A 54,722-nucleotide genomic window follows, 5' to 3' on the forward strand; every position below is an offset into this window, starting at 1 on the left:
CTATCTGATCAACGGCCATGGACCGCAGGAGAACTGGACCGGCCTGTTCCGGCCCGGCGAGCGGGTGCGGCTGCGCATCATCAACGCGTCGGCCATGTCCATCTTCAACGTTCGCATCCCGGGCTTGCCGATGACCGTGGTGCAGGCCGACGGCGAGAACGTGCGCCCGGTCGAGACGGACGAGTTCCAGATTTCGGTCGCCGAGACCTACGACGTCATCGTCCAGCCGACCGAGGACCGCGCCTACACCATCGTCTCCGAAGCCATCGACCGGTCCGGCATGGGCCGGGCGACCCTGGCGCCGCGCCTGGGCATGACCGCCGAGGTCCCTCCCCTGCGAGAGGTCCCGAACCTCACCATGCGCGACATGGGCATGGGCGGAATGGATCACGGCGCGATGGCCGACATGTCCGGTATGGATCATGGCGCGATGGCCGGCATGGACCACGCGGCTCCGGCCCAGAACGCGCCCGCGGCCGGCGAGATGGCCGGGATGTCCATGTCGGGCATGAACATGCGCGATCCCGAGAACGCTCCGCCCGACATGGCGGTGGGCGTCGGCGTCGATGCGATCGCCATGGATCCCGCCAACCGTCTGGGTGAGCGTCCGATCGGTCTCACTACAGTCGATCATCGCGTCCTCGTCTACACCGACCTGGTGTCGCTCCAGCCGAACAAGGACCCGCGCCCCCCGTCTCGGACGATGGAGATCCACCTGACAGGCAACATGGAGCGGTTCATGTGGGGCTTCGACGGCCGAAAGTTCAGCGAACTGGTCGAACCGATCCGCTTCGAGCGCAACGAGCGGGTGCGGGTGACCCTGGTCAACGACACCATGATGGCCCACCCGATCCATCTGCATGGTCATTTCTTTGAACTGGTGACCGGCGGACCCACCGGTCACCAGCCCCTCAAGCATACGGTCAACGTCGCGCCCGGCGGCAAGGTGACCTTCGATCTGACCGCCGACGCGCCCGGCGACTGGGCCTTCCACTGCCACATGCTGATGCACATGCACGCCGGCATGTTCAATGTTGTGACGGTGCGGCCCATGGACGGAGCCGCGTCATGAGCCGCCTCGCCGTCGCCCTCGCCCCGCTGGTGCTCGCCGTCAGCGCCTTCAGCGCCCAGGCCCAGGACACTCACACGGGCCACACTATGCCGGCGACCGCGGCGCCGACACGCCCCGCGCCAGCACCGCGGCCCACGCCACAGGCGCCGGCCCGACCGGCGCAGGATCCGCACGCCGGTCACGTCATGCCGCCCGCGCAGACGCCGCCCGCCGCGGATCCGCATGCAGGCCACCAGATGCCGGCGCAGCCCGCGCCCGTAGACCCGCACGCGGGACACCAGATGCCGGCGGCGACGCCCGGCCAGGCTGATCCGCACGCGGGCCACGACATGTCGGCCATGTCGCCCGCGCAGACCGACCCTCACGCCGGGCATGACATGTCGACCATGAGCATGGGGCCGCCCGATGTGGCGACCAGCGCCGACAATCCCGGCCGTCCTCCGGAGGACCCGCTCCCGGCCGCCGCCCTGGCCGGCCCTGCCCACGCCGCCGATCTCGTCTTCGGCGCCGAGGCCATGGCCGCCTCTCGCCGGACCCTGATTCACGAAAACGGCGACGTCCGCACCACGGCCGTCATTCTCGATCGCCTCGAAGCCGGCTTCGGCGACGACGGCGAGACCTACCTCTGGGACGTCCAGGGCTGGACGGGCGGCGACATCAATCGCTTCTGGTGGAAGTCCGAGGGCGAAGGCGACTTCGGCGGCGAGCTCGAGGAGGCTGAAGTCCAGGCGCTCTACAGCCGCGCGGTCACGCCCTTCTGGGACGTTCAGGCCGGCGTGCGTCAGGACTTCCGGCCCGACGGCGAGGACACCACGCATCTGGTCCTCGGCCTGCAGGGCCTGGCGCCCCATTGGTGGGAAGTCGACGCCGCCGCCTTCCTGTCGACCGACGGCGACCTGACCGCCCGCGTCGAGGCCGAATACGACCAGCGCATCACCCAGCGCCTGATCCTTCAGCCCCGCCTCGAAATCGACGCTTCAGCCAGCGACATTCCGGAACTGGAGATCGGTTCGGGCCTGTCCTCGATCGAGGCGGGCCTGCGACTGCGCTACGAATTCCGCAAGGAGTTCGCCCCCTATGTCGGCATCGAGTGGAGCCGCGCGTTCGGCGATACCGCCGACTACATCGAGGCCCGAGGCGGCGAGACCGACGACACCCGCTTCGTCGTCGGCCTCAAGGCCTGGTTCTAACCGAAGGAGACCACCCCATGATGATCCGCACTCTCGTTGTCACCGCCGCCCTCGCGTTCGCTGGCGCCGCCGCCGCCCAGGACCCGCATGCGGGTCACGCTATGCCGGCCCAGGCCGCTGTGCCCCAATCTGGCATCACGACCGTCCCTGCGAATGGCGCGATGACCCAGGGGTCGCCCGAGCGGTTCAGCGTCACCTTCCCCCACGCCATGGTCCTCAAGACCGTCGCCCTCTCCGCCGAGGGGCAGGCTCCGGTCGACGTCACTGTCCCCGCCGCACCGGCCGCCGCCACCGTCGGCGTGGCTCTTCCGCGCCTCGCGCCGGGCACCTACACTGCCGCCTGGACCGCCGAAGGCCCGGACGGTCACAAGATGTCCGGCTCCGTCAGCTTCATGATTCACTAGGAGAACGACGATGAAAGTTTCCAACCTGCTGGCCGCCGCCGGCGCGATCGTGACCCTGAGCGCCGGCGCGGCCCTCGCCGCCGAGGGCTGCGAGTGCTGCAAGGACATGGCCGCGGACGCCGCCATGAGCTGCTGCGACGAGATGAAGACCGAGCCCGCCCCGCCCGAGCCGACGCCGCCCGCCCCGGCGCCGTCGGATACGCCCGCGCCTCAGGGCCACGCCGACCACAACTGATCGTCGCATCGATGGTTTCCGGCGGTTTCCCGTGGGGGAGCCGCCGGACGCCTCAGTTCTGGATAAGGCGGATCAAGTTTCCGTCCGGGTCGATGAGCGCGCCGATCCGCAGTCCCGACTCCTCAAGCTTCGGCGCGTGCAGGCGGGGGTGGCCCCAGCTGGTTTCCGGCAATCCTGAAACGACGCACCCTGCGTAAAACCCGTCCAGGTCGTCCAGCCGCAGGCAGCAGCCGAAGTTGCTGGTCAGCGGATCCACGTCCGGATGCGGGAAGAACTCCAGCGTCAAACCGCCTCTTTTCAGGATCATCCAGCCTTTGTCGCGCCAGTCCTGGTCGAAGCCCAGTCGAGTGTAGAACTGGGACGTAACTTCGAAATCCCGCGACGGTAGGTTGGGCGTGGCGTGGTCGGTCACGGCGAACTCCGGGAATGCAGCAATGCCGCCGTAGCCTAGCTGCAACACCCCTTGCCATCTACCTGGATCGGCGGACACGGCACGTCGGCATAGGAGCAGAACACGCAGCAGTCGCCGGGTAGGGGCTTCAGCTTCACGCCGCAGCCGAGACAATCGTAAAACCAGATGCAGGCGTCGGTGGGCATGGTCTCCGTCGCAACATGACCGCAATCCGGGCAGGTCAGCGTCGAGTCTAGAACGATGGCCCGGGTCATCGCATGGCCGCCAGTCGCGGCATGACCCACGGCTCGATGTACGGCTGCCAGGCCATGGAAAGGACGATCAGCAGACTGGCGATCACCAGCAGCCAGAAGGCGAGCCGCGAAGGGTGGCGGCAGGCCCCGTCTTTCCGACACATCCGCAGGCGACGCCAATGCAGCAGCCAGCCCGCGGCCAGGATGACGGCGGCCAGAAGCGTCAGCCAGTTCCGCGCACCCGCGATGACCGCGGCGCCGGCGAAGGATACGCCCGCCACGGACAGAGCCAGAGGCAACACGCAGCACGCGGCCCAGGCGAACACCGAGGCGACACCGCCGAGGGCGGCCGAGGCGCTGATGGCGACCTCGGGCATGCGGGGCCGGTCGTAATCGATGGCCATAGGACCTCCCGTTCGATTTCTGCTACAGGCTACAACCCGTAGCCGCTACGGGATCAAGAGCCATGTCCGCACGAAGTTTGACGATCGGGCGCCTCGCTGACAGCGCCGGGGTGAACCTGGAAACGGTGCGCTACTACGAACGTATCGGGCTGATGCCCGCGCCGGCCCGGACCGAGGGCGGCCACCGCAGCTATGAGCCGGAACACGCCCAGCGTCTGCGCTTCATCCGCCGGTCGCGCGAACTGGGCTTCGGCATCGACGCCATTCGGCGCCTGATCGCGCTGAGCGAGCCGGGCGTTCAGGCGTGCTGCGAAGTCCGCGACATGGCCCAAGACCACATCGCCAGCGTGGACGCCAAGATCGAGGATCTGCAGAGGCTACGGAAAGTGCTGAGGCAGGCTGTGGCCGACTGCAGTGAAGGCGGACGGGTTAGGTGCCCGGTGATTGATGAGCTGGGCTCGAGCTAGCGTCGAAGCTACGACCCTGTGCCGATGACAGCGGTCAGCCTCAGTGCCGTGAAGGCCTGATCGACGCGGCCGCCTCGCGGCAAGCATCTTCGCAACGCCGGCATTCTTCGGCGCAGATACGGCAATGCTCGTGCATCTCGGCGTGCTTCTCGCACTCGATGGCGCAGTCGGCGCAAGCCTCGGCGCAGGTCTCGAGCATGCGCTTGATCAAGGCCTCGTTGCTGCCGGCGCGCCGCACGGCGAGCCCGGCCGTAGCCAGACAGACATCGGCGCAGTCGAGATCGAGCCGGATGCACTGGGTCAGGTCCCTGACCATCTCCTCGGCCAGGCAGGCGTCAGCGCAGATGCGGCATACGGCGGCGCAGCCGTAGCCCGCTTCGATCGCGCGAATGAGGCTGTCGTTCACGCTGCCGCGTACGTCGGGGTGGGTGCTGATCATTGGTTGGATTTGCATCGGAGGCTCCCTCGGGTGATCGGGATCCAACCCCGGCGCCGGGACGATGTTCCGAACGGCGACGCCTCCCGACCTCGTCAAACCCGTACTTCGCCGAGCCGAGATCATGTGGAAATGCGGTGGACCGGACATCAGGGGCCGGCCGGCGACCTCAAGCTCACATGCATTCGACCACGGATCACTGAACCGCTTGCGATTTGGATCTCCGCACTTGCCCGCGAGTTCATCTACAATCGGCGGCGCAACCGAGATTGTGGGGTCGGCGGGCTCCGGAACAGAGAGGCGCTGGTCTTGAGCCAGGGACGTAATGCGTCGGCCCGGGCGCGCCGGGCCGGCCTCGTCCTCGCTGCCCTCGAGGGCCGAAGGCTCGTCTTCGCGAGCGGGCCCGCGCGAAAAGTCAGCCTGTTGGTCGCGCGCGCCGTGTTGCGACTTATACGGCCGGGCGGAGGCCGTTGCCGCTCACATGCAGTTTTTGGCGCCTTCGGGGCCCCGCAAGCGTCGGCGGGCTAGCTCTCGACGCCACGGTTCGCCGCAGCGGACGCTTCGCCTCCGGCTTCCGCCGGCTCCTCAATCCCGTCGCCCATGACCATTCCACGGGGATCAGCGCTTGCGTGACCGGCCTCGTACGGTCGCGATACGTCAGCGAAGGCATGGTTGCGAGACCCCGGGCGCCTCAGGCGAACGGATTCGCTTGGCCGGGCCGGCCGAGCAGGGGGCTGTGTCCTGCCCGGGCGGGTGCGGGCCTTCTACCAGAGGTTCCGCTGCGATATGGGCGGACTTAGCCGGCGCTCAACGCCTGGGCGACGTCAGGTCAGGGCGCGACAACTGCGCCCGTCGCCAAACCGGCCCGCGCCCGCCATGGTGGGATTTGGACTCCCAAGGAGCGCTCACTTTGGTTCAAACTCGCCCGCGCTTGTCCCGCCGGACCCTCGTGTTCGGCCTGCCCCTGGTCGCCGTGGCCGGCCCGGCCCTCGCCGCGCCCCCGAAACGGATGATCGCCTACAAGACGCCATGGTGCGGCTGCTGCGGCGGCTGGATCGCCCACATGCGCCAGGCGGGCTGGAACGTCGAGGTCGTCGAGCGCGAGGATCTCGCCCCGATCCGGGCCCGGCATGGCATTCCGGACCGCCTCGCCTCGTGCCACACAGCGGTGGTCGGCGCCTACGCCATCGAGGGCCATGTTCCGTCGAGCGATGTCGAGCGGCTGCTCGGCGAACGCCCCGCCGCCCGCGCACTAAGCGCGCCCGGCATGCCGGCGGGCTCGCCGGGCATGGAGGCCGCCGGGCGCGAACCCTATGCGACCGTCCTGATCCTCAACGACGGTTCGACCCGCGTGTTCGGTCGCCACAACGGGGCCTGAGAAGGCGCACCGCCGGCAGTCACGACGGTTGACGACGCGGCGTCCAGCGCAGCAGGCGCATGGCGTTGGCGGTGACCAGGACCGTGGCTCCGGTGTCAGCGAGGATGGCGGGCCACAGGCCCGTCACCCCGATCACGGTGGTGACCAGGAACACCGCCTTCAAGCCCAAGGCGATGGTGATGTTCTGCCGGATATTGCCCATCACTCCGCGGGACAAGGCGATCATGTCGGGAATGTCCCTGACCCGGCCGTGCAGGACGGCGGCGTCCGCCGTCTCCAGGGCCACGTCGGTGCCGCCGCCCATGGCGATGCCGACATCCGCCTGGGCCAGGGCCGGGGCGTCGTTGATGCCGTCCCCAACCTTGGCGACCACCAGACCCTCGGCCTGAAGCGCCTTGACGATCACCAGCTTGTCCTGCGGCAGCAGCTCGGCCCGGGGCTCGAGGCCCAGCGCGGCTGCGACCGCCTCCGCCGTGCGGCGGTTGTCGCCCGTCAGCATGACGGTGCGGATGCCCCGCCCCTTGAGGTCAGCCAGCCCCTGAACCGCGTCGGGCCGCGCCTCGTCGCGCATGGCGAGGAAGCCGGCGACGCCCTCCTCGACGACAAGGACGGAAACCGTCTTGCCCTCGGCGTTCAGAGCGGCGATGGTCGCGTCCTGCGCCGGCGTGATCGGCGCGCGTCGGGCCGCGGCCAGCGGCGAGCCGAGGAAGATGCGTTCGCCGCCGACCTCGCCTTCTACGCCCTCCCCCGCAATGGCCTGGGTGGCCGACGACGGTGGCGCCGTGATCTTATCCGCCTCGGCTCGGGCGAGGATGGCGAGGGCGAGCGGATGGCTCGATCCCGTTTCCAGCGCGGCCGCCAGCGTCAGCAGGAGGGAGGCGTCCCGCGTTCCGGCGACGACGTCGGTGACGACGGGCTTGCCGGCGGTCAGGGTCCCCGTCTTGTCGAAGGCGATCGCCGTGATCTTGCCCAGCGTTTCCAGCACGGCCCCGCCCTTCATGAGCAGGCCGCGCCGGGCGCCCGCCGACAGGCCGGCGGCGATGGCGGCCGGGGTGGAGATGACGAGGGCGCAGGGGCAGCCGATCAGCAGCACGGCGAGACCCTTGTAGATCCATTCGCTCCACGTCCCGCCGAACAGCAGCGGCGGCGTGACCGCGACGAGGGCGGCGAACACGAGCACGCCCGGCGTGTAGATTTTCGAGAAGCGGTCGATGAAGCGTTCGGTCGGCGATTTCGATTCCTGCGCCTCCTCGACGAGACGCACCACCCGGGCGATGGTGTTGTCCGAGGCCGAGGCCGTCACGCGCACCCGCAGGACGCTGCCGCCGTTAATCGTGCCGGCGAACACAGGATCGCCCACGACCTTGCGCCTGGGCACGCTCTCGCCCGTCACCGGGGCCTCGTCGAGGTCTCCCGCGCCCTCGATGATCTCGCCGTCCGCCGGAACGCGGTCTCCGGGCCGGACCAGGATGATCGCGCCCACCGCCACGGTCTCGGCGGCGACCTCCGTGGTCACCCCGTCCGCCTCGACGAAGGCGGTCTTGGGCACGAGGGCGGCGAGCCCCTGGATGCTCTTGCGCGCGCGTCCGGCCGCCACCCCTTCGAGCATCTCGCCGACCAGGAACAACAGGACGACGGCGGCGGCCTCTTCCGCGGCCCCGATGAAGACGGCGCCGACGGCGGCGATGGTCATCAGCATTTCGATGGAGAAGGGCGTGCCGTGGCGCGCCGCCGAAAAGGCGCGCGACGCGATCGGAATCAGCCCCACGGCCAGGGCGGCGAGGAAGGCGTATCGTTCGAGGGAGGGGAACAGCGTGCCCAGTCCATAGGCGGACAACAGCGCCAGGCCGCAGAGCGCGGTGAGGCGGGCCTTGCCGGTCCACCACCACGGGGCGCCCCCGGCCCGGGCGGCCGCCGGAGGTGGGCCCGCCGCCGCAGCGACGGCTCCGGACGTCGGCGCGGCCGCTTCTCCGATGTAGCCGAGGTTGCGCAGTTGCTGCAGGACCGCCTCGTCGGCGAGGTCTCCGCCATGCCGGATCTTGAGCACGCCGGTCTGCACCGCCACCGAGACGTCCTCGACGCCCGGCAGCCTGCGGATCGCCGTGTCGATCTTGCGGCCGCAGCTGGCGCAATCCATCCCGGTGACCCGGTATCGGCTTTCGAGGGGTTGCGCCGTCATGTCTGTTCCTTGTGATCTCTATAGGGCAAGGCTACCTCCTCCAGCGACTGTAGGTGCAAGCTAAAAAATGAGCCCGCCGTTCCCTTGGAGTGGAGAGCGCCGTCCGACGAACCCTGGAGGCGGGCCCAGCCCCTCGATGACCTCGCCTTGTCCGCACGACCGTGAGACCGCGCCGCCAACGGCCGCACAGGTGGAACGCGCCCTGGACGCTGCCGCCGCCAGCGTCGCCGCCACCGGGGATAAGCTGACGCGCCCCCGGCGCAGGGTGCTGGAGCTCCTGCTCGTCGCGGGCGCTCCGGCTAAGGCCTATGATCTCGTGGCGACGTATCACCAGGATGCTCGCGTCGCGAAGCCGGCTACGGTCTATCGGGCGCTGCAGTTCCTCGAAACTCACGGTCTGATCCATCGTCTTTCCAGCCTCAAGGCCTATGTGGCCTGCGATCCCGAACGCCTCGGTTCGCCTGCGGTTTTTCTTCTGTGCGACTGTTGCGGCTTCTGTCGCCAGATCCCTTCGTCCGGCATGGCGTCGCTGGGCGCGGCCGCGACAGCGGCGGGCTACGAGATCGAACGGATCACGCTCGAAGGCCAGGGTCTGTGTCCGGCCTGCCGCCCGCAGCGCCCCGGCGCGGCCCGGGATCTGGCCCCCCAGACAGAGCCGGAGGCGGCCGCGGGGGTCCGGGCCCACAAGCACTGAGCCGCGCCCCTGATCAAGCCCGGGGCGGGTCGATGGCGGCCTGCCCCGGGCGCCCGGGCGCGGCGACGCCGGGGCCGCCCAATTCCACGGCCCGTTCCGTGGCGGCGGCCGACCTTCGGGTCGACCCCGGTCGTCGGGACGGACTAAGCCAGGTCTGGACCGGTCGGTCGAAGCCGTAGCGAAACACGGCGGCGGCCACGAACGCCCCGACCAAGCCGATGGCCCACAGGACCCAGCGAACGTCGGACGACCAGGCCTCCTGTCCCAAGGCGTCGAGCAAGCCGAACCAGACGATGCGGCTCACCTCATTGGTGAGGAACATCGAGAAAGACATAAGGGCCAAATGCTCGATCATCCGTGAAGGACTGCGCACCGGCACGGCGCCGGCGGCCCAGATGATCACGGTCATCAGGCCCAGCGACAGCAGGCTGAAGGCGCCGAAGGCCTGCAGCCCCACGAGCGCGAAGGCGGCGGCGAGGCCGATCGCCCTGGCCCGGTGTGGCGCGACACAGACCCGCGAACCGTAGAAGGCCGCCGCGACCCCGAGCAGGAAGAGCGGCAGGGCGCGCAGGATGCCGTAGCGCATCGGCAGGCGGTAGATCGGATCGCCGAGCCACAGCGAAGCGGCGATATCGGCGGCGACGACGAGGAGCGTCGCGCCGATCACCACTGCGACCGGCGGCCAGCGCCACAGAGCGCGGCAGATCCAGGGCAGCAGGAGATAGCAGCCGATCAGGGCCGAGAGGGTCCAGGTCGGGGCGTTCCACCCCTGCCCGCCCGGCACGCCATAGGCCTGGACCAGTAGCACCTGCGCGGGCAGTTGCGACCAGTCGAACCAGCGCGGATTGCTGGGCGCGATCCCGGCCAGGGCGGCGCCGCCGACGAGCAGCACCAGAACGAGGCTGACCGCCAGGTGGGCCGGAATGACCCGCAGCAGGCGCTGGCGCGCATAGGCGCGCAGCGAGGCCTGTCCGGACGCGAGGCGATCACCGTAGATGCGGGCCAGGACATAGCCGGAGTCGATGATGAAGAAGTCGGTGAGCAGATAGCCGCGCTCGAAGACTGGATGCAGTTGTCCGAGAGGCACAGGCGCGGCCTCGCGGAAATGGTAGAGGATGATCAGCGCCCCTACGATAAAACGCAGCGCGTCCAGCCAGCCGCCGCGCGCGATCCGGATGGGGCGAGGCGACGGCTCGGTCAGCGCGGCTTCGGGCATTCAGTCAGCCTTCCGTGGCGCAGACCCGGCGGCGGCGCTGCGGTGCTCATGTGGACGCAGGACGATCTGGTCTCGCGAAGCGTAGAGAACGGCCGTTCCCAAAACCCAAACGACGACCAAGCCTCCGACGACCATCAGTCCTGGCCTATCGCGGGGTCCAAACACAAACGAGCAGCCGATCACGCCGCCCAGAATGGCCCCGTACCCAAAATGCAGCGGCACCTTGTGTGCGCCCAGCAGCAGAAGGGCCATGCAGAAGACCAGGCCTCCTGCGAACAGGCTGACCCCGATGGCGACGAGCGTATCGAGCACGGGCCGTGGCTTCAGCGGGCGCGCCTGGAGCCGCCGCCTACCTCGTTGGCGATAGCGGCCTTCCCGCCAACGAATGCTCCGGCCGCGCACGGTGAAGCGTTTGCCGGCCATGCGTCAGGGCCTTGCGTTGGGCGCGGGCGTGTCCTCATGGCGCGCAAGAAGGATTCTCATCCGGACAATTTCGGATTCCTGGGCCGCGATGATCTCATCGGCCAGACTGCGCACGTCGCGGGCTTCGCCATGCTCGACGGCGACCTGGGCCATTGCGAGCGCACCCTCGTGGTGGGCGATCATTCCGCGCAGGAAGTCGATGTCGGCGTCGCCCGTGTAGTTGATGCTCATGGCCTGGTGCATCTTCGCGCTGGCCTCGCGATAGGCGCGAGTCGATGGGCTGTCCGTGGTCTCGCCAGCGTGGCTTGCCTCGGTGTCGCTCGGGCGAGAGTCAGCCGCCGACGGCGCCGCAGGGACCTCGCGGGTTTGCCGCGAGATCATCCCGAAGGCGAAGGCCGACAGGGCGAGAAAGACGGCGATGACGGAAATCCATCCGAAACGCTTCATGACGATGTCCTCGAGAGAGCCGGCGGGGCCACGGGGGCGGCCGGGATTGCACTGGGAAGGATGGGCGCCGTTCGGTCGTGGTAGCCGAGCAGGCGCAGAGCGTTGAACACCACCAGCAGGGTCGACCCCTCGTGGAGCGCCACGGCAGGGCCGATGCCAAGGCCGAGGATCGTCGCCGGCACAAGGAAGGCGACGATTCCGAGACTGACGTAGAGATTCTGGAGAATGATGCGCCGCGTCTGTCGGCTGAGACCGACGGTGAAGGGCAGCTGCGACAGGTCGTCCGACATCAGGGCGACGTCGGCGGTCTCAAGCGCAACATCGGAGCCAGCCGCGCCCATCGCGATACCGACGGTCGCCGTGGCCATGGCCGGGGCGTCGTTCACCCCGTCGCCGACCATGGCGATCTTGCCGTCAGCGCGAAGGCGTTTGATGGCGTCAACCTTGTCCTCGGGCATGAGGTCGCCCCAAGCCTCTGTCAGGCCGACCTGTCCGGCGATCGCCTGTGCGGCCTTCTGGTGATCGCCCGAGATCATGATCATTCGCCCGATGCCGAGGGCGCGAAGAGCGGTCAGCGTCGGCCGCGCCGCTGGGCGAGGCGTATCAAGAAGCCCAATGACACCGAGATCGCGCGTGCCGCGTCGCACCACCATCAGGGTTCGACCCTGCAGTCGCAATTGAGCGACGACAGAGGTTGTTTCGTCGCCGAGCGGCGCTACGCCATCGACGCCGAACATCTCCGGCTTCCCTATCCAGATCGTCTCGCCGTGCAGCTGGGCGGTCACGCCCTTGCCCGTCAGGCTCTTGAGGTCGATCGCGGCCGGGATGATCGTATCGCGCAAGCGTGCGCCACCGTCGCGCGCGATGGCCTCCGCCAACGGGTGGTCGCTGAGCCGTTCGACCGCCACAGCGACCGCCAGAAGATCGCCCTCCTTCGTCCCGCGCACCGTCATGACGTCGGTGATCCGCGGCCGTCCCTCGGTCAGGGTGCCGGTCTTGTCGAAGGCGATGGCGTTGAGCGAGCCGAGGTTCTCCAACGGCGCGCCGCCCTTGATCAGGACACCGGCGCGCGCCGCACGGGCGACGCCCGATAGGACGGCGCTCGGGGTGGCGATGGCGAGCGCGCAAGGACTCGCGGCGACCAGCACGGCCATGGCGCGATAGAAGCTGTCGCGGAACGGCTCATCGACGACGACCCAGGCGAACAGCAGGACAAAGGCGAGCGCCAGCACCACAGGCACGAAGATGCGTTCGAACCTGTCCGTGAAGCGCTGGGTCGGCGACTTCTGCGTCTCGGCCTCACTCACCATCCGAACCACCTTGGCCAGGGTGGTGTCGCTCGATGTGCGGGTCGTCTCAATCTCGATGGCGCCTGAGCCATTGATGGTGCCCGCGAAGACGAGAGACGGCGATCCGACCTGGGCCGGTCTCGCCCGCGCCGCCTCGGGATCCGCGACGGGCTGCTTGTCGACAGGCATGCTTTCGCCGGTCACGGGGGCTTGGTTGATGCTTGTGGTGCCGACCACGACAAAGCCATCAGCGGGCAGTCGTTCGTTTGGACGCACCACCACGGTGTCGCCGACGACCAGATCTTCGACAGGCAATTCGACGACCTGTCCGTCGCGTCGCACATGGGCTGTCCGGGGGGCAAGCTCGGCCAGGGCCTCGATCGCGCGTTTGGCGCGGCCCATGGCGTAGTGTTCGAGCGCGTGGCCGATGCTGAACAGAAACAGCAGGAGAGCGCCTTCGGCCCAGGCCCCGAGCGCCGCCGCACCTGCGGCTGCGACGAGCATCAAGGTATCGATCTCGAAGCGCTTCTGGCGGAGGTTCTCGAACGCTTCTCGCACCGTAAAAAAGCCGCCGAAGATGTAGGCGATCAGGAAGAGGGCGAGGGGAATCCAAGCGGGAAGGCCCGTTGCGAGTTTCTCGAGGGCGAATCCAAGGCCCAGAGCAAGGCCACTTGTCAGGGCGAAGATCAGCTCCGTATTGGAGCCTAGAACGCCACCGTGATCGTGCTCCTCGGACTCGGTGTGGGGATGGTCCGGCAGTGTTGTGCTGGTCATAAATAGGGTCCCGTTGCGGGTTGGGAATCGCGGCTGCTTGCGGCGACCGCCGCGATCGAGGGGGCGGGATAGCGACACGGGCGAAGGCGCGCCGGGCCAGCGGGTTCCAGCGCGATCCGCTCGCAGGTGGTCATCCCGGTTCTCCCGACCTCAGGGCACGGGCACGACGGCATTAAAGCCCCCGAGCCGCTGGAGCTGCTCAATCGCTTCGAAAAGCGGAAGCGCTAGGAGAAAGACGAAGCCGTCGCGCACCGTGCGGACGAAGAATACCGGCCGGATCATGATTTCCGCCTCGTCGCGCCATAGGGAGAGCTTGGGCAGGAACCGAGGGGTGCGCTCACGGTAAGCTTGGTAGTCGTGTCCAAAGGCGTCGGAGAGGAAGCGTTCTTCGCGGCCGACCACGATGCGAAACACCACCCAGCAGGCTAATCCGAAGACCAAACCGACGCTAAGGCTGCCGGACTGGGCGCCGATGCCAAACGCGCCGATGAAGCTGAAGACGTACAGCGGATTGCGGCTGACCGAATACGGTCCTGCGGATATGATCTCCTGTTTCTTCCGGCCACCGATGTAAAGGGAACACCAAGCCCGACCGATGATGCAAACCATGATGGCGATCAGGCCCAGATGCTCGACAGGATGTTCGAGCAAGGGCCAGGATGTGACGAGCGCCGCGCAGACGACAAGAAGCAGGCCCCCGACGAGAATGCCCGCCTTGCGCCATCGTTGAACGGATTGGATATCGACCGCTGATCGACAGGCGTCATCAGGAAGTGATGAGCCGGACGAAGCAGGGCTTGCGGGTTTGGAGACGCTCGAGACGTCGTCGGAGGGATCGAGCGGCATCATTGCGCCTCCCCCTCATCCGGACGATCCTTAGCCGCATCGCGCAGGATGTCCACGCCGCCCTTCAACGCGATGGCGGCCACGAGGACGCCGACGACGAGGTCCGGCCACGCCTGGCCGAGCCAGAGCACCAACGCCCCGGCGACGAGGATGCCTCCGTTGGAGGCGAAGTCGTTGAAGCTGAACGTCTCAGCAGCCTTCATGTTGACGTCGGCGCTGTGCTGGCGGCGGATCAACTGCAGGCAGATCAGGTTGATGATCGCCGCAACGACCGCGAGCCCCATCATGGTCGGGCCGATCGGTTCGGTCCCGATGAGGAACCGACGACCCGCGTCGAGAAGGACGCCAGCGCCGAAGATGAGGAGCATGACGCCCGAAAGGCGCGCCGCCCCCCGCTTCCACGAAACGGGCCGACCGATCGCGAGAAAGCTGATCAGATAGACAGCAGCGTCCGAGGCGTTGTCCACCGCGTTGGCCAGCAAAGCGCTGGAATCGGCGGACAGGCCGCCGATCCCAAGAGCTAATGCCAGGCCCGCGTTGAGCGCGAGAACCGTCAGCAACGTGCGTCGCTGCTGACGGTCATCCTGAGTGCGAGCAATCAATCCTCCACCCCCTCGTCCTTGCGGTGACGCACCGCCTTGGCCGCGAAGGTCGGCAGGACCAGCAAGGTCAGGGCTGTCGCGGTCAGGAGGCCGCCGATGACGACAGTCGCCAGAGGCTTCTGCACCTCGGCCCCCGCGCCGTGGGCGAGGGCCATCGGGATGAAGCCGACGATGGCGACCAAGGCTGTCGTCAACACCGCACGCAATCGGCTGGACGCCCCTTCGATCGCCGCGTCCCGGGGCGCGAGCCCCGCCTGCAATCGCTCGCGAATGGCCTGCATCAGAACAAGTCCATTCAGGGTCGCCACACCCGAGACGGCGATGAAGCCAACGGCCGCAGACACCGAGAACGGCATCCCTCGCAGGAGAAGCGCCAAGGCTCCACCGATCAGGGCCAAGGGCACGCAGGCGAAGACCAGCCCAGCCTCGGAGAACGACCCCAGGGCCATGAACAGCAGCACCCCGATCAAAACGAAGACGATCGGAATAACCAGGCCCAGGCGTTGTTCGGCGCGTTTGAGGTTCTCAAACTGACCGCCCCAGGTCAGGCGGACGCCTGGCGGGAGCTGGATCTGATCGACCTTCGCTTGCGCGTCGGTGACGAAGCCGCCCAGATCCCGGCCGCGGACGTTGGCCTGGACCACCATCCGTCGGCTGCCGTCGTTGCGGCTGATCTGGTTCGGCCCCTCGGCGCTCTGGATGCGAGCCACCGAGGACAGAGGCACGGTCACGCCCGTCGCAGAGACGATGGGCAGGGCCGCGAGCGCCGCCGGATCGTTGCGTGCATCGTCCGGTAGGCGGACGACGACGTCGAAGCGACGATCGCCCTCGAAGATCCGGCCGGCCTCCGCGCCGCCGATGGCGGCCGAGACCGCTTCGGAGACGTCGGCTGCGGACAGGCCGTAGCTGGCCGCCGCGAACCGATCGACGCTGACCGTCAGGGTGGGCAAGCCGGACGCCTGTTCGACGCGAACGTCGGCGGAGCCCGTGGTCTGGCGCAGCGCGCCGGCCACCTGATCCGCGACCCGCTGCATGGTGTCGAAGTCGTCGCCATAGACCATGACCGCGAGGTCGGTCCGCACGCCTGAGATCAGTTCGTTGAAGCGAAGTTCGATGGGTTGGCTAAACTCGAAGTTGTTGCCGATCTGCTGATTGGCCAGATCTTCGAAGCGCTCGAGAAGGGCTTCCTTCTCGAGACCGGAATCAGGCCAGTCCTTGCGGTCTTTCAGAACGATGACGCTGTCCGAAATGTTGGGCGGCATCGGGTCGACGGCCGCCTCGGCGGTGCCGGTCCTGGAGAACATGGTCTCGACTTCCGGCTGGGCGGTGATGACCCGTTCCAACGCCATCTGCATGGCGAGGGACTGTTCCAGCGACGCCGAGGGAACCCGCAGCGCCTGCATGGCGATGTCGCCTTCGTCCAGGGTGGGGATGAACTCCCTCCCCAGGGACGAGAAAGCCAGACCACCGACAACGACCGCGCCGAGCGCCGAGATCAAAACGATCTTCGGACGATCGACGGCGGCGCGGATGGCCGGCTGGATCCAACGCCGCGCGTGGCGGAGCAGGAAGGTTTCGTGTTCGTGGGCCTGGCCGTGTTCGTCGGTCTCGACCTTCTTGGGATCCCGCACCAGCAGGGCCGTCATCGCCGGCACGAAGGTGAAGGAGAAGATGAAGGCGCCGACGAGCGCCAGCATGACCGTCGCGCCCATGGGGACGAACGTCTTGCCCTCGACGCCCTCAAGCATCAGCAGGGGAGTGAAGACGAGCAGGATAATCAGCTGACCGAAGGCGGCCGGCTTGACCATCTTGCGAGCTGCGGCCACGGCGACATCAAGGCGTTCCCGACGGGTCAGGGCCCGTCCCAGATCGATCCGCCGTTGCGATAGCATCAGGAGGGTGCTTTCCACGACGATGACCGCGCCATCGACCAGAAGGCCGAAGTCCAGCGCGCCCAGGCTCATCAGGTTTCCACTGATGCCGAACCGGTTCATGCCGATGACGGCGAACAGGAAGCTGATCGGGATCATCAGCGCTGTGATGCTGGCCGCACGAATGTTGCCGAGCAGCAGGAACAGAACGACGATGACCAAAAGCGCGCCCTCGGTGAGGTTGCGCGCCACCGTCGAAATTGTCGAGTTGACCAGGGCGCTACGGTCGAGAACCGTTACCGCCTCGATCCCCGCGGGCAGCGTCTTGCGAACTTCCTCAAGACGCTCCCCGGCCGCCTGGGCCACGGTGCGGCTGTTGCCGCCCGCGATCATCAGCGCCGTACCGAGCACGGCCTCGTGGCCGTCACGGCTGGCGCCGCCCAGGCGCGGAGCCTGGCCGATCTCGACCGTGGCGACATCGGCGACCCGCACGATCAGGCCGTTCCGGTTGACGACCGGCGCCTGAGCCAGGTCCTCCACGGTTGAGGCCAGGGCGTCGGTGCGGACCGTCAGAGCTTCGCCAGCGCGTTGGATATAGCCCGCGCCGGCCTGGGTGTTGGCGCGATCAAGAGCCTGGATAAGGTCGCCCATGCCCAGGCCGTAGGCGGAAAGGCGCGCCGCGTCCGGACGGACCGCATACTCCTTCACATAGCCGCCGACGGTGTCGACGCCCGCGAGACCGGGGGCGGTCCGCATTTGCGGCGCGACGATCCAGTCCTGTACGGTACGCAGATAGGTGGCGCGCTGCTGCGGGGTCGAGAGCAGATCGCCTTCGGGCGTCAGATAGGCTCCGCCGGCCTGCCAGCCCGGCTCGCCAGGCTTGGCGAGGTTCTGACTGTTGAACGGCTTGTAGTCGATCGTCCACATCAGCACTTCACCGAGGCCCGTGGTGATCGGGGCCATGGTCGGCTCCACCCCGTCAGGCATGGCCTCCCGGGCGCCCGCGAGCCGTTCGGCGACCTGCTGGCGCGCGAAATAGATGTCGGTCTGGTCGGTAAAGATGACCGTGACCTGGCTGAAGCCGTTTCGGCTGAGGGATCGGGTCGTGGTCAGGCCGGGAATGCCGGCCATGGCGGTTTCAATCGGGTAGGTGACCTGTCGTTCGATCTGTTCAGGCGCGAGCGCCGGAGCGACCGTGGTCACCTGGACCTGGCGATTGGTGATATCCGGCACGGCGTCGATGGGAAGCCGTGTCAGCTCGAGGAGTCCGTAGGCCGCGACAAGCGCCGTGGCGAGAACCACGAACCATCGGAATTTGACCGAGAGTTCGATGATGAATTTGAACATTCGGTGCGCCCCTAGTGACCGTGCTCGGCCTCGCCCTTGGCGAGCTCGGCTTTGAGGAGGAAGGCGTTCGTGCCGGCGACCCGTTCAGCCCCGGTGAGGCCACGCAGGATTTCAGTCCGCCCCCCGGCCTGACGACCGGCGAGCACCGGACGGGCCTGGAAGCCGTTCGGGACCTGAACGAAGACGACGGTGTTGCCGTCGACGGTCTGGACGGACTCGGTCGGCACGGTGAGACCGCCCGTCGTCTCGCCCGTCACGATCGCCCCCGTGACGGCGGAACCGGCCGGCGGGAGGACAGAGCCCGTCGGCCGGGCCCGAATGACCGTGGCGCCGCTTTCGCCGCCCGCGCCTGCGGCCACGCCGGTGACGATGGCGTCGAAGTCGCCGCTGGGGCTGCTGACCCGCAGAGGCGCCCCGGCCCTTACATTGGCGGCCAAAGCAGGCGGCGCGTTGAAGACGAGCTCAACCCTGGCCGGGTTGGTGACCTCGGCGACAACGCCGCCAGGGGCGACGAAGCCGCCCGGTCCGACCTGGACGCTGGTCACGACTCCGGTGATGGGGCTGGTGACGCTGAGGCGGCCCGAAGCGTTGGGCGAGCCCGCCGCGCTGGACCGCGCGCGAGCCGCGCGGGCGCCGGCTTCGGCGCTGAGCAGTTGCGCGCGGGACGCCTCGACCTCCTGTCGGGCGACAACGCCCTGGTCCGCCAGATTGCGGTTGCGTTGATAAGCCTGGCGCGCCACTTCAGTTTCGGCGGCCGCCGCGTCTGCGTCCGCGCGGAACGTCGCCGCTTCACCGCTGACGACGCTCGCCAGGGGCTGACCGATCCGGACCGACTGGCCCGGAGCTACGAGAACCCGCTCGACCCGCCCGCCGACGGACGCCGCCACAGCGGCGCGCGCGTCGACCATGGGCTCGACCCGCCCGGAGAGCCGGGTTTCGGCGCCCCCTCCCCGACCGACGCCGACCACGATCAGGTTGGCGGCCTGGGCCTGGGCCGCGCTCAGAGCGACGAAGCCTTCCGGCGCTTCGGCCTCGCCTTCGTGGCCGGCTTCGCCCTCGGCATGGGCGCCCTCTTCTTCAGCGTGACCCGCCTCACCCTCGGCGGCGGCTGGAGCGGCGTCCGGCCCGCGCGTGAGCAGGAACAGCCCGCCTCCGCCAAGCAGAACGACGGCGGCGGCGCCGCCGATCAGCAACGTCTTGTTGGATGTGCGCTTGCGCATCATTGGGCTCCTTGGAAGGGGGCGCGGCCGTCCTGGCGCGCAAGTTCAATCTCGGCCTGGACGCGTGCAAGGCGCGCATCGACGGCCGAAGTTCGGGCAGAGATCAGGGCTGCACGGGTGACCCGCAGCTCGAGTTGGGAGATGCGCCCCGCTTCGGATCCGATCCGCGACAGACGGTAGGCCTCCTCGGCAGACGCCACCCCTGCATCGGCGGCGGAGACCCGGCTCACAGAGGCCGCGAGGCGCGCCCGCGCCGCGGCGCGATCGGCCTGGGCCTCCTGGCGGGCGCCCAGGAGCCGCGCATCCGCAGCCCGGAAGTCGGCCTGCGCCGCGTCGATGTTCCCGCGGTTGCGGTCGAACAGGGGCAGCGGCATGCTGACGCCGAAAGTCAGCGCCGTCGCGTCCTCCATCTCGTAGCGACGGACACCGACGCTGGCGTTGATGTCAGGACGCGAGCGGATCCGCTCGACGTCGATCCGGCGTTCGGCGGCCGCGCGCTGAGCCTCGGCGACGCGAACGGCCGGCGCCTCCGCCGGGGGAGCGAAGGTCGCGGCAGGTGCGAGGTCCAGCAGGCTGGTGTCGATCGTCGTGACCGGAGCCGCCAACATGGCGACTGCGGTCAGCCGCGCGAAGGCCGCGTCGCGCTCCGCGACGGCCTCATCGCGAGAGGCACGCGCCGCAGCCGCTTCGCTTTCCCCCTGGATGCCGCGCAGCAGCGGCTCACGGCCTTCCTCGACAAGAACAAGGGCGGCCCTCGCATCGGCGATGGTCAGGGTGAGGCTTTCCTCCGCGAGAGCAGCCCGCCTTTGGGCGGCTTCCGCATCGGCATAGACCTGAGCGAGCCTTCCGGCGGCGTCGATGATGGCGAGATCCCGCTGCAGCGCCGCGGTTCCGGCTTCCGCGCGGGCGACATTGACCCGCGCGGTCCGACGTCCCCACAGCTCGAGGTCCTGGCTGATCGACAAGGTGGTTTCGGCATTGGCGTAGCCCGAGAAGGGCCCCGTGCCGAAAGCGTTCTCGGCGTCGAGAGCGATCGTCGGATTAGGCCTCGCACGGGCCTGGCGGACACGTGCTTCGGCGGCGTCCGACAGGGCGCCGGCTTCAAGGGTGGCCGGGGTTTGACCCAGCTGGGCGAGCAGCTCGGCGAAGGACGGCGCGGGGTCAGCCCAAGCGGGACTGGCCAGCACGGCCGCGAATGCGGCCAACGCGCAGCCGACCGCGAAACGCGGCGGCCTGCGATATGAGGGAGGCATGATTCATCTTCCAGAAATTTGACACGAGTTCGCGCGCACGGCGGCGCAGACGTCCGGTCAGACTCTGGGAGGGCGCTTCAGGCCGTCGGGAGAGATCGACGACGGAAAATCACTCGAGGGGAAGGCGTGAACAGGCCGCGCGTGGATCTGCATCGCGATGTGGTCGGCGACATCCGCACGGGCAGTTCCGTTGTGGTGGCAGTGGCCGTGGGTGCAGACTCCGTGCCCAGCGCCAAGGTCGACCTGGTCGCCATCGCCCGCATCTTCAACGACCATGGCGTGAGCCGATGCCGTCTCCGGGACGCAGGTCGCGGCGTCAGCGATCGGGGCGACGAAAAACACGGCGGAGACCAGGGTCACCGCCAGTATCAGTCTTGCCCATGTCGCAATTGGCCACGCCATCGCTTGGTGGATACTTTCATTCGGGCGATCAAGCAATCTGTTACAGTGTTCGGGGGCTGCGACTGTTTCGAGTGACCACCAATCCGCGGTGAGGGAGAGGGAAAGTCGACATGCAAGGCCGAGAGTGGCGCATCGTCGGCCATCTCGACCTATTCAGCAACGTCGAGCGATCTTTAAGCGAGCGCACGCTGATCGCGTCCGATTCTTTCGCTGCGTCTGCAGGTGGATCGAGATTGCAGAATGCGCAATCTTCACCTGAGTAGCGCTGCCGCTATCAGGTCGGGCCATCGTGAACCGGTCAGCCAGACCGCTCCGCCGGTCGCCGCGACGCCAGGCTCTGGATAAGGTCGTTGCGCGCGCATAGCCAGAGCGAGCGGACGTTGGAGTCGCCTGCGCAGTGGCGGACCAGCAGTAAGCCGGCCAGGGCGTTGGCGAAGAAGCCCAGAGCGCCCAGTCCGGTGATGCCACGGGACGGCGCCCCGGAGGTGGCTCGCGAGATCGCGTAGCTGAGGAATAACAGCACCAACGCAACGAGGCTGGCGCCTTGGCCATTGGCCGCCCCGGACTGCACGGCGACCGAACGTCCGATCACGGCCAGGCTGATGCCGTAGGTGGCGCGTCGGCCAGGAAGTCGAGCACATTGGCGCCCAGGGGGCGCCGAGCCTTGCAGGGAGGCGCCGCTGGCTATGGCCATAAAGGCGGCGCCGTTGACGGCGATCACCGCCATCAGGATGCGCCGGTAGGCGGGGTGGCGCCGTCGAACCTGGAGGCCACGCCGCAACTGCAGCCGGGCGAGGAAGTGCACAGGACGAGAGGGGGTTCAGTCATCGGATTACCCTTTCGCGAGAAGCATGCATTTCCCATTGGCTAGACGATCATGCCGAGAATGCATGGCTTCCATGAAAGAAACGCCCGTCAGATAAAACCCGCTTGATCCTCTAGTAACTAGAGGGCCCAAAATCAGTTGAAATCCATTGGAGGCTTCATGATCACCATGCACCCGACCCGACGCGTTCCCCGCCGCCTGCAGACGATCGCCTTCGCGCTCGCGGCGGTGGTCGCCGTCGTGGATCAGGCCGCCAAGGCCGCAGCGCGCGCTCAGCTGGACGCTCCGATCGACCTCACGCCGTTTCTCGCGCTGCGTCTCGGGTTCAACCCCGGCGTCACCTTCGGCCTGTTCGCCGGCTCGGGCGACGTGGGACGATGGGCGCTGAGCGCCGTGGCCTTCGTGATCATCGGCGCCCTGCTCGCCTGGATCTGGCGCACGCGCAGCGCCCTAACGGCGACCGCCGCGGGCCTCATCGCCGGCGGAGCGATCGGCAACCTGCTCGACCGGCTGCGCTTCGGCGCGGTCACTGACTTCATCGACCTGCATTGGGGCGAGGCGCACTGGCCGACCTTCAACCTCGCCGATGCGGCCATTGTCTGCGGCGTCGCGCTGCTCCTCCTGACCGTCCGGGGCTCGGACAGCCGCGCGGCGTCCCCGACCCTGGGACGGGCGGCGCGATGAGGTTTTCCGCCGAACAGAAGGCGATCGCCGTCCGCTCGGCGCCGGCGATCGTCATCACGGTCGCAGCGTTGGCCTCGGCCTGGCTCTGGCTCCCGCCGCCGCTTCTGGGCGCGGCGCGGGACATGGCGACGGCCGATCGCCTGGCCTATGCCCTGTAGGCGGATCTCCCGGTCTTCCTCTGGCTCGCGGGGTGTTTGAGGGTGGTGGCCAGCCTCCGGTTCCGGTCCGATGCCGACCGGCCCGGCTCCGCCTACGCGGCGCCCAGCGCCAGGCTCGCGGTGCCCGCCGCCGTGCTGCAGAACTCGCTCGAACAGACGGTCCTGGCGGTCGGCGCCCACCTGGTCCTCGCCACCGTGCTGCGCGGCGAGGAGATGGTACTGCTGCCGGTGCTGGTGGCCCTCTATCTGGTCGGACGGGTGTTCTTCGCCCTGGGTTACGCGCGGGGCGCGGCGGCCCGCGCCTTCGGCATGGCGCTCACCGGCGCCTCCACGATCGCCGCCTTCGGCATCGCCCTCGCGCTGATGGGGCTGGGCCGATGACCCCTCCTCGCCCCGCCGACTTCTGCCTTTCACCCGCCGTTGCGAGCTGACGCGATGCCCCTCCCCTCTCCCGCCTCGTCCGGGTTGCGCCCCATCGGCAAGCTGGCCGCCGCCACGGGCGTCAAGGTTCCGACCATCCGCTTCTATGAAGAGATCGGCCTGCTCCCGGCGCCGCCGCGCACCGCCAGCGACCGGCGCATGTATGACGACGCGGCGGAGCGCCGCCTGTCATTCATCCGGCATGCCCGCCAGTTGGGCTTCGATCTGGATTCGATCCGCTCCTTGCTTGATCTGTCGGATCACCCCGATCGGCCCTGCGCCGAGGCCAGCACCCTGGCCGAACGTCATCTCGCCGATGTGAAACAGAAGATCGCCCGGCTCCGCGCCCTCCAGCGCGAACTCTCACGGATGACGACGGAATGCGCCGGGGGCCGGGTCTCCGCCTGCAAGGTGATCGAGGCGTTGCACGATCCGTCCGCGCCGCCTTGACCCTGTGGAAGATCGGAAGGCGCAAAGACCCCGGAGCCATTGGCCCACCGTGACGTTTTGAGGCGATTGACGGCTCCCGTCGCGGACCACCCGTCCTTCTGGAGGATTTGATGACGCATCGGCCGACCTCGCGACACAGCGACCAGACCTTGGCCCTGCTGATGGACCCTTATCGGCGCCTTTCCCACTTGTTCGGGCAGGCCGGCGCCGACGTCGTCGAGACCCGCCTGGCGTTGAAGGAGACGACCTGTCTGAGAGGCCGCGAGGCGGCGCGGATTTTCTATGACGAGACCCGCATCGTGCGGGCGGGCGCCATGCCGGCGCCGGTCCGCCGCACGCTGCTCGGCGAGGGCGGCGTTCAGGGACTGGACGGCGAGGCCCACCGCGCCCGCAAGGGCGTGTTCATCTCCCTGATGTCGCCAGCCCGTGTCGCGCGGCTGGGCGAACTGTTCGAAGCGGAGTGGCGGCGCGCGACCGTCGAATGGGCCGGCGAGGAGGACATCGTGCTCTATGACGCCCTGCAGCCGGTGCTGACGCGGGCTGTCTGCGGCTGGGCCGGCGTGCCGCTTGAGCCGCACGACGAAGCGAAGCGGGTCCGTCACCTGAGGGCGCTGTTCGACGCGGCGGGATCGCGGGGCCCCCGGCATCTGTGGTCGAGGCACGCGCGTCGCCGCGTCGACGCCTGGCTGGGCTCGATCATTGAAGACATTCGCGCCGGCCGTCTGTCGCCGGATCCGGACACGGCCGCCCACGCCTGGGCCTGGACCCGCGCCGAAGACGGCGAACCGTTGCCGATCCACACGGCGGCGGTCGAACTGGCCAATGTATTGCGGCCGACTGTCGCGACCTCGGTCTACATCGTGTTTGTGGCGCACGCGATGCAGGCTCACCCGGATGCGGCCCGTCTGGCCGTCGCCGACCCCGGACGTCGCCGCGCCTTCGTCCAGGAAGTCCGACGCTTCTATCCGTTCTTCCCGGCAGTGATCGGGCGTGTGCGCGCGCCGTTTCGCTGGCGCGACCTGGTCTTCCCGGAGGGCCGTCAGGTGGTCCTCGACCTCTATGGCTCCAATCACGATCCCGCACACTGGACTGATCCCGAGGCGTTCCGGCCGGAGCGGTTCAGCGACGGCTCCGGAGATCCGTTCGGTCTCATCCCCCAGGGCGGTGGGGATGCGGCGACCGGTCACCGTTGCCCTGGCGAAGGGATCGTCGTGGAGTTGATGGAGCGCGCCGTCGGCCTGCTCGCCGACCTGAACTACCGGCTGCCGGATCAGGATCTGGAGATCGACTTCCGCCGCCTGCCGGCCCTCCCCGGAAGCGGGTTCCGAATGGAGACGCGCGACGCGGCCCTCAATGAGGGGGGCGCCTGATGCCGGTTCCTCGGGCTGGCCGGGGCCCTTCTCTCCCATCCACTCGCAGCAAAGGCTGACGCCATGAGCCGTTCGACGACCTCCTACGACCTGGTGATCATCGGCGGCGGGCCGGGCGGATACCCGTGTGCGATCCGGGCGAGCCAACTCGGCCTGTCGGTGGCGGTCATCGACGACCGCGAACTGCTCGGGGGGACCTGCCTGAACATCGGCTGCATTCCGTCCAAGGCGCTGCTCCAGGCCACCGAGCGGCTGGAGATGGCGCGCAGTCTCGAAGCGTTCGGCGTCATGGTCGACAATGTGCGGGCCGATCTTGACGGTGTCATGCGGCACAAGGGCAAGGTGGTGACCGAGCTTGGCGAAGGGGTCGCCTACCTCCTGCGCAAGCACAAGGTCGCCCGCTTCCAGGGCCGCGGCCGGCTGCTGGCGCGCGACCGGGTGGAGGTGCGCGCCGCGGACGGCGCTTTCGAGGTGCAGGCCCGCAAGGCGGTGGTCATCGCCAGCGGATCGGAAGCGGCGACCTTGCCCGACCTGCCCATCGACGAGCGGCGGATCGTCACCTCCGCCGGCGCCCTGAGCCTGACGGCGGCGCCGCGCCATCTGGCGGTGATCGGCGGCGGCTACGTCGGACTGGAGCTGGGGTCGGTCTGGCGTCGGCTCGGCAGCGAGGTCACGGTCATCGAAGTGCTCGACCGGATCGCCTCCGGCGTCGACTCGGAGATGTCGGCGGCGCTGCACAAGGTGCTCGAGGCCCAGGGCTTCCAGTTCTGCCTTGGGCACAAGGTGGTCGGATCGCGGATGGAGGGCGACGACGTCGTCCTCGACGTCGAGCCCGTGGGCGATGGCGCGCGAGGAACCATCAAGGCCGATGTCGTGCTGGTCTCCATCGGCCGACGGCCCGCCACCGCCGGGCTCGATCTGGAAACGGTCGGCATTGCGCCCGACCGCAGGGGCTTTATTCCGGTGGACGAAGGGTTCCGGACCAGCGCCGACGGGGTCTACGCCATCGGCGACGTCATCGGCGGCGCCATGCTGGCCCACAAGGCGGAGGAGGAAGGGATCGCCCTGGCCGAACGCCTGGCGGGGGGCGCGGGCCATGTGGACTACGGAACGATTCCGGCGGTCGTCTATACCTGGCCGGAACTGGCTTCGGTCGGCCGCACGGAGGACGACCTCAAGGCGGCCGGCGTGGCCTACCGTGTGGGGCGCTTCCCCTTCTCCGCCAACGCCATGGCCAAGGCGCGTCTGGAGAAGAACGGTCTGGTCAAGGTTCTGGCCGACGCCGCGACGGACAAGATCCTCGGCGTGCACATCCTGGGCCCCGAAGCCGGCGGGTTGATCCATGAAGCGGTCGCCGCCATGCAGTTCGGCGCGGCAGCCGAGGATCTGGCGCGGACAAGCCACGCCCATCCGACCCTGCCGGAAGCCCTGCGCGAAGCCTGCCTGGCGGTAGCCGAGCGCACGATCCACCTCTGACGGCCGCGCGTTACGAGGTCTGACCCGCCGGAAGCCGCGATCGCGGCCGCCTCTGCGGGCCCGGGCGCGTCCGCGGTTTAGACGCGACAGCGGCGTCGCTTGAATGCTATTGCGAGCCGCTCACAACTAGGTCTCCCATGCGTCCTCTGCTCCGTCTGCTCACCCTGCTGTTCGCCCTAGGGCTGGCCGCCCCGGCCCTCGCCCAGGCGCCGTCCGCCTCGGAGGCCCAGGTCGCCTGGCGGCTGCTGGATTATGTGGCGGTCGACTACGCCGGCGCAGTGGCCGACGGCGAGGTCGTCAACCCGGCCGAATACGGCGAGATGATCGAGTTCAGCACCCAGATCCGGACGCGTCTGGACGCCCTGCCGGCCAACCCGGCCAAGGCCGCCCTGATGCGCGACGCCGAGGGCCTGCAGGCGGCCATCCGGGACAAGGCGGATCCGGCCGTCGTCGGCGCCCGGGCCAAGGCCCTGGCCGGCGCGGTGCTGGCGGCCTATCCGAGCCCGCTTGCGCCTTCGTTCCCGCCCGACCTGGCCCGCGGCGCCGCCCTCTACGCCGAGCAGTGCGCGGTCTGCCACGGCGTGACCGGGCGCGCCGACGGCCCCGGCGCCGAAGGGCTCGATCCGCCGGCGATCGCCTTCGCCGACGTGGAGCGCGCGCGCCAGCGCAGCGTCTTCGGGCTCTACCAGGTGATCGACCAGGGGCTGGAGGGCACGGCGATGGCCAGCTTCTCGCACCTGCCGGCCGAGGACCGCTGGGCGCTGGCCTTCTATGTCGGCCGCTTCGCCTTCACCGACGCCGAAGCCGCCGAGGGCAAGCGCCTGTGGGACGGCGATCGGGCGGTCCGCGCGGCCTTCCCCGACCTGGCAGCCCTCACCCAGACCACGCCGGCCGAGCTGGCCACCCGCCTCGGCGAACCCCGGGCGCGGGCCCTGACCGCCTATCTGCGACGTCATCCCGAGGCCGCGGCGCGCCCGGCCGGATCGACGCTGACCCTGGCGCGGACGCGCCTGGCGGAGAGCGAGGCCGCCTATCGACGGGGCGATCGCAAGGCCGCCACCGACGCGGCGCTGTCCGCCTACCTCGACGGCGTCGAGCCGATCGAGCCGGCCCTCGGCGCCCGGGACGGCGCCCTGCTGCGCCGGGTCGAGACCGCCATGACCGAGCTGCGCGTCTCGATCAGCCGGGGTGCGCCCGCCGAGGAGGTCGCCGGTCGGGTCGCGCGTGCGAACGCCCTGCTGGACACGGCCGAGCGGGCCCTCGCGCCCCAGGAGGCGGACAATGTCGCCAGCTTCCTCGGCGCCTTCACCATCCTCCTGCGCGAAGGCCTAGAGGCCCTTCTCATCGTGGTGGCGATGATCGCCTTCCTCAGGAAGGCCGAACGGCCCGAGGTGCTGCGCTACGTCCACGGCGGCTGGGTCGCCGCGCTGGTCGCCGGCGGGGCCACCTGGGCGGCCGCGACCTTCTTCATCTCCATCAGCGGCGCCAGCCGGGAACTGACCGAAGGGTTCGGTTCGCTTCTGGCCGCCGTCGTGCTCGTCTCGGTGGGCATCTGGATGCACGGCAAGTCGCACGCCGACGCCTGGCAGACCTATATCCGCGACAAGCTCTCCCACGCGCTGTCGAAACGGTCAGCCTGGTTCCTGTTCCTGCTGTCTTTCGTCGTGGTCTACCGGGAGGTGTTCGAGACCATCCTCTTCTATGCGGCGATCTGGAGCCAAGGCGGCCACCTCGGCATGCTGGCCGGCGCCCTGACGGCGGTGGTCATCCTGGCCGTAGTGGCCTGGGCCCTGCTGGCCTACAGCAAGCGCCTGCCGATCGGCCGGTTCTTCTCCCTGAGCTCGATCCTCATGGCCATCCTGTCGGTCGTCCTCGTCGGGAAGGGGGTGGCGGCGTTGCAGGAGGCAGGCTGGCTCGATGTCCACCCGCTGGCCTGGATCCCCCGGATCGAAATCCTCGGCCTCTACCCGACGGTCGAAGGCGTCGCCGTTCAGCTGCTGACGATCGCCATCCTCGTGGTCGGCTTCTCCCGGCATGCGGCGCCGAAGGGCGCGCGGCCGGCGGACATCGGCTAGGGTCGCCAGCCCTTCACCTAATCTTCCGCCCCGCCGGGCGCCGGATGGGCAGGCGCCGGCTTCCGGTTCCTGAACCGCCCCTCCGACCCCGGAGTTCGCAGCCGGGCGACGGCCTTATCGGACGATGGGTTTGCCCCCGGCGGGCGGCGCCTTGGGTTCTTTCGCAGGAAGATCGTCGCTTGCGGGATCAAGAACCTCCGGCACGTTGCGCTGCAGCTCGTCGATCCAGACCTGGCCATGAGCGTCCGAGGGCATGCGCCAGTCGCCCCGCGGCGACAGTGAACCGCCTGTTGTGACCTTGGGTCCGTTCGGCATGGCCGAGCGCTTGAACTGATTGGCGAAGAAGCGCTGCAGGAACACCTCCAGCCAGCTGCGAATGGCCCCGATGGGGTAGGCCCGCTTTTGCTCGTCCGGAAAGCGCGGCGGCCAGTGCCCGGCGGCGGCGTCCTGCCAGGCGTGCAAGGCCAGGAAGGCGATCTTGGAGGGCCGCAGCCCGAACCGGGTGAGATAGTAGATCCAGAAGTCGTGGAGCTCGTAGGGGCCGATCTTGCCTTCGGTGCTCTGCGACTCGCCCTCGGCCGTCTGCGGGATGAGCTCCGGTGAAATCGTTGTCGCCAGGATGTCGAGCAGGACGTCGGACACCGCGGGGTCGAACAGGCGGTTCGCCGCTGTCCAACGGACGAGGTGTTGAATGAGGGTTTTCGGGAGCGAGCCGTTGACGTTGTAGTGGCTCATCTGGTCGCCGACGCCGTAGGTGCACCAGCCGAGCGCGAGCTCGGACATGTTGCCGGTGCCGAGCACCATGCCGTTCCGCTGATTGGCGGCCCTGAACAGGAGGTCTGTCCGGAGCCCGGCCTGCACATTCTCGAACGTCGTGTCGTACACAGGTTCGCCCCTCGCGAACGGATGGCGCAGGTCCTGCAGCATCTGCTGGGCGAGCGGCTTGATGTCGATTTCCTCGACGGTCACGCCGAGCCCGTTCATCAAGGCGTAGGCGTTAGACTTGGTCCTCGCGCTCGTGCCGAAGCCGGGCATTGTGATCCCGAGAATGTCCGTGCGCGGACGTCCAAGCAGATCGAAGACCTTGGCCGCGACGATCAAGGCGTGCGCGGAATCCAGCCCTCCGGACACGCCGATGCAGATCTTGGCTGTTCCGGTCGCCTCAAGCCTCTTGGCCAGCCCGCTCAACTGTATGTTGAACGCCTCGTAGCAGTCCTGGTCGAGGCGGGAGGGATCGTTGGGCACAAAGGGAAAACGGTCGATGCGTCGTTGCAGGCCGAGGTTGTGAACTGGCGGATCAAGATGGAAGGTCACCCGGCGAAAGCGCCGGTCGGGCATCCCGTTGGCGATCGCGGCCTCGTTAAAGGTGCCGGTACGCATACGTTCCAGCTGCAGCCGTTCCACGTCTATGTCCGCGACGGCCATCTGGGACCCCAGGCTGAAGCGCTCGGTCTCCGCGAGCTGCGCCCCCAGCTCGTAGATACAGGCCTGTCCGTCCCAGGCCAGGTCGGTCGTCGATTCTCCATACCCGGCCGCGGAGTAGATGTAGGCCGCCCAACAGCGGCCGGACTGCAGTTCGCAAAGTCTTCGCCGCGTGTCGGCTTTTCCCACCACGATGTTGCTTGCCGACAGGTTCGTCAGAATCAGCGCGCCGGCGAGCGCGGCGAAGTCGCTGGGCGGCGCGGGCGCCCAAACATCCTCGCAAATTTCGACATGAAAGATCAGGCCATCGACGTCGTCGGCCTGGAACAGCAGATCCATTCCGAATGGAACGGTCTCGCCCCCGATCGTAATCTCGCCTTCCACATCCCGCCCGGAGGCGAACCATCGCTTTTCATAGAACTCGCGGTAGTTGGGCAGATGGCCCTTTGGCACCACGCCAAGGATCCGCCCCCGGTGGATAGCCACCGCACAATTGTACAGCCGTCCCTCACGACGGAGGGGCGCGCCGACCAGTATGACCGGGTGGAGATCGCGGCTTTCGGCCACGAGGTTCACGAGTTGCCGCTCGACCTCGTCCAGCAACGCCCGCTGCAGAAACAGGTCGTCGATGGAATAGCCCGACAGGCCGAGCTCCGGGAAAACCATCAACGCGGTCCCGGCCTCGTTCCCCTCACGGGCGAGCCTCAGGGTCTGCTCCAGATTGAACGCCGGATCCGCGATCCTGCAAACGGGACGGCACGCAGCGACCCTCGCGAAGCCTTGCTGGTAAATCGACAGGAAATCGGCTGCGTTGCGAGGCACGTCCTGCTCCTATTCCGCTTCGGGCATTACTGTTCTCGGCCGGACGGCCCGCGCCTGGTCCCCCTTGCTAAGCGCGGCAAGGGCCTGGAGGTTCGTCAGGATGAGAACGTCACCCGGAGAATAGCCTTTCGCCACTTCTGGCGAGTTACGGCCATCGCGATGCTCGGCGGCCGCCGCGGCCATGGCGTCAAGGTCCGTATTAAGGCGGGAGGAATGCGAGGCGTGTTCGCGTGGTCGAGGGGAGGTCACGCCTGGCGCGCGATGACGATCCCCGACAGATCGGAGGCGGCGTCGAGGGGAATCCCGGCCGCCTTGCGCTCGGAATAGCGGTCCACCAGCTGGGCCGCGTGCGGCCGGGTGAGGATGGTGAAACGCACCAATTCCTCCATCACATCGACGATCCGCTCATAGTAGGCCGAGGGCTTCATCCGGCCGGCCTCGTCGAACTCCTGGAAGGCCTTGGCCACGCTGGACTGGTTGGGGATGGTGATCATCCGCATCCAGCGGCCCAGCAGGCGCAGGGTGTTGACGGCGTTGAAGCTCTGCGACCCGCCCGACACCTGCATCACCGCCAGGGTGCGGCCCTGGGTCGGGCGCAGGCCGCCCAGGCTGAGCGGCAGATGGTCGATCTGCAGCTTCATCAGGCCGGAGACCTGGCCATGCCGTTCCGGACTGCACCAGACCATGCCCTCCGACCAGAAAGCGTGCTCGCGCACCGCCGGGTGGTCGTCGTCGCCGGGCGCGCCCGGCAGGGGCAGGTCGGAGGGGTCGAAGATGCGGGTCTCGCATCCCATTCGCTGCAGCAGACGGGCCGCCTCCTCGACACAGAGCCGCGAATACGACCGCTCGCGCAGCGAGCCGTACAAGAGAAGGATCCGCGGCGCCGGATCGGTCGGACCTAGCCCCCGGGCGGGGTCGGCGGACAGATAGGCTGCATCCAGAGCCGGCAGGTGATCCGGATCCGGCAGCGGCCGCAGGCGGGCGAAAGTCATCAGAGGTCCTTGATGAGATAGGCCGCTGACGCCGGGCAGACGTCCGCGAACTCGCGGGTTTGCCGGATCGCAAGGGGCGCGGACGCCCGTTCGGCGGAGACGAAAGCACGCCGGGCGAAGAATAGCTCGGCCGTCGTGGTGAGCAGGTGAAGCCGTTCGCTACCCAGATCGCTCGCCATGGCCTCGACGGCGGTCAGTATGCGGCTCCCGATCCCTTGGGCCTTCAGGTCGGCGAGCACGACCAGGGAGCGCAGCAGGAGATCCTGCCCCTCCCCTTCCAGGCCGACATAGCCGGCGATGCCGCCGTGTTCGTGGGCGGCGAAGTATCGACCAGCGCCAGGCTCGGGCAGACCCGCGCCGCGCAGGGCCGCGATCAGGCCGACGTCATCCGCGTCCAGGAGATGCAGGACGACCATCAGGCCGCGTCCGCCGGCGGAGCCGTATCCGGGAACCAGCGGCGTCCCATCCACAGCGCGACCGACACCAGCAGGATCAGCACCGGCACCTCGACCAAGGGACCGATGACGGCCGCAAAGGCGACCGGCGAGGTCAGGCCGAAGGCCGCGATGGCGACGGCAATGGCCAGTTCGAAATTGTTCGAGGCCGCGGTGAAGGCCAGGGCGGTGGTGCGCGGATAGTCGGTCTCGATCAGCTTGCCCATGAGGAAGCTGACCACGAACATCACAAGGAAGTAGATCGTCAGCGGAATGGCGATGCGCAGGGCGTCCAGCGGCAGGGCCACCACCTCCCCGCCCTTGAGGCTGAACATGACCACGATGGTGAACAGCAGGGCGATCAGGGTGATCGGTCCGATGCGCGGCAGAAAGCGCCGCTCGTACCAATCGGCGCCCCGGCGGGCGATCAGGCTGCGACGGGTCAGGAAGCCGGCCAGGAAGGGAAGACCGAGGTAGACCAGGACCGCCCCGGCGATGGTCCAGACGCTGACGTCCACCACACTGCCCTGCAGGCCGAACAGGGGCGGCAGGACGGTGAGGAAGATCCAGGCGTAGAGGCTGAAGAACAGGATCTGGAAGATCGAGTTGAAGGCGACGAGACCGGCGACATACTGGTTATCGCCCCGCGCCAGCTGGTTCCACACCAGCACCATGGCGATGCAGCGCGCCAGTCCGATCAGGATGACGCCGGTCATGTATTCCGGCTGATCGCGCAGAAAGATCACCGCCAGCGCGAACATCAGCACCGGGCCCAGCACCCAATTCTGGAACAGCGACAGGGCCAGCACCCGCTTGTCGGCGAAGACACGCGGCAGCGCCTCGTACCGGACCCTGGCCAGCGGCGGGTACATCATCAGGATGAGACCGACGGCGATTGGGATGTTGGTCGTGCCGATCGAGAGGCTATTGATCCAGGCGGGCAGACCCGGCGCCAGCGTCCCCAGAGCCACGCCGAGACCCATGGCCACGAAGATCCACAGCGTCAGCCAGCGGTCGAGGAAGGACAGGCGACGCGGCGACGTAGTCGTCACGGGGGTGTCGATCATCGCTTCACCCGCTGGCCGGCGGCGTCGATGACGACCTCGCCGTCCTCCTTGGTGAAGGGTTTGAGATCGTCGTCGGGCAAAAGATCGAGCACGGCCTCCGATGGCCGGCAGAGTCGAACGCCCATGGGACTGACGACGATCGGGCGGTTGAGAAGTATCGGATGGGCCTCGATCGCGTCGAGCAGTTGATCGTCCCTGAGGCCTGGATCACCGAGGCCCAGTTCGGCGAAGGGCGTGCCCTTTTCGCGCAACAGGTCGCGCAGCGGCGCGCTGGTGCGTTCGGCCAGCTGGGCGATCATGGCCCGCGACGGCGGGGTCTTCAGATACTCGACGACGTGCGGCTCGATGCCGACATGGCGGATCAGCTCGAGCGCGTTGCGCGACGTCCCGCAGGCGGGATTGTGATAGATGACGACGTCCATGGGATCCTCAGGGGCGGCAGGGTGCGAGTTCGGCCAGCAGGGGCTCGCAGAGGTCCGCCCTGCCCCCGCAGCAGTCCTTGAGCAGGAACAGGACCAGGTCGCGGAACCGGTCCAGGTCGGCCCGGTAAATGATCGAGCGGCTGCGCCGCTCCGACCTGATCAGCCCCGCGCGGGTCAGGACGCCGAGATGGGACGACAGAGTGTTGGGCGGGATCGCCAGATGGTTCGAGATGTCACCGGCCGCCAGACCTTCGGGTTCGTGCCGCACGAGGAGGCGAAACGCCTCCAGCCGCGTGGACTGCGCCAAGGCGGCGAGAGCGAGAATCGAGGCTTCCGTTTCCATAATTCCGAATTAGTCGAACTATGGAAACAATCAAGGTTTAACTTCCCCTGATCAGGCTGGCCGACGTCCCAGCCCGGGGATGCCGCGGATGTAGACCAACTCCGCCAGGAGCTCGATCAGGGTCTGGGTGACGATGATGGCCGGGACCAGGGGGATGGCGCCGGGCACGACCAGGGCTAGCGGCAGGACCACGAGCGAGTTGCGGGTCCCCGCGCTGAAGGCGACGGCGCGGCCGGCTTCCGGCGTCAGCCGTGCGAGCCGCGACACGGCCCATCCGATGAGCGGCGCCAGCACGGAGAAGGCGACATAGACCGGCACGACACTCAGGGTCCGGTCGAGGGTCTGTCCGAGTTGCGGCATGACCGCGGCGACGACGATGAAGAGCACCAAGGCCGTGGCCGGCACCGGCGCCAGGCCGAGACCAGATGAGACTCGCTCGCCCGTTTTGCTGCGGGCCGCCCAGGTCTGGACCAGCGCCGCCAGAACGAACGGGATGGCGATCAGCCAGACGAAGGCGTGGATGAACGGACCTGGCTGCACATAGGCCGCCGCCTCGGCGCCGAGGAACAGACGCAGATAGATGGGCAGGAGCGCCATCTGGGCGATCAGCAGCACCGGGGTCGAGGCCAGGAGCAACCGGGCGTCCGCGCGACCCAGATGAGCGAAGGTCACGACATAGTCGATGCATGGACAGAGCAGCACCATCAGCACGCCGAGACGGATCAGGGGATCGGCCGGCAGGAACTGCATCAGGCCCAGGACGAGCAGGGGCACGGCGATGAAGTTCACCGCCAGCAAGGTGCCCAGGAACCGCAACTCCTGAAGCGCCCGGCCGAGGGCGGCGACGGGCACCTGCAGGAAGGTGACGAACAGCATCAGGGCCAGCGCCGGATTGATCGCCGATTCCAGCACCGCCGTGCCCGGGATCACGAACCCAATGGCCGTCGCGACGATCACGGCGGCGAAATAGATCCAGACCTGTTGGGCTTCGAGGCCGTCGCGAAGTTCAGACGTGTTCATCCCGGATCCTGACTTCGCACTGCACCCCCCCTACCGGCCGCGACCACCCCGGCCTGTCAAGCCTCGTCCTGCGTTCCGCGGCTCAGAGGGTGGACCGATCAACTGGCGGCGTTCGAGCGGCGTCGGAGCGCGCCCGCAAGCTCTGGCGCGCGCACCGCACTCAGGGGTTTGGCTTGGTTCCTACTGCGGCTAAGATGGTCCCCGGCGGGCCTCGACCGGATAGCCTTTGATCTTGAGCCAGGGGACGTTCTGCGTCGGCGGCGATCACGGGTGAAGACGTCGAGCTTCACACAGAAGTTCCCGGCCCGCCCCCTCCCCTCCTCACCAACGGGCGACGCTGAGGCGACGCCAACGATCCTTCTCTACCAGAGGCACCTCGGCCAGATCGGCGTGATCGCGCCACCGAGTGATCACGCCCTTCTCAACCTCGAAAACGTTGATAGCGCGGACGTTCATGACGAGGCCACGGTTCGCGGCCAGCAGATAGAGGCTTTCGGCGATGACCAGCTCGCCCTGGGTGACGGACTTGAGGATGTGAAGTTCGAACAGCGAATAGCTCTGGAAGAGCCGACGCCAGAAGCCGAGAAGCGCCGTACGTCCGACAAGTTCGCCCGCGATGTCGAACTGGGCCGCGACCTGCTCCGACAGATAGGATTCGAGGCGACGCACATCGCGTGATGCGATCTCCCCGGCGAAAGCTTGGACGACGTCTCCGGGCATAAGCGACATGATCACCGTTCAGGTGCGCAATCATGATCCGATTCTCAGTGGAAAACTCGCGTATCGCGTGTGACCAACGATGTCACTCCGGTTCGATAACCCCGGCCCCCACCGCGACCGCGACGGCCTCTATCCGGGTGCGCACGCGCAGCTTCGAGCACACCTTCTCAAGGTAGCTGTCGACCGTGCGCGGCGACAATCCGAGGATGGCGCCGATATCTCCCGAGCTCTTGCCGCGACTGACCCACAACAGGCACTCAAGCTCTCGCGGGCTCAAGGCGAAAACTCGAGAGCCGACATTCGGTTGGAGGTTCGGAGCCATGATTTCACTCGCGATTGACCGGTGAAGGCTGAACGGACCAGCAGCCACGAGCAACACAGGCGAGTTGCGCATTCTCCGCAAGAAAGTTGCGGAGAATCGACGTCGGCCCGCCGCCCCTTAGGATCGAAGCCAGCGCCAGAGACTGATTGCCCCTGCTTTGGCGACCGCTTACACAGTCCGGCGTCGGGCGCCGTCAGATACGGGCGCAACTTGAGCCGGGGTCCGTCAGTGGCGGAGGCGGCGTTTCGCCCTGAAGTAGCGGGCCTCTTCGCAGAGGATTCCTCGCCCGACCCCTCCGCCTTGCACCGGGACTCGCTTTGATTCATTGTCGGCCGTCGGCGCTTGCGTCGAAGGGGCCGGGAATCCCCTGTGCGAAGCTCAATCTTTACGACCGCGCCTCGACGCGCGGCGTCCGTCCGCTGGTGACCGCGGCGCACCCCTGTGTGCGCCCGGTCGTGGCGGGCGCGCTCTCGGATTCCTGCCTCCTGAAAACCGGCGGGAGGTCGCCTTGAGCGATGTGAAGGAGATGGATCCGGGCGCTGCGGCGAGCCTGAATGGGCTCTACCGACGCTATTCGGGGTGGTTGGGAAGGCGGCTGCGCGGACGTGTGGGCGCCGATGAAGCCGCCGATGTGGTGCAGGAAACCTATCTTCGCCTGGCTCCCTATCTCCTCGAAGATATCCGCCACCCCAAGGCTCTGCTTCTTCGCGTCGCGCTAAACCTGGTTCGCGACGAGCGACGCCGGATGGCCCTCCGGGACCGGGCGATGCAAGGGGCGATTCCTATGTGGGTCACAGCGGCCGACGCGCCTGTCGACCGGCTGCACCTCAAGCAGGTTCGCCGTGCTGTGGAGCTGGCGAGCGGCCAGGCCTTCTTCGATGTGGAGGGCGATCCCGCCCGCCCCTTCGTTGTTCGCGCCGGCGCGACCGACGTCACCGCTTTGGGAACACGGTTTGACGTCCGCCGCGCGGGCGGCGGCGCGCAGGTGACGCTCGTCGAAGGCAAGGTCGATGTCGTAGACCGGGGGCAAGCCACGCCGCGGTGGTCCCTCGCCCCGGGCCAGCAGATTGTCACCGCCTCGCCTCGTCCAGCCGTCCGGTCGGTGGATGCGGCCTCAGAAACCAGTTGGACAGTCGGCCGCCTCATCTTCGCCGGCGACACCGTCGAAGCCGCTGTGGCCGAGGTCAATCGCTACACCGCGTCCAAGGTCGTCCTGGATGCGCCCGCCATCGCCGATATCGCTGTCAGCGGCGCTTTCAACACGGGCGATGTGGAGGGCTTCGTGTCCGCGCTGACCGAGCTCTATCCGGTTGTCGCCAACCGCACGGCTTCCGGTCAGATCGTCATTCGTGACGCCCCCGCGAAAAATGCGAGCGTGCGCTGAGGGGTTTTGCCACGCCCCTTCGTCTCTTCCCCGAACCGCGTCTGTGCGGATATCCATTTCGGGGGATTATTATGCGTATCGGTCTTTGTTCGTCTGCATTCGGAGCACTCGCTGTCGCGGCGGCAATGCCTGTCGTCGCCCAGGCACAATCCCCTGCCGTCCAGTTCCGGGTCCCGGCGGGCCCGCTACAAACCGCTCTTCCGCTGTTCGCCACGCAGAGCGGCGAGCAAATCCTCTATTCCACAGACCTCGTAGCCGGCCGTCAGTCTGCGGGCGTCAGCGGCGCGCTGCGGACCGATCAGGCGCTGACCACGCTACTGCAGGGCACGGGCCTGCGCGCGCGGCGCACGAGTCCCAATACCCTGGTTGTCTACGATCCGGACGCAAGGGCGGACGCGACAGATGAGGCTGTCGAGATTGAGGATGTTGTCGTCACGGGAAGCCTCATCCGGGGGGTCGCCGACGGCCCCTCGCCAGTCGTTACGGTGACCCGGGACGAGATGGATCGGAATGGCCGCGCAACCGTGGCCCAACTGCTCGCGAGCTTGCCGCAGAATTTCGGCGGCACGGCGAACGAAGGCGCACTGGGAAACGGCGGCGATCGCTCCGGCACGAACTCGACATACGCCAATGGCGTCAACCTACGCGGTCTGGGCAGTGACGCCACGCTCGTCCTCATCAATGGACGCAGGCTCGCGGGTACGGGGGCCAAAGGCGACTTCGTCGATGTCTCGACAATCCCCACCGCCGCAGTCGAGCGCGTCGATATCCTGTTGGACGGAGCCTCCGCCCTTTACGGCGCCGACGCTGTCGGCGGCGTCGTGAATATCATCCTCAGAGACGACTATGATGGCGCCGAGACCCGGGTGAGGGTCGGAAACACCTCCGACGGCGCGAGCGGCGAATATTCGAGCCTGCGCGCTGCGACCCAGTCGGACCGCTTCAAGGCCGTGATCGCCACCAGCGGCTACCCGGAGCTGACGCGCTCGATGGAACTGCCGCCCTTCTTCCGCGTGTCCCCGGACGAGGGCGTTCCGGTCGGACAGATGGCCGGCTGGGGCGAGACGGGCCAAGGGCGGTTCGGCGCCTTCTCAACCTCCCCGGAGAACTACGTCGCCCAGAGCCCTCTCTTCAGCGTCGAACGTCTGAGAACCCCCACGCTTCTCGCTGAGGGCGATCAGGAGAACGCCCGTATGGGCGCGCTGTTCAGCGCACTCTATCGACTGAACCGCGAAGCGGCCTTGGTGACCTACTATGGCGAGGGTCATGTCTATGAGAGCCCCGGCAATGTGAGGGACCTACACGCGCGCATCCTGGATTGGCTGGCTCGATATCTCGGTCCGCCAGCGCGCCTCGAGCCGCTGCGTCCAGCGCTGCGCCCAGACCTCGAGCACCCCGAGCAGCAAGGGCCGGTTGGCGCCGGGACTCCATAAGAGACGTTCAGGCTCCAGATCCCGACCGAGCTCCACCCGATCGAACAATCGATGCTCGACCATCAGCCCGTCCATCAGAAGGGGACGCAGGTCCGGAAGGCTGCGCTGGACGACGTGTCCGTAGAACCGGCCCAGATCACCCTTGTCACGACGCTGGGCGATGGACGGCGGTAAACGGCCCGCGAAGGCTTTGCGCGCAAGGCCGCGGTCTCTCGGACCCAACGTCAGGCGATCGGCGGGGATCGCGAGGCAGTGCTCCATTACGGGCTGACTGAGCAGGGGATGGATCAGGTCGGCGGCCCTCGCGCGCAAACAATCGCTCCAGAAAAGCTGGCAGTTGGCGAGACGGTGCACCTGTCCATACTTCCCCGGCGGAAGATCTGCGGCATCCCCCAGCCAGGGATGGAGCGGCGCGGCCGAAGGCTTTCGGGGCGGAGGCCAAAGGGCCAGACGCGCAAGCGTCCAGGCGGAATGGCGGGTCAGGGCTGTCGTCAAACGCGGTCCCGACAAAGCGGGACGGACGCCAGAGGGCATGGCGCTCCATGGTGTCGCCGAGAAGAACCATATCTCCGGGCGTGACGACGTTCAGTCGCGCGCCCCAAGCCTCACACCGGCCCCGAACGCGCCGACCGGCAGGCCCGTCCTCCACCCCAGGCGCCAGCCGCTCCAGACCGCTGACGGACAGTCGAAGCTGAAGCGGCGTCCAGAGGCCATATCCCGGATAGAAAACCTGCAGCGCCAAGGCATGGACCACGGTCGCCAGCGCTGCGCCCACATCGGCCTGCACCGCGTCGCGCAGGCCCATGGTCTTGTGGGCCGTGAGGTCGATGACCAGCCGGTCGGACAGGGCGCTCCCGACCTCTTCCGGCTCCGGCGCGCGGCCGCCTCTCTCGGCGTCGGCATCGCCACCGTCGTCCTCGACCGCGTCCTCTTCCGGGGGCGGCGCCACCGCGTCCTCGGCCCGGACCAGTCCGCGCTCGAAACGGGCCAGACCGTCGTGGCCGAGCATCACCACGACCCCCGCCCGCGCCTTGGCCTCGGCGGCATAGTCGAAGTCAGGGCCGAAGGCCTGCAAGGCCTTGTCGATCTCCTCCAGCCGCGCGTCCGCTTCGGGCGACAGGCCGCCATCAACTCCGGAGCCGCTGACCCGAGCCGGAGACGCTGACGCACCACATGGGCGGACACCCCAAACCGGGCGGCGATCTCCTCGGGGCCGTAGCCCTTCTCGGCGGCCAGCCGCTGGAAGGCCTCAAACTGGTCGGCGGGATGCATGGCCTCGCGGGTCATGTTCTCGTCGAGGCTGATCTCATGGGCGTCGTTCTCGGCGTCCACGATCACCCGCACCGGATGGGTCCGCTTGATCGCCTTGCGCTTGGCCAGCAGCCGAAGCCCCTGACGGCGCCCTTAGCGCTTCAGGGGCATCGTCGTATTCGATGGAGCGAAGATTGCGATACGACATTCGGCGCGCTTGCCGACTTGCCGACGTTGGCCCATTCGGATTTCATGACCGACGTCGCCCAGCCCGAACCTGCTCCAAACCCCGACCCCTTCTTCGAGACGATCCCCGATGGGCTCTGGAACGCCTGTATCGGCGTTCAGGGCAGCGAGGAGGCCTATATCGACGGCTACATCGAGGCTGCGCGCGAACTCGTTGTGGCCGTCATCGACAAGAAGATGTTCGGCAGTCGGGACTCTCTCGCCATGCCGATCCTGTACAACTGCCGACATGCGATCGAACTGTCCCTGAAGTTCGCGATAAACCGGCTGCATGACGCCGGCATGGTCGCCGAAGGGCTCGAGCGGAAGGTTACCTTTTCCGGCCCTTTCAGCGATCGCACTGGTGACGCGGTTGAAAGTCGCCCGCGACATCGGCGCATCGGCGTCATAGCGCGACGGCAGGATGTATTTCGAGTTGCCGGCGCAGGTCTTCAGAGCGACGAGGATGTCGAGCATCTGGGTGGAGAGGTAGACGTTGTGAGGGCGTGAGCGCTTCATGCGCGCAGCCGGGATCGACCAGACCGCAATGTCGAAATCCACCTCGGTCCAGACCCCGTCCTGAAGTTCGCTCTTCCGAACCATGCTGAGCAGGATGAACTTCAAGCCGAGCCTGATGGTCGGCAGGGTCGCCACCTCACCCAAGAGCATCAGCATGATCCGGATTTCGGCTGGGTTGAGTGACCGATCGCGCGGTCGGAAGGTGGCGATCGAAGCCGGACCCACGTCATCCGCAGGGTTGTCGATCTTCTCACCGTGGAGGATGGCCCAGCCGTAGATCTGTTTGACGATATCCCGGACGTGGATCGCCGTGGCGGGCGCCCCGCGATCCACAATCGTCTTGCAGTGCGCCCGCAGGTCGTCAGGTGTGATCTCGCTCAGCAGGCGGTTCTTCCACTTTGGCAGAACGTCCCGATTGAAGATGGCCCGGCGCATGTCGCGGGTGCTGTCCGCCATCGGCGCGCGGTCCATCCAGCCTTGGGCGACCTGTGCGAAATCCTGAGCTTCCTTCAGGCGACGTTTGGCGCGCTGCTTTTCGACTGCGGGCGACACCCCGTCCGCGATCGCCTTCTTCACCTCGATAAGCCGCTCGCGGGCTTGGGCCAGCGTCAGTCCGGCCCGACCGTAGCGACCGAGCGTCAAGGTCTCTCGACGGCCGTTGAAGCGATAGTCGTAGCGGAATGAGATTGCGCCGCCCGTCGAGACATAGACGTACATGCCGTCCCTGTCGGTAATCTTGTAAGCCCTTGCTTTCGGACGCAAATTCTTCAGTGCGGTGTCGGTAAGCACGGTATAATCGCCTCTGTCCGTCGATCCTCGAATTCGGTCACGCCGAGACGGTTTTTTCCTAGTTATCTCAACGACTTGCTGGGAATAAATACCGTCAGGGCGGGGCCCGATGTCACAACGGTATGAGCCCGAGTCCGCCAGATCAATGCAGCCGCGTACCGTCGCGCAGTCCGACAAAACGGAAAAAGACCCTCCGAATGGCTCCGAAGGGTCTCGACAGAATTCACAATGTTGTCAGGCCTTTAGAGGCTGTTTCGGAAGCGATACCGAATGCTACCGAAGGGTCGGGACTATTCCCACTCGATCGTCCCGGGGGGCTTCGACGTCACGTCGTAGACGACGCGATTCACGCCGCGGACCTCGTTGATGATGCGCGTGGCGGTCTTGCCAAGCATGTCCCAGGGGAACTGGTAAAAGTCCGCCGTCATGCCGTCGGTCGACGAGACAGCGCGCAGGGCCAGCACCTTCTCATAGGTTCGGGCGTCGCCCATGACGCCGACGGTCTTGACCGGCAGCAGCACGGCGAAGGCCTGCCAGATGTCGTCGTACAGGCCGGCCTTGCGGATCTCGTCCAGATAGATGGCGTCGGCCTCCTGCAGCGTGGCGACCGCTTCCGGGGTGATCTCGCCGGGGATGCGGATGGCCAGGCCCGGTCCGGGGAAGGGGTGGCGACCGACGAAGGCGTCGCTCAGGCCCAGCTCGCGGCCCAGGGCCCGGACCTCGTCCTTGAACAGTTCGCGCAGCGGCTCGACCAGCTTCAGCTTCATATAGTCCGGCAGGCCGCCGACGTTGTGGTGGCTCTTGATGACGTGAGCCTTGCCGCTGGACGAGGACACGCTCTCGATCACGTCCGGATAGAGCGTCCCCTGGGCCAGGAATTCGGCGCCTTCGATCTTGGCGGACTCGCGGTCGAAGATCTCGATGAACACCCGACCGATGGTCTTGCGCTTGGTTTCCGGGTCCGACTGGCCGGCCAGCTCGCCAAGAAACTCCTTCGACGCATCAACGTGGATCAGCGGAATGTTGTAGTGCTCGCGGAAGAGTGTGGTGACCTGTTTCGCCTCATCCTTGCGCAGCAGGCCAGTGTCCACGAACACGCAGGTCAGCTGGTCGCCGATGGCCTCGTGGATCAGCACCGCGGCCACCGAGGAATCCACGCCGCCCGACAGGCCGCAGATGACCTTGGCGTCACCGACCTGTTCGCGGATCTGGGCGATCTTCTCGTCGCGATAGGCCGCCATGGTCCAGTCGCCCTTGAGCCCGGCGATGCCGTGGGTGAAGTTCTTCAGCATCTCATGGCCGCGCGGCGTGTGCATGACTTCGGGATGGAATTGAACGCCATAGAAGCGTCTCTTCTCATCGGCGATCACCGCATAGGGCGATCCCGACGACGAGGCGACGACGTCGAAGCCTTCCGGGATGGCGACGATCTTGTCGCCATGGCTCATCCAGACGTCCTCGTCCTCGCCCACCGGAGCCAGGCCGGCCAGCAGGGGCGAGGTCTTCTCGATGGTGATCGCGGCGCGACCGAACTCGCGGGTGTGGCCGCCCTCGACCTTGCCGCCCAGCTGTTCGCACATGGTCATCTCGCCGTAGCAGATGCCCAGAACCGGCACGCCCGCCTCGAACACCGACTGCGGCGCGCGCGGGCTACCCTCCTCGTGCACGCTCTCCGGCCCGCCGGACAGGATGATCGCCGCCGGGTTCATCGCCGCCATGGCGGCCTCGGCCTTGGCGTAGGGATGGATCTCGCAATAGACGCTGGCCTCGCGCAGACGGCGCGCGATCAGCTGCGTCACCTGACTGCCGAAGTCGACGATGAGAACTTTCTGGTGGGTCGGCTGGGTCATGCGAGCGATTCCGGGGAGGGCGTGGAATGGGCGGGGTCTTGGCCGTCCGTGACGGCAATGGCAAGGGCGGCGAGGCCGTCTGCCTCCAGCACGGCGATCAGGCGATCCAGCGCCGCCGCCAGGTTCTCGTCGACGTGGTGCAGGGTGGAGGTCCAGTCCTCCAGCGCCTTCAGCTCGGCGCGCCCGTCCGACACTCCGCGCAGGGCCACCAGAGGCAGGCCGAAGGTCTGGCAGGCGCGCAGCAGGGCGAAGGTCTCCATGTCCACCATCTCGGCGTCGATGGCCTCATAGGCCTTGCCGGAGACGACATTTCCACCGGTCGACAGGGTGGCGATCGGCACACCGGGGATCGGGCACGGCAGCGGCATCACAGCGGGCCGGTCCAGCAGCGGCGTGCGGCCCTTCTCGAAGCCCAGGGCGCTGGCGTCCATGTCGCGATAAGACACCGAAGACGCCTGATAGACCGCCGCATGCTCCAGCGTCGGCGAGCCGCACGAGCCCAGCGACAGCACCAGATCGGGCAGGTCTCCCCTCGCCTCCAGCCGCGCCAGTTCGGCGGTCAGGGCGATGGCGCCTTCCACCGGACCGATGCCGGTCATCAGCGGCTGGATGCGCGCCTTCAGATGGGCGCCGTACTCCGCCGGGGCCGCCATGACGCAGAGGACCGAGACGTCGCCGTATCGCTCCATGCGCCGGCCGCCGCTCACGAAGCGCGCTCGTACAGGGCGACGAAGAAGCCGTCGGTGTTCGTGGACGCCGGAGACAGGCGCAGCCGGTGCCCGTCCGCCTTGGCCGCCAGAGTCTCTCCGCCCGGGACGGTCAGCCCCGCTTCCGACAGGGCCGAGGCCACCGTCACCGGCGTGAACTCCGGATGCGCCGCCTCGAAGGCCGTGATCGAGGCCTCGTTCTCGCGGCTCAGCATCGAGCAGGTGACATAGACCAGCCGCCCGCCCGGCTTCACCAACTGGGAGGCCTGCGACAGGATGCGGACCTGCAGGGCGTGCAGCTTCTCCACCTCATCGGCCGTCAGCCGCCACGCATCCTCCGGACGCCGGCGCCAGGTGCCCGAACCGCTGCACGGCGCATCGACCAGAACCAGATCGGCCTGGCCGTTCAGATCCTCGATCCCGCCGCCATTCTGGCCCAGCAGGCAGAGGTCCGCCGCCACCCCGGCGCGGGCCAGCCGCGGCCGGATATTGTCCAGACGCTTCTGCACCACGTCACAGGCGACCAGCGTGCCCTGCGCCTGCATGGCCTGGGCCAGGGCCAGCGTCTTGCCGCCCCCGCCCGCGCAATAGTCGACCACCGTCATGCCCGGCCGGGCGCCGGCCAGCCAGGCGACGATCTGGCTGCCCTCGTCCTGGATTTCGATATGGCCCTGTTTAAAGGCCTCCAGCGCCTGCACGTTCGGCGGCGGCTCGCTGGGCAGGCGCAGGCCGAAGGTCGAGAAAGGCGTCGGCTCGGGGGCCAGCTCCGCGTCCTTCAGATCAGCCTCGACATCCGACACCGTCGCCAGCAGGCCGTTCACCCGCAGGTCGATCGGCGCGCGCGGGGCCATCAGCTCGCGGGCTTCTTCCGCCCAGCGGTCGCCGTAGGTCGTCTTGAAGTCCTCGACCACGAACTCGGGCAGGCCCGAAGCCACCCAGCCGGGCAGCTCGCCTTCACCGGCGGCGGTCAGGCGCGAGCGCTCCTGTTTCGACAGCGGACGCGGGCCATAGCCGTCGCCCGAGTGCAGGGCCTCGATCTCGTCCAGAGACAGGCCGTCGATCAGGCTCAGCGAGCCGATCACCAGCGCCCGGCCATCCTCGCGCCCGCCCATGGCCCAGGCCAGACGCCCGCGCGCCCGCAGCACCTTGTAGACCCGGTCGGCGATGCCCCGGCGATCCTTCGACCCGGCGTAGCGATTGGCGACGCCCCAGGCCTTCAGGGCGGCTTCGGCGGGCTGACGGCCCTGGGCGATGCTGTCCAGGATCGAGGCGGCGGCGGCGAGGCGGGCGGCTGGGGTCAAGTCAGGTCTTTCAAACGAACAGGGCGACGATCACCATCACCAGCCCGCCGGTGGCGACCAGCCAGACCAGCGAGCGGACATAGGGAACGCCGAAGGCGTAGAGCGGCAGATAGATCAGCCGCCCGAAGAAATAGAGGTGGGTCCCAAGCGCGGTCAGCAGACCGAACTTGCCCTCGATACTGGCCATGACCACCGCGCCGATGAACAGCGGCAGGGTCTCGAACAGATTGGACTGGGCCCGCATCAGGCGACCGGCCAGCTTGCCCGGCGGCGGATTTTCACCGTCGCGCGGACCCGCGTTCCACTTCGCACCCAGCTCGGCGGTGCGGGCCATCCCCGCCGCGCCGATCTGGATCAGGGCCAGGATGAGGGTGAAAGCCAGCAGAATGAATTCAGGCGTCATATCCATGGCTTGCCCTCCCTGGTTCAGCCCTGACGATAGTTCGGAGCCTCGCGCGTGATCATCACGTCATGGACGTGGCTCTCGCGAAGCCCCGCCCCGGTGATGCGCACGAAGCGCGCTCGATCCTGGAAGTCCTTGATGGTCCCGGCGCCCACATAGCCCATCGAGGCGCGCAGGCCGCCGACCAGCTGGTGCAGGACGGGGCTGATCGGCCCCTTGTACGGGGTCTGGCCTTCGATGCCCTCGGGGACCAGCTTCTCGGACGACACTTCCTTCTGGAAATAGCGGTCCGCCGAGCCGGCGCCCATGGCGCCCACCGAGCCCATGCCGCGGTACGACTTGTAGCTCCGCCCCTGGTACAGGAAGACCTCGCCGGGGCTTTCGTCGGTGCCGGCGAACATCGAGCCCATCATGGCCACGTTCGCGCCGGCCGCGATGGCCTTGGCCAGGTCGCCCGAATATTTGATCCCGCCGTCGGCGATGACCGAGGCGCCGGTGCCCTTGGCCGCGCGGGCCGAGTCCATCACGGCGGTCAGCTGGGGCACGCCCACGCCCGCGACGATGCGGGTGGTGCAGATCGAGCCCGGGCCGATGCCGACCTTCACCGCATCGGCGCCCGCGTCGATCAGGGCGCGGGTGGCGTCATAGGTGGCCACATTGCCGGCGATGATCTGCAGGCGGTTGTTCTCACGCTTGATGCGCTCCACCACGGCGGCGACCGAGGCCGAGTGGCCGTGGGCGGTGTCGATCACCACCACGTCCACGCCCGCTTCGGCCAAAGCCATGGCCCGCTCGAAGCCGGAGTCGCCGACCGTCGAGGCGGCGCCGACCAGCAGGCGACCCTGCTCGTCCTTGGCGGCGTTCGGGAAGGCCTGCGCCTTCTCGATGTCCTTCATGGTGATCAGGCCAACGGCCCGATAGTCCTCGTCCACCACGATGACCCGCTCGATCTTGCGGGTCCGCAGCAGTTCGCGGGCCTCTTCACGGCTGGCGCCCTCGCGCACCGTGATCAGGTCGCCCGTGGTCATCAGGGCCGCGGCCTTGACGTTCAGGTCGCTCTCGAACCGCATGTCGCGGTTGGTCAGCATGCCGACCAGCTTGCCCGACTTCGGATCGACGACCGGGAAGCCGGTGATCTTCTTGCGCTCGACGATCTGGCGAACCTCGCCCAGCGTCGTCTCGGGACCGACGGTGACCGGATTGACCACCATTCCGCTTTCATAGCGCTTCACGGCGCGGACCTGATCGGCCTGCTCCTCGATGGTCATGTTGCGGTGCAGGACGCCCAGACCGCCCGCCTGCGCCATGGCGATGGCCAGGCGGCTTTCCGTCACCGTGTCCATGGCGGACGACAGCAGCGGGATGTTCAGTTTGATGTCGCGGGTCAGCTGGGTCGAGACATCGACCATCGCCGGCATGAACTCGGACGGGCCGGGTTCGAGCAAAACATCATCGAAGGTGAAGCCTTCGCGTATCTCCATGAGGAGTCTCCGTTTTGCGGGCCGCGTATAACCGCACCCGCCCCGGAACCGCAAGGCCTCCGGGCGCTCTATCGAACCGATAAGAAAAATTGCCTTGCGTCCCGAGGCTTTGCCCCCAATCTGGTGAGAATGGTTCGCACCTTCGTCAGCACCGTCCGCCGCCTCGCGCTCAAGATCGCGAGCTATGGCATCATGCACCTGGTGGTCGCCATCCTGGTGGCTTTCGCCATCACGCGTGACTGGCGTCTCGCGCTCGCGGTCGGCGTGGTCGAGCCTTTCTTCCAGACCATCGCCTATTCGATCCACGACCGCGTCTGGCACCGCATCGAGCGGCGCAACATGCTGTCCGGCGTCGAGGAGGCGTCCGAAGCCTTCACCGCCCGTCTGGGCGTCATGGACCCTGCGGAGCAAACCCGCGCCCACGGTCATCACGGCCATGGCCACCACGGCCACAGCCACGCCCTGCCCCGCTCGTTCAAGCAGATCGCGCTCAAGTCCGTCACCTACGGCCTGATGCATTTCACCGTCGCGGTCGCGGTCGCCTTCGCCCTGACGCGCGACATCCGCGTGGCACTGACCATCGGCATTCTGGAGCCGCTGGTGCAGACCATCTTCTTCACAGTCCACGACCGCGTCTGGACCAGCATCGAGGCCCGCAAGGCCCGTCGCGCCGCCGCCCTCGCCAAGGCCTGAAATCCCGCTGACGACCTCCGCGACATGCGCTAGCCTGTCGCGGGCATGCACGGCTTCGAAACCATCCTGACCGTCATGGCCGCCGCGGTGGCCATGTCCCTGCTGGCCCAGAAGCTCAAGGCCCCCTTCCCGCCCTTCGTCGCCCTCGCCGGGGCCATGGCGGCCTTCCTGCCCTTCGCGCCGGAGCTGACGCTGGATCCGCCGCTGGTGCTGGCCCTGTTTGTCGCCCCGGTCCTGCTCGACGCCGCCTTCGACAGCTCCCTGCGCGACCTCAAGCGCAACGTCGTCCCCATCGCCCTGCTCAGCCTCGTCGCCGTGGTCATCACCACGCTCGCGGTGGCCCTGACGGCGAAGATGCTGGTCCCCGGCCTGCTCTGGCCCGCCGCCGTGGCTCTCGGCGCCATCGTCGCCCCGCCGGACGCCGCCGCGGCCACCGCCGTGCTGCGGATCATCCCCGCCCCCTTCCGCATCCGCACCGTGCTGGAGGGCGAAAGCCTGTTCAACGACGCCGGCGCCCTTCTGATCTACAAGCTGGCCGTCCTGACCATGGTCGCCGCCATGCCGGTGGGCTGGTCGCTGGGCGGCACCATCCTGCTGGCCACCGCCGGCAGCGTTCTTTTCGGCCTGATCGCCGCCTGGATGCAGATGCGCATTGTCCGCCTGCTGACCGAGGCCCCGCCCGCCATCGTCATGCAGTTCGTCGGCGGCTTCGGCCTGTGGATCATGGCCGAGCATCTGGGCCTGTCCGCCATCATCACCATCGTCGTCTTCGCCCTCGCCATCGCCCGCATGTCGGCGCGCACCTCGGCGGTGTTCCGCGTCCCCGCCTACGCCGTCTGGGAGACCGCCGTCTTCGCCCTGAACGTCCTGGCCTTCACCCTGGTCGGCCTGCAGATCGGCCCGATCTGGCGCGGGCTGGAGGACGCCCAGCGGCAGGACTACCTCGTCTTCGGCCTGATCGTCCTCGGCGTCTGCGTGCTGGTCCGGCTGGTCTGGGTTATGGGTTACAACGGCGTCGCCCAACTGCGGAACCGCCTCATCGGGCGACACTTGGCCCGCGCCAGCCACGCCCCCAGCTTCGCCGCCGGTCTGGTGATCGGCTGGGCGGGCATGCGCGGCGTGGTCAGCCTGGCCGCCGCCTACGCCCTGCCCATGAACTTCCCCTACCGCGACCTGATCCTGCTGGCCGTCTTCACTGTCGTCATGGGCACGCTGGTGGTCCAGGGCCTGACCCTCGGACCGCTCATCCGCCTGATGGGGCTCCGTGACGACGGGGTTCTGGCGGGCGAGATCCGCAAGGCCCGCGCCGCCATCGCCGACGCCGCGATCGCCCATGTCTCGGACCGCGACGATCCCCCGGCCAAGCGGCTCAAGGCCGAGTACCACGAACGCCGCGCCGCCGTGGACGCGGCCTGCGACGGCGACGGCCGCGTCGCCCTGCCGGTCGATGATCTGGCGGGCGAGGTGCTTCAGGCCAAGCGCGACCGCCTGCTGGACATGCGTCTCAGCGGCGAGATCAGCGACGCCGCCTACTATCAGATCGAGGAAGAGCTGGACCGCCGCGAACTGGCCCTGACGCCCGTCGTGCGCTGAGCCCTCAGGGCCTCAGGAAGCCATAGTCGGTGCAGCCGGGCCGCTCGCCGCTGGGCCGGTTCTCGGCATCCCGGCACACCAGCGGCCCTACGCCCTGCTGCCCGGCCTCGCGCCGGACCTCCCAGACCACATGGTCGTCGCGCACGCCCAGCAGCCCCATATCCGGGATATTGTCCGCCCCGTTGCCCAGCTTGACCGCGATCACCGCGAACCCGGGATCCACCGTATCGCGATAGACGCGCACCCCCCGTCGCCGCGCCACGAAACCCTCGACGCCACCGGGCAGGACCGACCCCGGCTCCACCGAGTCCAGCAGAGCCCCACCCTCGCGATCCGCGCGGCTTTCCTCGGCCTTCTGGAACGGCACGAAGGGCAGCACGGTCAGCCCGACCATGGCCCAGAGGACGTCCGTGCCGACGTCGCCTGACCGCACCGTCCGCTCGGGCAACTGCACGCACAGGCTGGTCACCGACAGGTCGGCGGGCGCCGTCGGCAGCCGCTCCAGCACCCCCAGCCCGTCCGACAGCGGCAACCGTCCCGGCGCGACCGTCATCGGCGACAGCGGCTGCGCCCCCATCATCCGCGCATGCGTCGCCTCGCGGGTCGCCAGCGCCGAATCTTCCGGACGGCGCGCCACTGGCATCGCCGGGCGCACCCCGGTCAGCCGCCCGTTCTCGAACACGAACCAGCCCCGGCTGCGGCGCATCAGTTCGGCGCGCGGATTGGCGTCCGGCTCGCCTGGCAGCGGGATCTCTGGGAAGCCCGTCACGCACACCCCGCCCTCGGGCCAGGCGCGGTGGAACCGCTGGGCGGGATACAGGTCCACGGCGCGTCCGCCGTCGACGATCCGCACCGCCTCGGCGACGCTGACCTCGCCCGGCCCCCCGATCCTCGCCGCCACCTCGGCGGGCGTCCGCCCCAGCAGCTCCGTCACCGGCACGCGGATCGGCGGGTGTTCCACCACCTGCATCGCACCGATCAGGGCCAGGGCGATCAGGCTCATCTCTTGTTCAGCGCCACCAGGAACACCTCGGCGCTGTCCTTCCGGCTCGAGGCGGGCTTGACGTATTTCACCGTCTCGAACTCCTCGCGCAGCCGGGCCAGCACGCCCCCGGCGTCCCCGCCCTGGAAATTCTTCGACACAAAGGCCCCGCCGGGCCGCAGGGTGCGGATGGCGAAGTCCGCCGCGATCTCGATCAGGGCGATGATCTTCAGGTGGTCCGTCTGCCGGTGCCCGACCGTATTGTGCGCCATGTCCGACAGCACCAGATCCGGCGGCCCGCCCAGCAGGTCCATCATCTGTTGATCGACGCCCGGATGGGTGAAGTCCGCTTGGATCAGCTCGGCGCCCGGCACCGGCTCGATCGGCAGCAGGTCCACGCCCACCACCGCCTTCGCCCCGCGCTTCATCGCCACCTGCACCCAGCCGCCCGGCGCCGCGCCCAGATCGATCACCCGGCTGCCCGGCTTGATCAGGCGGAAGCGGTCGTCGATCTCGATCAGCTTGAACGCCGCGCGCGACCGCCAGCCCTCGGCTCGCGCCTTCTCGGACCATTTGTCCGACAGCTGCCGCTTGATCCACTGCTGGCTGGACATCGACTTGGTGTCCGCCGTCTTCATCTTCGTGCCCATGCTCCGCCCGGCCGCAGTCCCGCCCGAGGGCGGTTTCACCATGCGGCGGCGTTCAGGCTTGGGGGCTTCGTCGGACATGGAAGGGCTATGCGTGCCTGTCTGTGCGTTGAGAACAGACCAAGGTTGGTCCATAATCCTGATCGATGGGAGACGGTCGTGGACATATCTGTAAGCGAAGCCAAGGCTCAACTAACGGAACTCGTGCGTCTGGCTGAAGAAGGTGAGGAGGTGATACTTACCCGTCACGGCAAGCCTGTCGCTCGTGTTGAGGCGATCAGCGCGACACGCGTGAAGGATCGGCGCGCGGTCATGGAGGCTGTTCGGCGACAGGCTCCTCCCAAGGGTCCCGATCACATCAGCGCCGCCCGCAGTCAGGACTTCCTCTACGACGAAGACGGCCTGCCCCGTTGATTGTCATCGACAGCTCGGCCCTCATGGCCATCCTGCTCGATGAGGAGGGGGCGGACGCATGTATGGCCGCGATCGAGAGCGCACCTCGCGTGGTCATCTCCGCCGGGACCTTGGCCGAAACCCTGATCGTCGCCACGCGGCGGGGGATGGGCGAACGGATGGGCCGAATGATCGAGGACCTTGACCTCGAGATCGCCCCCGTCACCGCTTCAGCCGCCCGTCGAGCCGCATCCGCCTACGAGGTCTTCGGCAAGGGCTTCCACACTGCGACCCTGAATTTCGGCGACTGCTTCGCCTATGAGGCGGCTAAATCGCGCGGATGGCCCTTGCTCTTCGTCGGCGATGACTTCAGTCGCACCGACATCGAATCCGCCCTTCCCTCCAGCCACACGGGTGTCATGTCCGGCGACCTTTTCGGAAGAGACGAACCGCCTCGCCAGATCGAGCGCCTCTTCTTCGGACTCATGCTTCCGGAGGCGGCCGCCCGAGCGGCGACCGAAGTGCTGGGGGAATCGCGCGACGAGCACGGGCTCCGAGGCCACGCGATCCGGCAGGATCGGCTGCACATCACCCTGATCCATGTCGGCGACTATCAGGGGATGCCGCCCGGCTCGGTCATCGACGCGCTCAAGCAGGCCGGTGAAAGCATGGCCTCCAACGCCTTCAAGGTCACCCTAGACAGTGCCTCCAGCTTCTCCGGCGCGCCGGGCAAGCATCCGCACGTCCTGCTCGGCGACCGAGGCGTCGAGGCGCTCAGGGCCTTCCGCAACGACCTGCTGACCGCCGTCATCCGCCATGGCGTCAAGCCGCTATCGCGTCAGGACTTCAATCCGCACGTGACGCTCAGCTACGGCGACCGGCGCCTGCCCGAACGGCCGATCCGCCCGATCAGCTGGCGGCCCGAGGAATTCGTCCTGATCCACAGCGAGGTCGGACGGTCGATCTATCACACGCTCGGACGCTGGCCTTTGCGCTGACGCTTTGCCTGCGAGCCTCGCCGCCTATATGAGCAGGCGAAACCCTCCAAAGGAGCGCGCCCGAATGGCCGAAACCCTCACCCTGACCCTCGACAACGGCGACGCCCCCGGCGGCGACGTGGTCATCAAGTTGCGCCCGGACCTCGCGCCGAACCACGTCAAGCAGATCACCGACCTGGCCTCGGAAGGATTCTACGATGGCGTCGTCTTCCACCGCGTGATCCCGGGCTTCATGGCCCAGGGCGGCGACCCGACCGGCACCGGCACCTCGGGCTCCAACAAGCCGAACCTGAAGCAGGAGTTCTCGGCCGAGCCGCACGTCCGCGGCGCCGTCTCGATGGCCCGCACCTCGGACCCGAACTCGGCCAACAGCCAGTTCTTCATCGTCTTCGACGACGCCACCTTCCTGGACCGCCAATACACTGTCTGGGGCAATGTCATCGAAGGCATGGAGCACGTCGACAACCTGCCCAAGGGCGAGCCGCCGCGCGCGCCCGGCAAGATCGTCAAGGCCACGGTGGCCTGATCATGATCTCCGGTGCGGTTCGCGATGCGCTGATCGCGCGCTATAGCGAACCGCACCGGCGCTATCATGCAATGCCCCATATCGAGGACTGTCTGACGCAAGTCCGGGCCTGCACCGACCTCACCGCCGACCAGCGCGACCTGCTGGAGACGGCGATCTGGTTCCACGACGCGATCTACGACCCCACCCGCAATGACAATGAAGCCGCTAGCGCAGATCTGGCGCGCGCGCAGCTATCCGCCGACGGCGCCGATCCGGCCGTCATCGCCGAGATCGAGCGGCTGATTCTGTTGACGGCGGGCCATTCGGTCAGCGACGGCGACGCGCTGGGCGCTCGCCTCGTCTCCATCGACCTGTCCATCCTCGGCGCCGAGCCCGACCGCTACGACGCTTACGCCCGCGCCATCCGCGAGGAATACGCCCACGTTCCGGAGCCGCTCTATCGCGCCGGTCGCGCGGCGATCATGGGGCGTTTTCTGGGAAGCCCGGCCCTCTACGCCGATCCGGTCTGGGCGGAGCGCTACGAGGCGCAGGCTCGCGCGAACATCGCCCGCGAGATCGAGGAACTCACGGCGTGAAAACGAAAAAGGCCGCCCCTTCGGACGGCCCCTTCCTGCTCCAGCCCTCTCCCGCTTGCGGGAGAGGTGGCCCGGCGGTCAGGCGAAGCCTGATGCAGGGTCGGAGAGGGCCGTCAAAACACCCCCATCGTCGCTGGATCGCTACGCGATCAACGCGACACTTCCCCCGCAAGCGGGGGAAGGCCGTTCAAACCTACTCGATCTCCACCACCTCGACCCGCGGCCCGTTCAGGACCAGGGCGATCTCCCCGCGCTTCAGCTTCAGCGCGTCCTCGCCAAAAAGCTGACGGCGCCAGCCCTTCAGGGCCTCGACGTTGGCGTTATCGTCCAGCGCGATCTTCTCCAGATCGGCGACATTGGCGATCAGCTTGGTGGCCACGCCCGCATTGTCGCTCTTGGCCTTCAGCAGCACCTTCAGCAGTTCCACCACCGACGGCGGGGCCGGCTGGTTGTGCGCCGGGCGCTCGAGCTTGGGCGCATGGGCCTCGGGGTCGGCCATGACCCGCTTCAGCTCGGCGCTCAGTTCGAGACCCAGCCGCGACGCGCCGAAGCCCTTGGGCACCGAGCGCAGGCGGTTGAAGGCGTCCGGATCGGTCGGCGCCTGGGTGGCGATCTCGTCGATGGCCTCGTCCTTCAGGATGCGCCCGCGCGGCTGGTCGCGCTCCTGCGCCGCCCGCTCGCGCCATACGGCGGCGGCGACGAAGGGCGCCAAGTACTTGGCCGAGAACTTCTTCGGCTTCAGGCGACGCCACGCCTTCTCCGGGTCGGTGTCGTACAGCGCCGGGTCGGTCAGGTCGCCCATCTCGGCCATCACCCACTCCAGACGGCCGTCCTTCTGCAGGCGGTCGCGCAGCTTGGGATACAGGGCCGCCAGATGGGTCACGTCACCCAGCGCATAGACCAGTTGGGCCTCCGACAGCGGACGCCGCGCCCAGTCGGTGAAGCGGCTGCCCTTGTCGACCTCCTGCCGGATCATCTGGCGCACCAGCGCCTCATAGCTGACCTGATCGCCGAACCCGGCGGCCATGGCGGCCACCTGGGTGTCGAACATCGGCTTGGGCATGGCGCCCAGCTTCACGAAGATCTCCACGTCCTGACGGGCGGCGTGGAAAACCTTCAGAATCGATTCGTCGCGCATCAGGGCCAGGAAGG

The 54,722-nt window shown here is 67.9% G+C and carries 57 protein-coding genes and 2 pseudogenes (2 of these 59 cut by a window edge); 24 read left to right on the forward strand and 35 right to left on the reverse strand.

All coding sequences use genetic code 11. The features are described from left to right. The 4 genes in view from ACTIEF_RS06090 to ACTIEF_RS06105 are tightly spaced (at most 17 nt apart) and all read left to right on the forward strand, a layout consistent with a single transcriptional unit that may run on beyond the window. Window positions 1–1,072, forward strand: the 3' portion of a protein-coding gene (locus ACTIEF_RS06090) for a copper resistance system multicopper oxidase (protein WP_008264371.1). Its footprint begins 740 nt before the window's first position; 1,072 of the gene's 1,812 nt are visible here — the last part of the coding sequence; its start codon lies off the left edge, out of view; its stop codon occupies window positions 1,070–1,072. After that, window positions 1,069–2,262, forward strand: coding sequence for a copper resistance protein B (locus ACTIEF_RS06095; protein ID WP_419756320.1), 1,194 nt, complete (start codon window positions 1,069–1,071; stop codon window positions 2,260–2,262). The genes ACTIEF_RS06090 and ACTIEF_RS06095 overlap by 4 nt, the downstream gene beginning before the upstream one ends. A 17-nt stretch (window positions 2,263–2,279) precedes the next feature. Then, a complete protein-coding gene (locus ACTIEF_RS06100; RefSeq protein ID WP_278069300.1) occupies window positions 2,280–2,666 on the forward strand; it encodes a copper resistance CopC family protein in 387 nt (128 codons plus the stop codon). Between the two features lie 10 nt (window positions 2,667–2,676). Further along, window positions 2,677–2,901: an ammonium transporter family protein gene (locus ACTIEF_RS06105; protein ID WP_419756321.1), complete on the forward strand. Its 225-nt coding sequence runs from the start codon at window positions 2,677–2,679 to the stop codon at window positions 2,899–2,901. Between the two features lie 52 nt (window positions 2,902–2,953). Here ACTIEF_RS06105 and ACTIEF_RS06110 read toward each other — a convergent pair whose 3' ends face one another. Genes ACTIEF_RS06110 through ACTIEF_RS06120 form a run of 3 tightly spaced genes read right to left on the reverse strand, consistent with a single transcriptional unit; the run spans window position 2,954 to window position 3,950 of the window. Then, window positions 2,954–3,313, reverse strand: coding sequence for a bleomycin resistance protein (locus ACTIEF_RS06110; RefSeq protein WP_419756322.1), 360 nt, complete (start codon window positions 3,311–3,313; stop codon window positions 2,954–2,956). A gap of 35 nt (window positions 3,314–3,348) precedes the next feature. Further along, complete coding sequence (locus ACTIEF_RS06115) at window positions 3,349–3,567, reverse strand: GDCCVxC domain-containing (seleno)protein (RefSeq protein WP_083793340.1); 219 nt, start codon at window positions 3,565–3,567, stop codon at window positions 3,349–3,351. After that, window positions 3,564–3,950 (reverse strand): MFS transporter permease, encoded by a 387-nt coding sequence (locus ACTIEF_RS06120; protein WP_419756323.1) that lies wholly within the window; start codon window positions 3,948–3,950, stop codon window positions 3,564–3,566. Before ACTIEF_RS06120 ends, ACTIEF_RS06115 begins: the two co-directional genes overlap by 4 nt. Window positions 3,951–4,012: 62 nt before the next feature. Here ACTIEF_RS06120 and ACTIEF_RS06125 point away from each other — a divergent pair, with 62 nt between their 5' ends. Beyond that, window positions 4,013–4,417 carry a MerR family transcriptional regulator gene (locus tag ACTIEF_RS06125; protein WP_040349355.1) on the forward strand — a complete coding sequence of 135 codons (405 nt, stop codon included), beginning with the start codon at window positions 4,013–4,015 and terminating at the stop codon, window positions 4,415–4,417. 40 nt (window positions 4,418–4,457) lie between these two features. On the opposite strand, the gene ACTIEF_RS06130 is transcribed toward ACTIEF_RS06125, so the two are convergent. Then, window positions 4,458–4,856 (reverse strand): four-helix bundle copper-binding protein, encoded by a 399-nt coding sequence (locus ACTIEF_RS06130; protein ID WP_008261099.1) that lies wholly within the window; start codon window positions 4,854–4,856, stop codon window positions 4,458–4,460. Window positions 4,857–5,802: 946 nt separating this feature from the next. Here ACTIEF_RS06130 and ACTIEF_RS06135 point away from each other — a divergent pair. After that, a complete protein-coding gene (locus tag ACTIEF_RS06135) occupies window positions 5,803–6,231 on the forward strand; it encodes a DUF411 domain-containing protein (RefSeq protein ID WP_134581245.1) in 429 nt (142 codons plus the stop codon). Between the two features lie 19 nt (window positions 6,232–6,250). Here the strand turns inward: ACTIEF_RS06135 and ACTIEF_RS06140 are convergent, their stop codons facing one another. Further along, the gene (locus ACTIEF_RS06140; protein ID WP_419756324.1) at window positions 6,251–8,410 is read right to left on the reverse strand and encodes a heavy metal translocating P-type ATPase; all 2,160 of its coding nucleotides are present in this window, start codon (window positions 8,408–8,410) and stop codon (window positions 6,251–6,253) included. Window positions 8,411–8,600: 190 nt separating this feature from the next. Between ACTIEF_RS06140 and ACTIEF_RS06145 the strand changes: the two genes are divergently transcribed. Further along, complete coding sequence (locus ACTIEF_RS06145; protein WP_419756325.1) at window positions 8,601–9,104, forward strand: Fur family transcriptional regulator; 504 nt, start codon at window positions 8,601–8,603, stop codon at window positions 9,102–9,104. A gap of 13 nt (window positions 9,105–9,117) precedes the next feature. Here the strand turns inward: ACTIEF_RS06145 and ACTIEF_RS06150 are convergent, their stop codons facing one another. From ACTIEF_RS06150 to ACTIEF_RS06200, 11 genes are all read right to left on the reverse strand, one after another. Then, a complete protein-coding gene (locus ACTIEF_RS06150; RefSeq protein WP_134581248.1) occupies window positions 9,118–10,320 on the reverse strand; it encodes an acyltransferase family protein in 1,203 nt (400 codons plus the stop codon). After that, entirely contained in the window at window positions 10,321–10,743 is a 423-nt protein-coding gene (locus tag ACTIEF_RS06155; RefSeq protein WP_439471259.1) for a hypothetical protein, read from the reverse strand. Between the two features lie 3 nt (window positions 10,744–10,746). Then, on the reverse strand, window positions 10,747–11,190 hold the full coding sequence (gene copM / locus ACTIEF_RS06160; protein WP_419756327.1) for a CopM family metallochaperone: 444 nt from the start codon (window positions 11,188–11,190) through the stop codon (window positions 10,747–10,749). Beyond that, a complete protein-coding gene (locus ACTIEF_RS06165; RefSeq protein WP_419756383.1) occupies window positions 11,187–13,253 on the reverse strand; it encodes a heavy metal translocating P-type ATPase in 2,067 nt (688 codons plus the stop codon). Before ACTIEF_RS06165 ends, copM begins: the two co-directional genes overlap by 4 nt. 150 nt (window positions 13,254–13,403) lie before the next feature. After that, window positions 13,404–14,102, reverse strand: coding sequence for a methyltransferase family protein (locus tag ACTIEF_RS06170; protein ID WP_419756328.1), 699 nt, complete (start codon window positions 14,100–14,102; stop codon window positions 13,404–13,406). Continuing rightward, entirely contained in the window at window positions 14,099–14,659 is a 561-nt protein-coding gene (locus ACTIEF_RS06175; protein ID WP_419756329.1) for a cation transporter, read from the reverse strand. The genes ACTIEF_RS06170 and ACTIEF_RS06175 overlap by 4 nt, the downstream gene beginning before the upstream one ends. 38 nt (window positions 14,660–14,697) lie before the next feature. Next, window positions 14,698–17,919 carry an efflux RND transporter permease subunit gene (locus tag ACTIEF_RS06180; RefSeq protein ID WP_419756330.1) on the reverse strand — a complete coding sequence of 1,074 codons (3,222 nt, stop codon included), beginning with the start codon at window positions 17,917–17,919 and terminating at the stop codon, window positions 14,698–14,700. Between the two features lie 11 nt (window positions 17,920–17,930). Then, window positions 17,931–19,139 (reverse strand): efflux RND transporter periplasmic adaptor subunit, encoded by a 1,209-nt coding sequence (locus ACTIEF_RS06185; RefSeq protein ID WP_040349349.1) that lies wholly within the window; start codon window positions 19,137–19,139, stop codon window positions 17,931–17,933. Then, the gene (locus ACTIEF_RS06190) at window positions 19,139–20,392 is read right to left on the reverse strand and encodes a TolC family protein (RefSeq protein ID WP_040349348.1); all 1,254 of its coding nucleotides are present in this window, start codon (window positions 20,390–20,392) and stop codon (window positions 19,139–19,141) included. Before ACTIEF_RS06190 ends, ACTIEF_RS06185 begins: the two co-directional genes overlap by 1 nt. A gap of 57 nt (window positions 20,393–20,449) precedes the next feature. After that, the gene (locus ACTIEF_RS06195) at window positions 20,450–20,752 is read right to left on the reverse strand and encodes a hypothetical protein (RefSeq protein ID WP_244999706.1); all 303 of its coding nucleotides are present in this window, start codon (window positions 20,750–20,752) and stop codon (window positions 20,450–20,452) included. Between the two features lie 340 nt (window positions 20,753–21,092). Then, window positions 21,093–21,521 (reverse strand): hypothetical protein, encoded by a 429-nt coding sequence (locus ACTIEF_RS06200; RefSeq protein ID WP_419756331.1) that lies wholly within the window; start codon window positions 21,519–21,521, stop codon window positions 21,093–21,095. Window positions 21,522–21,779: 258 nt separating this feature from the next. Between ACTIEF_RS06200 and lspA the strand changes: the two genes are divergently transcribed. From lspA to ACTIEF_RS06235, 7 genes and pseudogenes are all read left to right on the forward strand, one after another. Continuing rightward, window positions 21,780–22,304 (forward strand): signal peptidase II, encoded by a 525-nt coding sequence (lspA, locus tag ACTIEF_RS06205; RefSeq protein WP_372692911.1) that lies wholly within the window; start codon window positions 21,780–21,782, stop codon window positions 22,302–22,304. Continuing rightward, window positions 22,301–22,462, forward strand: a complete 162-nt coding sequence (locus ACTIEF_RS06210; protein WP_439471260.1) for a hypothetical protein — start codon at window positions 22,301–22,303, stop codon at window positions 22,460–22,462. Before lspA ends, ACTIEF_RS06210 begins: the two co-directional genes overlap by 4 nt. Window positions 22,463–22,495: 33 nt before the next feature. Beyond that, a pseudogene (locus ACTIEF_RS06215) lies at window positions 22,496–22,843 on the forward strand (MAPEG family protein); the annotation flags it as partial. 54 nt (window positions 22,844–22,897) lie between these two features. Further along, window positions 22,898–23,332: a helix-turn-helix domain-containing protein gene (locus ACTIEF_RS06220; protein WP_313003946.1), complete on the forward strand. Its 435-nt coding sequence runs from the start codon at window positions 22,898–22,900 to the stop codon at window positions 23,330–23,332. Window positions 23,333–23,442: 110 nt separating this feature from the next. Beyond that, window positions 23,443–24,702, forward strand: a complete 1,260-nt coding sequence (locus ACTIEF_RS06225; RefSeq protein ID WP_419756332.1) for a cytochrome P450 — start codon at window positions 23,443–23,445, stop codon at window positions 24,700–24,702. 63 nt (window positions 24,703–24,765) lie between these two features. Further along, entirely contained in the window at window positions 24,766–26,178 is a 1,413-nt protein-coding gene (lpdA, locus tag ACTIEF_RS06230; protein ID WP_439471261.1) for a dihydrolipoyl dehydrogenase, read from the forward strand. A 137-nt stretch (window positions 26,179–26,315) separates the two neighbouring features. Next, window positions 26,316–28,253, forward strand: a complete 1,938-nt coding sequence (locus ACTIEF_RS06235; protein ID WP_439471262.1) for an FTR1 family protein — start codon at window positions 26,316–26,318, stop codon at window positions 28,251–28,253. A gap of 114 nt (window positions 28,254–28,367) precedes the next feature. On the opposite strand, the gene ACTIEF_RS06240 is transcribed toward ACTIEF_RS06235, so the two are convergent. The 9 genes from ACTIEF_RS06240 to ACTIEF_RS06280 all read right to left on the reverse strand — a co-directional run bounded on the left by ACTIEF_RS06240 (window position 28,368) and on the right by ACTIEF_RS06280 (window position 35,889). Continuing rightward, a complete protein-coding gene (locus ACTIEF_RS06240) occupies window positions 28,368–30,497 on the reverse strand; it encodes an NAD(+) synthase (RefSeq protein WP_372692906.1) in 2,130 nt (709 codons plus the stop codon). A gap of 245 nt (window positions 30,498–30,742) precedes the next feature. Further along, window positions 30,743–31,489, reverse strand: coding sequence for an arsenical resistance protein ArsH (arsH, locus tag ACTIEF_RS06245; RefSeq protein ID WP_372692905.1), 747 nt, complete (start codon window positions 31,487–31,489; stop codon window positions 30,743–30,745). Beyond that, window positions 31,489–31,905: a GNAT family N-acetyltransferase gene (locus tag ACTIEF_RS06250; protein ID WP_134581262.1), complete on the reverse strand. Its 417-nt coding sequence runs from the start codon at window positions 31,903–31,905 to the stop codon at window positions 31,489–31,491. The genes arsH and ACTIEF_RS06250 overlap by 1 nt, the downstream gene beginning before the upstream one ends. Further along, on the reverse strand, window positions 31,905–32,990 hold the full coding sequence (gene arsB / locus ACTIEF_RS06255; RefSeq protein WP_134581263.1) for an ACR3 family arsenite efflux transporter: 1,086 nt from the start codon (window positions 32,988–32,990) through the stop codon (window positions 31,905–31,907). Before arsB ends, ACTIEF_RS06250 begins: the two co-directional genes overlap by 1 nt. Next, window positions 32,987–33,412: an arsenate reductase (glutaredoxin) gene (gene arsC, locus ACTIEF_RS06260; RefSeq protein ID WP_134581264.1), complete on the reverse strand. Its 426-nt coding sequence runs from the start codon at window positions 33,410–33,412 to the stop codon at window positions 32,987–32,989. Before arsC ends, arsB begins: the two co-directional genes overlap by 4 nt. 7 nt (window positions 33,413–33,419) lie before the next feature. Then, entirely contained in the window at window positions 33,420–33,755 is a 336-nt protein-coding gene (locus ACTIEF_RS06265) for an ArsR/SmtB family transcription factor (RefSeq protein WP_134581265.1), read from the reverse strand. 51 nt (window positions 33,756–33,806) lie between these two features. Next, complete coding sequence (locus tag ACTIEF_RS06270; RefSeq protein WP_134581266.1) at window positions 33,807–34,775, reverse strand: arsenic resistance protein; 969 nt, start codon at window positions 34,773–34,775, stop codon at window positions 33,807–33,809. 321 nt (window positions 34,776–35,096) lie between these two features. Continuing rightward, window positions 35,097–35,504 (reverse strand): nuclear transport factor 2 family protein, encoded by a 408-nt coding sequence (locus ACTIEF_RS06275; protein WP_313003958.1) that lies wholly within the window; start codon window positions 35,502–35,504, stop codon window positions 35,097–35,099. Between the two features lie 73 nt (window positions 35,505–35,577). After that, the gene (locus ACTIEF_RS06280; RefSeq protein WP_372692903.1) at window positions 35,578–35,889 is read right to left on the reverse strand and encodes a helix-turn-helix domain-containing protein; all 312 of its coding nucleotides are present in this window, start codon (window positions 35,887–35,889) and stop codon (window positions 35,578–35,580) included. 445 nt (window positions 35,890–36,334) lie between these two features. Between ACTIEF_RS06280 and ACTIEF_RS06285 the strand changes: the two genes are divergently transcribed. From ACTIEF_RS06285 to ACTIEF_RS06295, 3 genes are all read left to right on the forward strand, one after another. Beyond that, window positions 36,335–37,201: a FecR domain-containing protein gene (locus tag ACTIEF_RS06285; protein ID WP_439471504.1), complete on the forward strand. Its 867-nt coding sequence runs from the start codon at window positions 36,335–36,337 to the stop codon at window positions 37,199–37,201. 71 nt (window positions 37,202–37,272) lie between these two features. Continuing rightward, entirely contained in the window at window positions 37,273–38,634 is a 1,362-nt protein-coding gene (locus ACTIEF_RS06290; protein WP_439471263.1) for a TonB-dependent receptor plug domain-containing protein, read from the forward strand. Window positions 38,635–38,685: 51 nt separating this feature from the next. Then, window positions 38,686–38,808 carry a hypothetical protein gene (locus ACTIEF_RS06295; protein WP_439471513.1) on the forward strand — a complete coding sequence of 41 codons (123 nt, stop codon included), beginning with the start codon at window positions 38,686–38,688 and terminating at the stop codon, window positions 38,806–38,808. Window positions 38,809–38,817: 9 nt separating this feature from the next. On the opposite strand, the pseudogene ACTIEF_RS06300 reads toward ACTIEF_RS06295, so the two are convergent. After that, a pseudogene (locus tag ACTIEF_RS06300) lies at window positions 38,818–39,168 on the reverse strand (hypothetical protein); the annotation flags it as partial. A gap of 211 nt (window positions 39,169–39,379) precedes the next feature. On the opposite strand from ACTIEF_RS06300, the gene ACTIEF_RS06305 reads away from it, so the two are divergent. Continuing rightward, entirely contained in the window at window positions 39,380–39,799 is a 420-nt protein-coding gene (locus ACTIEF_RS06305) for a hypothetical protein (protein WP_439471264.1), read from the forward strand. Window positions 39,800–40,038: 239 nt separating this feature from the next. On the opposite strand, the gene ACTIEF_RS06310 is transcribed toward ACTIEF_RS06305, so the two are convergent. From ACTIEF_RS06310 to guaB, 6 genes are all read right to left on the reverse strand, one after another. Further along, on the reverse strand, window positions 40,039–41,418 hold the full coding sequence (locus ACTIEF_RS06310; protein ID WP_439471265.1) for a tyrosine-type recombinase/integrase: 1,380 nt from the start codon (window positions 41,416–41,418) through the stop codon (window positions 40,039–40,041). A gap of 290 nt (window positions 41,419–41,708) precedes the next feature. Further along, window positions 41,709–43,268 carry a glutamine-hydrolyzing GMP synthase gene (gene guaA / locus ACTIEF_RS06315; protein ID WP_439471266.1) on the reverse strand — a complete coding sequence of 520 codons (1,560 nt, stop codon included), beginning with the start codon at window positions 43,266–43,268 and terminating at the stop codon, window positions 41,709–41,711. Continuing rightward, window positions 43,265–43,975, reverse strand: a complete 711-nt coding sequence (locus tag ACTIEF_RS06320; RefSeq protein ID WP_439471267.1) for a 5'-methylthioadenosine/S-adenosylhomocysteine nucleosidase — start codon at window positions 43,973–43,975, stop codon at window positions 43,265–43,267. The genes guaA and ACTIEF_RS06320 overlap by 4 nt, the downstream gene beginning before the upstream one ends. Further along, entirely contained in the window at window positions 43,972–45,276 is a 1,305-nt protein-coding gene (locus ACTIEF_RS06325) for an RsmB/NOP family class I SAM-dependent RNA methyltransferase (protein WP_439471268.1), read from the reverse strand. Before ACTIEF_RS06325 ends, ACTIEF_RS06320 begins: the two co-directional genes overlap by 4 nt. Window positions 45,277–45,286: 10 nt before the next feature. Continuing rightward, complete coding sequence (locus ACTIEF_RS06330; protein WP_439471269.1) at window positions 45,287–45,685, reverse strand: MAPEG family protein; 399 nt, start codon at window positions 45,683–45,685, stop codon at window positions 45,287–45,289. Window positions 45,686–45,702: 17 nt separating this feature from the next. Continuing rightward, on the reverse strand, window positions 45,703–47,160 hold the full coding sequence (guaB, locus tag ACTIEF_RS06335) for an IMP dehydrogenase (protein ID WP_439471270.1): 1,458 nt from the start codon (window positions 47,158–47,160) through the stop codon (window positions 45,703–45,705). 129 nt (window positions 47,161–47,289) lie between these two features. Between guaB and ACTIEF_RS06340 the strand changes: the two genes are divergently transcribed. Then, complete coding sequence (locus tag ACTIEF_RS06340) at window positions 47,290–47,853, forward strand: DUF2061 domain-containing protein (RefSeq protein ID WP_439471271.1); 564 nt, start codon at window positions 47,290–47,292, stop codon at window positions 47,851–47,853. Window positions 47,854–47,898: 45 nt separating this feature from the next. After that, window positions 47,899–49,446, forward strand: a complete 1,548-nt coding sequence (locus tag ACTIEF_RS06345) for a cation:proton antiporter (RefSeq protein WP_439471272.1) — start codon at window positions 47,899–47,901, stop codon at window positions 49,444–49,446. Between the two features lie 4 nt (window positions 49,447–49,450). Here the strand turns inward: ACTIEF_RS06345 and ACTIEF_RS06350 are convergent, their stop codons facing one another. Further along, a complete protein-coding gene (locus tag ACTIEF_RS06350; protein ID WP_439471273.1) occupies window positions 49,451–50,449 on the reverse strand; it encodes a hypothetical protein in 999 nt (332 codons plus the stop codon). Further along, a complete protein-coding gene (locus ACTIEF_RS06355) occupies window positions 50,446–51,156 on the reverse strand; it encodes an RlmE family RNA methyltransferase (protein ID WP_439471274.1) in 711 nt (236 codons plus the stop codon). The genes ACTIEF_RS06350 and ACTIEF_RS06355 overlap by 4 nt, the downstream gene beginning before the upstream one ends. Before the next feature lie 78 nt (window positions 51,157–51,234). On the opposite strand from ACTIEF_RS06355, the gene ACTIEF_RS06360 reads away from it, so the two are divergent. The 4 genes from ACTIEF_RS06360 to ACTIEF_RS06375 all read left to right on the forward strand — a co-directional run bounded on the left by ACTIEF_RS06360 (window position 51,235) and on the right by ACTIEF_RS06375 (window position 53,570). Next, on the forward strand, window positions 51,235–51,489 hold the full coding sequence (locus ACTIEF_RS06360) for a type II toxin-antitoxin system Phd/YefM family antitoxin (RefSeq protein WP_439471275.1): 255 nt from the start codon (window positions 51,235–51,237) through the stop codon (window positions 51,487–51,489). Further along, on the forward strand, window positions 51,486–52,466 hold the full coding sequence (locus tag ACTIEF_RS06365) for a PIN domain-containing protein (protein ID WP_439471276.1): 981 nt from the start codon (window positions 51,486–51,488) through the stop codon (window positions 52,464–52,466). Before ACTIEF_RS06360 ends, ACTIEF_RS06365 begins: the two co-directional genes overlap by 4 nt. Before the next feature lie 28 nt (window positions 52,467–52,494). Beyond that, window positions 52,495–52,992 (forward strand): peptidylprolyl isomerase, encoded by a 498-nt coding sequence (locus tag ACTIEF_RS06370; RefSeq protein WP_439471277.1) that lies wholly within the window; start codon window positions 52,495–52,497, stop codon window positions 52,990–52,992. Between the two features lie 71 nt (window positions 52,993–53,063). Then, a complete protein-coding gene (locus tag ACTIEF_RS06375) occupies window positions 53,064–53,570 on the forward strand; it encodes an HD domain-containing protein (protein ID WP_439471278.1) in 507 nt (168 codons plus the stop codon). A gap of 193 nt (window positions 53,571–53,763) precedes the next feature. Here the strand turns inward: ACTIEF_RS06375 and rnd are convergent, their stop codons facing one another. Then, window positions 53,764–54,722: the 3' portion of a ribonuclease D gene (gene rnd / locus ACTIEF_RS06380; protein ID WP_439471279.1), read on the reverse strand. It continues 190 nt past the right edge of the window; 959 of the gene's 1,149 nt are visible here — the last part of the coding sequence; its start codon lies beyond the right edge, outside the window; it ends in the stop codon at window positions 53,764–53,766.

This window comes from Brevundimonas sp. (assembly GCF_051858995.1).
GTDB lineage: Bacteria > Pseudomonadota > Alphaproteobacteria > Caulobacterales > Caulobacteraceae > Brevundimonas.

Coding starts and splice junctions, on each gene's coding strand:
- ACTIEF_RS06095 (WP_419756320.1), top strand. CDS start 1,069: ATGAGCCGCCTCGCCGTCGCCCTCGCCCCGCTGGTGCTCGCCGTCAGC.
- ACTIEF_RS06100 (WP_278069300.1), top strand. CDS start 2,280: ATGATGATCCGCACTCTCGTTGTCACCGCCGCCCTCGCGTTCGCTGGC.
- ACTIEF_RS06105 (WP_419756321.1), top strand. CDS start 2,677: ATGAAAGTTTCCAACCTGCTGGCCGCCGCCGGCGCGATCGTGACCCTG.
- ACTIEF_RS06115 (WP_083793340.1), bottom strand. CDS start 3,567: ATGACCCGGGCCATCGTTCTAGACTCGACGCTGACCTGCCCGGATTGC.
- ACTIEF_RS06120 (WP_419756323.1), bottom strand. CDS start 3,950: ATGGCCATCGATTACGACCGGCCCCGCATGCCCGAGGTCGCCATCAGC.
- ACTIEF_RS06125 (WP_040349355.1), top strand. CDS start 4,013: ATGTCCGCACGAAGTTTGACGATCGGGCGCCTCGCTGACAGCGCCGGG.
- ACTIEF_RS06130 (WP_008261099.1), bottom strand. CDS start 4,856: ATGATCAGCACCCACCCCGACGTACGCGGCAGCGTGAACGACAGCCTC.
- ACTIEF_RS06140 (WP_419756324.1), bottom strand. CDS start 8,410: ATGACGGCGCAACCCCTCGAAAGCCGATACCGGGTCACCGGGATGGAT.
- ACTIEF_RS06150 (WP_134581248.1), bottom strand. CDS start 10,320: ATGCCCGAAGCCGCGCTGACCGAGCCGTCGCCTCGCCCCATCCGGATC.
- ACTIEF_RS06155 (WP_439471259.1), bottom strand. CDS start 10,743: ATGGCCGGCAAACGCTTCACCGTGCGCGGCCGGAGCATTCGTTGGCGG.
- copM (WP_419756327.1), bottom strand. CDS start 11,190: ATGAAGCGTTTCGGATGGATTTCCGTCATCGCCGTCTTTCTCGCCCTG.
- ACTIEF_RS06165 (WP_419756383.1), bottom strand. CDS start 13,253: ATGACCAGCACAACACTGCCGGACCATCCCCACACCGAGTCCGAGGAG.
- ACTIEF_RS06170 (WP_419756328.1), bottom strand. CDS start 14,102: ATGATGCCGCTCGATCCCTCCGACGACGTCTCGAGCGTCTCCAAACCC.
- ACTIEF_RS06180 (WP_419756330.1), bottom strand. CDS start 17,919: ATGTTCAAATTCATCATCGAACTCTCGGTCAAATTCCGATGGTTCGTG.
- ACTIEF_RS06185 (WP_040349349.1), bottom strand. CDS start 19,139: ATGCGCAAGCGCACATCCAACAAGACGTTGCTGATCGGCGGCGCCGCC.
- ACTIEF_RS06190 (WP_040349348.1), bottom strand. CDS start 20,392: ATGCCTCCCTCATATCGCAGGCCGCCGCGTTTCGCGGTCGGCTGCGCG.
- ACTIEF_RS06200 (WP_419756331.1), bottom strand. CDS start 21,521: ATGGCGGTGATCGCCGTCAACGGCGCCGCCTTTATGGCCATAGCCAGC.
- lspA (WP_372692911.1), top strand. CDS start 21,780: ATGATCACCATGCACCCGACCCGACGCGTTCCCCGCCGCCTGCAGACG.
- ACTIEF_RS06210 (WP_439471260.1), top strand. CDS start 22,301: ATGAGGTTTTCCGCCGAACAGAAGGCGATCGCCGTCCGCTCGGCGCCG.
- ACTIEF_RS06220 (WP_313003946.1), top strand. CDS start 22,898: ATGCCCCTCCCCTCTCCCGCCTCGTCCGGGTTGCGCCCCATCGGCAAG.
- ACTIEF_RS06225 (WP_419756332.1), top strand. CDS start 23,443: ATGACGCATCGGCCGACCTCGCGACACAGCGACCAGACCTTGGCCCTG.
- lpdA (WP_439471261.1), top strand. CDS start 24,766: ATGAGCCGTTCGACGACCTCCTACGACCTGGTGATCATCGGCGGCGGG.
- ACTIEF_RS06235 (WP_439471262.1), top strand. CDS start 26,316: ATGCGTCCTCTGCTCCGTCTGCTCACCCTGCTGTTCGCCCTAGGGCTG.
- arsH (WP_372692905.1), bottom strand. CDS start 31,489: ATGACTTTCGCCCGCCTGCGGCCGCTGCCGGATCCGGATCACCTGCCG.
- ACTIEF_RS06250 (WP_134581262.1), bottom strand. CDS start 31,905: ATGGTCGTCCTGCATCTCCTGGACGCGGATGACGTCGGCCTGATCGCG.
- arsB (WP_134581263.1), bottom strand. CDS start 32,990: ATGATCGACACCCCCGTGACGACTACGTCGCCGCGTCGCCTGTCCTTC.
- arsC (WP_134581264.1), bottom strand. CDS start 33,412: ATGGACGTCGTCATCTATCACAATCCCGCCTGCGGGACGTCGCGCAAC.
- ACTIEF_RS06265 (WP_134581265.1), bottom strand. CDS start 33,755: ATGGAAACGGAAGCCTCGATTCTCGCTCTCGCCGCCTTGGCGCAGTCC.
- ACTIEF_RS06270 (WP_134581266.1), bottom strand. CDS start 34,775: ATGAACACGTCTGAACTTCGCGACGGCCTCGAAGCCCAACAGGTCTGG.
- ACTIEF_RS06275 (WP_313003958.1), bottom strand. CDS start 35,504: ATGTCGCTTATGCCCGGAGACGTCGTCCAAGCTTTCGCCGGGGAGATC.
- ACTIEF_RS06280 (WP_372692903.1), bottom strand. CDS start 35,889: ATGCGCAACTCGCCTGTGTTGCTCGTGGCTGCTGGTCCGTTCAGCCTT.
- ACTIEF_RS06290 (WP_439471263.1), top strand. CDS start 37,273: ATGCGTATCGGTCTTTGTTCGTCTGCATTCGGAGCACTCGCTGTCGCG.
- ACTIEF_RS06295 (WP_439471513.1), top strand. CDS start 38,686: ATGCTCGACCATCAGCCCGTCCATCAGAAGGGGACGCAGGTCCGGAAG.
- ACTIEF_RS06305 (WP_439471264.1), top strand. CDS start 39,380: ATGGACCACGGTCGCCAGCGCTGCGCCCACATCGGCCTGCACCGCGTC.
- guaA (WP_439471266.1), bottom strand. CDS start 43,268: ATGACCCAGCCGACCCACCAGAAAGTTCTCATCGTCGACTTCGGCAGT.
- ACTIEF_RS06330 (WP_439471269.1), bottom strand. CDS start 45,685: ATGGATATGACGCCTGAATTCATTCTGCTGGCTTTCACCCTCATCCTG.
- guaB (WP_439471270.1), bottom strand. CDS start 47,160: ATGGAGATACGCGAAGGCTTCACCTTCGATGATGTTTTGCTCGAACCC.
- ACTIEF_RS06340 (WP_439471271.1), top strand. CDS start 47,290: ATGGTTCGCACCTTCGTCAGCACCGTCCGCCGCCTCGCGCTCAAGATC.
- ACTIEF_RS06345 (WP_439471272.1), top strand. CDS start 47,899: ATGCACGGCTTCGAAACCATCCTGACCGTCATGGCCGCCGCGGTGGCC.
- ACTIEF_RS06350 (WP_439471273.1), bottom strand. CDS start 50,449: ATGAGCCTGATCGCCCTGGCCCTGATCGGTGCGATGCAGGTGGTGGAA.
- ACTIEF_RS06355 (WP_439471274.1), bottom strand. CDS start 51,156: ATGTCCGACGAAGCCCCCAAGCCTGAACGCCGCCGCATGGTGAAACCG.
- ACTIEF_RS06370 (WP_439471277.1), top strand. CDS start 52,495: ATGAGCAGGCGAAACCCTCCAAAGGAGCGCGCCCGAATGGCCGAAACC.
- ACTIEF_RS06375 (WP_439471278.1), top strand. CDS start 53,064: ATGCCCCATATCGAGGACTGTCTGACGCAAGTCCGGGCCTGCACCGAC.